Origin of the sequence: Embleya sp. NBC_00888 (genome assembly GCF_045207655.1) — a bacterium.
In the GTDB taxonomy this organism is placed as follows: domain Bacteria; phylum Actinomycetota; class Actinomycetes; order Streptomycetales; family Streptomycetaceae; genus Embleya.
In genome coordinates, this window is the sequence record NZ_CP108784.1 from 6,261,665 (window position 1) to 6,319,335 (window position 57,671).

At 70.8% G+C, this 57,671-nt stretch carries 45 protein-coding genes (2 of these 45 running past the window's edge); 24 read left to right on the forward strand and 21 right to left on the reverse strand.

Annotated features, from left to right (window positions below; translation table 11 throughout):
• From OG948_RS26765 to OG948_RS26790, 6 genes are all read left to right on the forward strand, one after another.
• Positions 1-470: the 3' portion of an ABC transporter permease gene (locus OG948_RS26765; protein ID WP_406298883.1), read on the forward strand. The gene continues 385 nt to the left of window position 1, outside the view; the window shows 470 of its 855 coding nt (coding positions 386-855); its start codon lies beyond the left edge, outside the window; the stop codon is at positions 468-470.
• Positions 463-1,272 carry an ABC transporter permease gene (locus OG948_RS26770; protein WP_406298884.1) on the forward strand — a complete coding sequence of 270 codons (810 nt, stop codon included), beginning with the start codon at positions 463-465 and terminating at the stop codon, positions 1,270-1,272. Before OG948_RS26765 ends, OG948_RS26770 begins: the two co-directional genes overlap by 8 nt.
• Positions 1,273-1,310: 38 nt before the next feature.
• Complete coding sequence (locus OG948_RS26775) at positions 1,311-2,258, forward strand: ATP-binding cassette domain-containing protein (protein ID WP_406300347.1); 948 nt, start codon at positions 1,311-1,313, stop codon at positions 2,256-2,258.
• Between the two features lie 226 nt (positions 2,259-2,484).
• Positions 2,485-5,652 carry a hypothetical protein gene (locus OG948_RS26780; RefSeq protein WP_406298885.1) on the forward strand — a complete coding sequence of 1,056 codons (3,168 nt, stop codon included), beginning with the start codon at positions 2,485-2,487 and terminating at the stop codon, positions 5,650-5,652.
• Between the two features lie 92 nt (positions 5,653-5,744).
• A complete protein-coding gene (locus OG948_RS26785) occupies positions 5,745-7,382 on the forward strand; it encodes a BCCT family transporter (RefSeq protein WP_406298886.1) in 1,638 nt (545 codons plus the stop codon).
• Positions 7,383-7,438: 56 nt separating this feature from the next.
• Positions 7,439-8,110, forward strand: coding sequence for a class II aldolase/adducin family protein (locus OG948_RS26790; protein WP_406298887.1), 672 nt, complete (start codon positions 7,439-7,441; stop codon positions 8,108-8,110).
• Positions 8,111-8,152: 42 nt separating this feature from the next.
• Here the strand turns inward: OG948_RS26790 and OG948_RS26795 are convergent, their stop codons facing one another.
• The gene (locus OG948_RS26795; protein WP_406298888.1) at positions 8,153-8,653 is read right to left on the reverse strand and encodes a hypothetical protein; all 501 of its coding nucleotides are present in this window, start codon (positions 8,651-8,653) and stop codon (positions 8,153-8,155) included.
• Between the two features lie 202 nt (positions 8,654-8,855).
• Here OG948_RS26795 and OG948_RS26800 point away from each other — a divergent pair, with 202 nt between their 5' ends.
• Positions 8,856-9,230 (forward strand): peptidase inhibitor family I36 protein, encoded by a 375-nt coding sequence (locus OG948_RS26800; protein WP_406298889.1) that lies wholly within the window; start codon positions 8,856-8,858, stop codon positions 9,228-9,230.
• A 22-nt stretch (positions 9,231-9,252) separates the two neighbouring features.
• On the opposite strand, the gene OG948_RS26805 is transcribed toward OG948_RS26800, so the two are convergent.
• The 3 genes from OG948_RS26805 to OG948_RS26815 form a co-directional block, all read right to left on the reverse strand.
• The gene (locus tag OG948_RS26805; protein ID WP_406298890.1) at positions 9,253-9,540 is read right to left on the reverse strand and encodes a hypothetical protein; all 288 of its coding nucleotides are present in this window, start codon (positions 9,538-9,540) and stop codon (positions 9,253-9,255) included.
• A gap of 298 nt (positions 9,541-9,838) precedes the next feature.
• Positions 9,839-9,976 (reverse strand): hypothetical protein, encoded by a 138-nt coding sequence (locus OG948_RS26810; protein ID WP_406298891.1) that lies wholly within the window; start codon positions 9,974-9,976, stop codon positions 9,839-9,841.
• Positions 9,977-10,028: 52 nt separating this feature from the next.
• Entirely contained in the window at positions 10,029-10,559 is a 531-nt protein-coding gene (locus OG948_RS26815) for a hypothetical protein (RefSeq protein WP_406298892.1), read from the reverse strand.
• A gap of 69 nt (positions 10,560-10,628) precedes the next feature.
• On the opposite strand from OG948_RS26815, the gene OG948_RS26820 reads away from it, so the two are divergent.
• Entirely contained in the window at positions 10,629-11,168 is a 540-nt protein-coding gene (locus tag OG948_RS26820) for a hypothetical protein (RefSeq protein WP_406298893.1), read from the forward strand.
• Here OG948_RS26820 and OG948_RS26825 read toward each other — a convergent pair.
• Both OG948_RS26825 and OG948_RS26830 read right to left on the reverse strand, forming a co-directional pair.
• Positions 11,130-12,692 carry an MDR family MFS transporter gene (locus OG948_RS26825; protein ID WP_406298894.1) on the reverse strand — a complete coding sequence of 521 codons (1,563 nt, stop codon included), beginning with the start codon at positions 12,690-12,692 and terminating at the stop codon, positions 11,130-11,132. The genes OG948_RS26820 and OG948_RS26825 overlap by 39 nt on opposite strands.
• A gap of 83 nt (positions 12,693-12,775) precedes the next feature.
• A complete protein-coding gene (locus OG948_RS26830; RefSeq protein ID WP_395859813.1) occupies positions 12,776-13,273 on the reverse strand; it encodes a hypothetical protein in 498 nt (165 codons plus the stop codon).
• A gap of 242 nt (positions 13,274-13,515) precedes the next feature.
• Between OG948_RS26830 and OG948_RS26835 the strand changes: the two genes are divergently transcribed.
• Entirely contained in the window at positions 13,516-13,938 is a 423-nt protein-coding gene (locus tag OG948_RS26835) for an ATP-binding protein (RefSeq protein ID WP_355529513.1), read from the forward strand.
• A gap of 45 nt (positions 13,939-13,983) precedes the next feature.
• Here OG948_RS26835 and OG948_RS26840 read toward each other — a convergent pair whose 3' ends face one another.
• A complete protein-coding gene (locus OG948_RS26840) occupies positions 13,984-14,529 on the reverse strand; it encodes a hypothetical protein (RefSeq protein ID WP_406298895.1) in 546 nt (181 codons plus the stop codon).
• Between the two features lie 899 nt (positions 14,530-15,428).
• Between OG948_RS26840 and OG948_RS26845 the strand changes: the two genes are divergently transcribed.
• Positions 15,429-17,342 (forward strand): IucA/IucC family protein, encoded by a 1,914-nt coding sequence (locus OG948_RS26845; RefSeq protein WP_406298896.1) that lies wholly within the window; start codon positions 15,429-15,431, stop codon positions 17,340-17,342.
• 34 nt (positions 17,343-17,376) lie between these two features.
• Entirely contained in the window at positions 17,377-18,312 is a 936-nt protein-coding gene (locus OG948_RS26850; RefSeq protein WP_406298897.1) for a hypothetical protein, read from the forward strand.
• Between the two features lie 256 nt (positions 18,313-18,568).
• Here OG948_RS26850 and OG948_RS26855 read toward each other — a convergent pair whose 3' ends face one another.
• On the reverse strand, positions 18,569-19,774 hold the full coding sequence (locus OG948_RS26855; protein ID WP_406298898.1) for a DUF4073 domain-containing protein: 1,206 nt from the start codon (positions 19,772-19,774) through the stop codon (positions 18,569-18,571).
• A 216-nt stretch (positions 19,775-19,990) separates the two neighbouring features.
• Between OG948_RS26855 and OG948_RS26860 the strand changes: the two genes are divergently transcribed.
• Positions 19,991-20,902 (forward strand): hypothetical protein, encoded by a 912-nt coding sequence (locus OG948_RS26860; RefSeq protein ID WP_406298899.1) that lies wholly within the window; start codon positions 19,991-19,993, stop codon positions 20,900-20,902.
• A 44-nt stretch (positions 20,903-20,946) separates the two neighbouring features.
• Here the strand turns inward: OG948_RS26860 and OG948_RS26865 are convergent, their stop codons facing one another.
• The 5 genes from OG948_RS26865 to OG948_RS26885 form a co-directional block, all read right to left on the reverse strand.
• Positions 20,947-21,501 (reverse strand): methylated-DNA--[protein]-cysteine S-methyltransferase, encoded by a 555-nt coding sequence (locus OG948_RS26865; RefSeq protein WP_406298900.1) that lies wholly within the window; start codon positions 21,499-21,501, stop codon positions 20,947-20,949.
• A complete protein-coding gene (locus OG948_RS26870; RefSeq protein ID WP_406300348.1) occupies positions 21,498-22,958 on the reverse strand; it encodes an AlkA N-terminal domain-containing protein in 1,461 nt (486 codons plus the stop codon). The genes OG948_RS26865 and OG948_RS26870 overlap by 4 nt, the downstream gene beginning before the upstream one ends.
• A gap of 87 nt (positions 22,959-23,045) precedes the next feature.
• Positions 23,046-24,416, reverse strand: a complete 1,371-nt coding sequence (locus OG948_RS26875) for a DUF2252 domain-containing protein (RefSeq protein ID WP_406298901.1) — start codon at positions 24,414-24,416, stop codon at positions 23,046-23,048.
• Between the two features lie 183 nt (positions 24,417-24,599).
• Complete coding sequence (locus tag OG948_RS26880) at positions 24,600-25,646, reverse strand: hypothetical protein (RefSeq protein WP_406298902.1); 1,047 nt, start codon at positions 25,644-25,646, stop codon at positions 24,600-24,602.
• Between the two features lie 100 nt (positions 25,647-25,746).
• The gene (locus tag OG948_RS26885; protein WP_395859804.1) at positions 25,747-26,256 is read right to left on the reverse strand and encodes a SigE family RNA polymerase sigma factor; all 510 of its coding nucleotides are present in this window, start codon (positions 26,254-26,256) and stop codon (positions 25,747-25,749) included.
• Between the two features lie 231 nt (positions 26,257-26,487).
• On the opposite strand from OG948_RS26885, the gene OG948_RS26890 reads away from it, so the two are divergent.
• Both OG948_RS26890 and OG948_RS26895 read left to right on the forward strand, forming a co-directional pair.
• The gene (locus tag OG948_RS26890; RefSeq protein WP_406298903.1) at positions 26,488-27,594 is read left to right on the forward strand and encodes a PLP-dependent cysteine synthase family protein; all 1,107 of its coding nucleotides are present in this window, start codon (positions 26,488-26,490) and stop codon (positions 27,592-27,594) included.
• A 49-nt stretch (positions 27,595-27,643) separates the two neighbouring features.
• Positions 27,644-28,018, forward strand: a complete 375-nt coding sequence (locus OG948_RS26895; RefSeq protein ID WP_379996323.1) for a PH domain-containing protein — start codon at positions 27,644-27,646, stop codon at positions 28,016-28,018.
• 64 nt (positions 28,019-28,082) lie between these two features.
• On the opposite strand, the gene OG948_RS26900 is transcribed toward OG948_RS26895, so the two are convergent.
• Positions 28,083-29,108, reverse strand: coding sequence for a Gfo/Idh/MocA family protein (locus OG948_RS26900; protein WP_406298904.1), 1,026 nt, complete (start codon positions 29,106-29,108; stop codon positions 28,083-28,085).
• 351 nt (positions 29,109-29,459) lie between these two features.
• On the opposite strand from OG948_RS26900, the gene acnA reads away from it, so the two are divergent.
• The gene (gene acnA / locus OG948_RS26905) at positions 29,460-32,177 is read left to right on the forward strand and encodes an aconitate hydratase AcnA (RefSeq protein ID WP_406298905.1); all 2,718 of its coding nucleotides are present in this window, start codon (positions 29,460-29,462) and stop codon (positions 32,175-32,177) included.
• 308 nt (positions 32,178-32,485) lie between these two features.
• Here the strand turns inward: acnA and OG948_RS26910 are convergent, their stop codons facing one another.
• Positions 32,486-33,484: an asparaginase gene (locus OG948_RS26910; protein WP_406298906.1), complete on the reverse strand. Its 999-nt coding sequence runs from the start codon at positions 33,482-33,484 to the stop codon at positions 32,486-32,488.
• A gap of 146 nt (positions 33,485-33,630) precedes the next feature.
• Here OG948_RS26910 and OG948_RS26915 point away from each other — a divergent pair, with 146 nt between their 5' ends.
• The 4 genes from OG948_RS26915 to OG948_RS26930 all read left to right on the forward strand — a co-directional run bounded on the left by OG948_RS26915 (position 33,631) and on the right by OG948_RS26930 (position 39,537).
• The gene (locus OG948_RS26915; RefSeq protein WP_406298907.1) at positions 33,631-34,098 is read left to right on the forward strand and encodes a hypothetical protein; all 468 of its coding nucleotides are present in this window, start codon (positions 33,631-33,633) and stop codon (positions 34,096-34,098) included.
• A gap of 400 nt (positions 34,099-34,498) precedes the next feature.
• Complete coding sequence (locus OG948_RS26920; RefSeq protein WP_402229610.1) at positions 34,499-35,629, forward strand: ROK family transcriptional regulator; 1,131 nt, start codon at positions 34,499-34,501, stop codon at positions 35,627-35,629.
• A 136-nt stretch (positions 35,630-35,765) separates the two neighbouring features.
• Complete coding sequence (dxs, locus tag OG948_RS26925; RefSeq protein ID WP_406300349.1) at positions 35,766-37,700, forward strand: 1-deoxy-D-xylulose-5-phosphate synthase; 1,935 nt, start codon at positions 35,766-35,768, stop codon at positions 37,698-37,700.
• A gap of 367 nt (positions 37,701-38,067) precedes the next feature.
• Positions 38,068-39,537, forward strand: a complete 1,470-nt coding sequence (locus OG948_RS26930; RefSeq protein ID WP_406298908.1) for an amino acid permease — start codon at positions 38,068-38,070, stop codon at positions 39,535-39,537.
• Positions 39,538-39,662: 125 nt separating this feature from the next.
• Here the strand turns inward: OG948_RS26930 and OG948_RS26935 are convergent, their stop codons facing one another.
• The 4 genes from OG948_RS26935 to OG948_RS26950 all read right to left on the reverse strand — a co-directional run bounded on the left by OG948_RS26935 (position 39,663) and on the right by OG948_RS26950 (position 43,962).
• Positions 39,663-40,457, reverse strand: a complete 795-nt coding sequence (locus OG948_RS26935; RefSeq protein ID WP_395859796.1) for a hypothetical protein — start codon at positions 40,455-40,457, stop codon at positions 39,663-39,665.
• Between the two features lie 77 nt (positions 40,458-40,534).
• The gene (locus OG948_RS26940) at positions 40,535-41,653 is read right to left on the reverse strand and encodes an LLM class flavin-dependent oxidoreductase (RefSeq protein WP_406298909.1); all 1,119 of its coding nucleotides are present in this window, start codon (positions 41,651-41,653) and stop codon (positions 40,535-40,537) included.
• 183 nt (positions 41,654-41,836) lie between these two features.
• Positions 41,837-42,922: an IS110 family transposase gene (locus OG948_RS26945; protein ID WP_331769141.1), complete on the reverse strand. Its 1,086-nt coding sequence runs from the start codon at positions 42,920-42,922 to the stop codon at positions 41,837-41,839.
• A 230-nt stretch (positions 42,923-43,152) separates the two neighbouring features.
• Positions 43,153-43,962, reverse strand: coding sequence for an SDR family NAD(P)-dependent oxidoreductase (locus OG948_RS26950; RefSeq protein ID WP_406298910.1), 810 nt, complete (start codon positions 43,960-43,962; stop codon positions 43,153-43,155).
• Positions 43,963-44,888: 926 nt separating this feature from the next.
• On the opposite strand from OG948_RS26950, the gene OG948_RS26955 reads away from it, so the two are divergent.
• Entirely contained in the window at positions 44,889-47,864 is a 2,976-nt protein-coding gene (locus tag OG948_RS26955) for a hypothetical protein (RefSeq protein ID WP_406298911.1), read from the forward strand.
• 4 nt (positions 47,865-47,868) lie between these two features.
• Here OG948_RS26955 and OG948_RS26960 read toward each other — a convergent pair whose 3' ends face one another.
• Entirely contained in the window at positions 47,869-48,921 is a 1,053-nt protein-coding gene (locus tag OG948_RS26960) for an LCP family protein (RefSeq protein ID WP_406298912.1), read from the reverse strand.
• 176 nt (positions 48,922-49,097) lie between these two features.
• Positions 49,098-49,604, reverse strand: coding sequence for a GNAT family N-acetyltransferase (locus OG948_RS26965; protein WP_406298913.1), 507 nt, complete (start codon positions 49,602-49,604; stop codon positions 49,098-49,100).
• 146 nt (positions 49,605-49,750) lie between these two features.
• Here OG948_RS26965 and OG948_RS26970 point away from each other — a divergent pair, with 146 nt between their 5' ends.
• The 4 genes in view from OG948_RS26970 to OG948_RS26985 are tightly spaced (each overlapping or abutting the next) and all read left to right on the forward strand, a layout consistent with a single transcriptional unit that may run on beyond the window.
• A complete protein-coding gene (locus tag OG948_RS26970) occupies positions 49,751-51,283 on the forward strand; it encodes a DUF2397 domain-containing protein (protein ID WP_406298914.1) in 1,533 nt (510 codons plus the stop codon).
• A complete protein-coding gene (locus OG948_RS26975) occupies positions 51,280-52,473 on the forward strand; it encodes a TIGR02678 family protein (protein WP_406298915.1) in 1,194 nt (397 codons plus the stop codon). Before OG948_RS26970 ends, OG948_RS26975 begins: the two co-directional genes overlap by 4 nt.
• Positions 52,470-56,585, forward strand: coding sequence for a TIGR02680 family protein (locus tag OG948_RS26980; protein ID WP_406298916.1), 4,116 nt, complete (start codon positions 52,470-52,472; stop codon positions 56,583-56,585). Before OG948_RS26975 ends, OG948_RS26980 begins: the two co-directional genes overlap by 4 nt.
• Positions 56,582-57,671 carry the 5' portion of a TIGR02679 family protein gene (locus tag OG948_RS26985; RefSeq protein ID WP_406298917.1) on the forward strand. 203 nt of this gene lie beyond the right edge of the window, so the window shows 1,090 of its 1,293 coding nt (coding positions 1-1,090); the start codon lies at positions 56,582-56,584; its stop codon lies beyond the right edge, outside the window. The genes OG948_RS26980 and OG948_RS26985 overlap by 4 nt, the downstream gene beginning before the upstream one ends.

Genomic DNA, 57,671 nt, shown 5'->3' on the forward strand with positions numbered 1-57,671 from the left:
GCCGGGCCGCCTACGCGGTGCTCGCCCGGATGGTGATACCCGTCCTCGCCGGCGCGCTGATGTTCACCCTGTACATCCCGCAACGTCCCTACACGATGCCGCTGTTCGTGCTCTCGCTGGCGCTGGGCACGGTGCTCAGCTTCGCGCTGCGCTACCTCGTCAATCTCGGCGCGTTCTGGCTGCTCGACGCGCGCGGTCTCGGCGCGGTGTGGCTGCTCGCCTCGGGTGTATTCGCCGGCACGTTCTTCCCGCTGCGCTTCCTGCCCGACTGGGCCCAGGCCGTGTTGTGGTTGTGCACCCCGTTCCCCGGCCTGTTCCAGATTCCGCTCGATGTGGTGGTCGAACGTCCCGGCCCCGCACAGCAGGTCGGCAGTGTCGTACTCCAGTTGATCTGGGTCGCGATTCTGGTACCCGTCGTGCGGCGGGTGCAGCGGGCCGCGACCGACAAGTTGGTGATCCAGGGTGGCTGAGTCGAGCACGATCCAGGCGTACACGCATCTGGTGCGAGCCCAGATCCGCAGTCAGACCCAGTACCGCGCCTCGTTCACCATCGACGTCGCGTCCTGTGCGCTGACCACGCTCGTCGAGGCCGCCGTCGTCCTCGTGGTGTTCCGAGTCTCGCCGACGGTCGGCGGATTCGGGCTGCGCGAGGTGCTCGTGATGTCCGCGCTCGCGGTCTTCGCGTTCGACCTCGCCGACCTGCTCGTCGGCAACATCGAACGACTGTCCCTGTACGTGCGCAAGGGCATGCTCGACGCGATCCTGGTCCGGCCGTTGCGTGTACTGCCGCAACTGCTCGCCACCGACTTCGCGTTGCGCCGGATCGGCCGAGCCGCGCAGTCCTTGGTGCTGTTGGTGGCCGTACTCGTGTACGCGGACCCGCACTGGACTCCCGCGCGCGTACTGCTGCTCGTGCTGACCCCGATCGCGGGCTGCGCGCTGTTCGCCGCGGTGTTCGTCCTGGGGGCCTGTGTCGCGTTCTGGTTCGTCGAATCCGGCGAGATGGCCAACGCGTTCACCTACGGCGGCAAGGAGTTCGCCCGCTACCCGGCGACGATCTACCCGGGGTTGCTGCGCCGGGTTTTCGGCTACGGGGTCGGCCTCGCGCTGGTCGGCTATCACCCCGCGCTGTTCCTGACGGGACGCGCGGATCCGCTCGGCGGGCCGGACTGGCTCGCATGGTTGTCCCCGGTCGTCGCGGCGTTCGCCTGGACGGTCGCGCTGCTGGTGTGGCGGACGGGGATTCGGCACTACAGGAGTACGGGATCGTGACCGCGACCGAGACCATCACCCAGACCGCGACCGAGACGATGATCGAAGTGCGGGACCTGCGCAAGGAGTTCACCGTCAGGCGCAAGATCGGCCGGGTCCGCCGGGAATCGCGCACGGTGGCCGCCGTGGACGGCGTCGCGTTGAGCATCGCGCGCGGCGAGACGGTCGGCTACATCGGACCCAACGGCGCCGGCAAGTCGACCACTCTCAAGATGATGACCGGGATCCTGACGCCGACCTCGGGGCACGTACGGGTCTGCGGCCTGGAACCGGTGCCCCGTCGACGCCGGCTCGCCCGTCGGATCGGGGTGGTCTTCGGACAGCGCTCGCAACTGTGGTGGGACCTGCCGCTGCGCGAGTCCTTCCGGTTGCTGAGGTTCGTCTACGCGGTGCCCGCCGTCGAGCACGAGGCCAGGCTCCGACAGTGCCGGGCGATGCTCGAACTCGACGAGTTCATGGACACGCCGGTGCGTCAACTCTCGCTCGGGCAGCGGATGCGCGGCGAGATCACGGCGGCCCTCCTGCACGGTCCCGATGTGTTGTTCCTGGACGAGCCGACGATCGGACTCGACGTGGTCAGCAAGCAGTCGCTGCGCGCGTTCCTGGCCGAGATCGGCACGAGCGGGGACGTCACGACCGTGCTCACGACGCACGACCTCGCCGACATCGAGCACCTGTGCCGGCGGCTGATCGTGATCGACCGCGGCCAGGTCGTGCACGACGGAACGCTGGAGGCCCTGCACGCGCGCTACGGCTCGCGCAGGCGGGTGGTGGTGGATCTGGACGAGGCACGTGCGCTGGACGTGCGGATGCCCGGGGTCGCGGTCGAGGCGGTCGAGGCGGACGGCAGGCGGGTCACCTTCGCGCTGGACGGCGTGCCCGCGGGGGAGTTGATCGCCAGGATCGCGCGCGACGGGGGCCTGCGGGACGTGTCCGTGCGGGAGCCGACGATCGAGGAGGTGGTCGCGAGGCTGTATCGGGAGTGACGGGGCGGGCTCGCGGGCGGGTCGGGCCTCTGCGGGCGACGGGCGGCGGGCGATGGAGTCCGGCTGTGGCCGCAAGTGGTTGCCGGTGATGCGGTGTGGTCGGCGCCGGTGTCCGTCGCCAGTGTCCGGGGCCGGTGGACGTGCTCGGCGGGCTCCCGGTTTTGAGGGATTGCCCCCTGCGGTCGTGTGCGGTCCCGGAGGAGAGTCTTCCTGAGGGGGACGGGACATGACGCGCAGTCAGGACGAGGTCGTCGGTGCCGCTTTGCCGCGGTGGGCGAACGGGCGGTTTCCGTTGCCGACCGACTCGGGGCATCACTGGTACACCGCTCGCGGAGGCGTCGTCGCGGCCTTGGCCGGGGCCGCGGTGACGCTGCGGGCAGCTGAGCCCGACGCGGCGGTGGTCGGGTGGGTGGGCGACGCCGACCCGGACCAGATACGGGTGCTCGCCGCCGCGTCTGCCCGTCCTCCCGCTTTGGTGGTCGTGGGGGCGGCCGGTACGGGCAAGACCAGGACCGCCGCGATGGTGATCCGCCGCGAACTCGACGCCGGCGGACGCGTGCTGGTTGTGACGCGCCAGAGGCATGGGGCACAGCGGGTGCGGGCGGAACTTGCCGGCGTGGGTGTGGACCCAGGCGCGGGGGACGGGCTCGCGGGTGCATGCGCGGGCGCAGGCGGTGGACTCGCGGGTGCGGGTGCGGGTGCGGGTGCGGGCGCAGGGCTCGTGCGTCCCGGTGGCGGTGGCGGTGGGCGCGGCGTCGGGCCGGGAACGGGGGGCGGACGCGGAGGCGCAGCGGATTGCGATGTGGACGAGGTGTTGTTGGATCGGCATGCGCGCTCGATGGTCGAGCCGTACGGGGCTTGGGGGTTGACCCTGGCCGGAGTCCAGGATCACCTCGTGGGGCGGCCGCTGTGGACCGGGCCCGTGCTCGATCCGGAGCTTGTGTCGGCGCTCGATCCGAACGAGGCGCATCGACTCGGCCGCGACCTCGAACGATTCGCGCATGCGGGCGGGTTGCGTGATGCGGCTTGGCACGGCGTACGGATCGACACGCCCGAGCAGGCCCGTTCCGTCGTCGGCGAGGTCGCCGAACTACGCGCACGGTTTCGCGAGATCCGGGCCGCCGCGGCACGGGCCCGGCTCCACCCCGATCGGGCCGAGCCGTGTGATCTCGCCGACTGGACAGCGTGTCTCGCACTCGTCAAGCGCGTGCGGCAGCTCTCGATCGTGGTCGACCCGGAAGTCCTCACCGGTCCGTACTCGATTCCCCAACTGCTGGCGACCACTCGCTGGTACGGACGACCCGCGGCGCGCCGATACCTGCGCGACCGTACGCGATTCCCGACCGACCGGGCCGCCATGCGGCTCACCATGACCGAGGCCCGGGCCTTGGTCCGACTCTTCCAGGAGCAGCCGGACGGGTTGCCCGAGACGGCGTTCCTGCGGGAAATGGTCCCGGCGTGGTCCGACTCGGAACGCGAACGGCAGGCGCTTGCGGGCTACGCGGAATCGCTGTTCCCGGTCCTGGGCCTGCCGGTGGACACCTCGTTGCGCGGTATCGGGGAGCGGCTCGATCGGCTCGCCGAGTCGATCTCGGCGGACGGCGCGTCCTGCGAGCGACTGGCGGACCGCTGTCGCTCGTACCGCGCCCTTGCGACCGCCGGCTTGGGACCGCTCATGGCGGACCTGACAGCGCGAGCGGTATCGCCGGAGGGGGTCGCGGGCGAGTACGAGCGCTTCCTGTACACCTCGCTCGCCCACACCATCACCGCCGGCGGGCCCGGCGGGGTGGTGGGCCTACAGGCGCACGCCTACCGGTATCGAACCCGGGCGGCGGCGGCGGTTGCCCGCCCGAGGCCGGTGTCGGAGGTGCGGGTCGGCCCGTCGGGTGCGCCGGCGGGCGCACCCGTGAGGGTGATGTCGCCGCGCGCGGTTCGGCGATTGCCGGATTACATGCGCTTCGACCTGGTGGTGGTGGACGACGCCGGGACGGTGAGCGAACGCGACGTGATCCCCGCTCTGCTCCGCGCGGATCGGGCCGTGCTGTTCGGAGACCCGGCCGGGCCGGGACTCGGTGATCCGGACGCTCCGGTCGAGCCGGGCGATCCCGGTTCGGAAGGCGACCTGCGCTCCGCCCTCGCGGCCGTGAGCCGCTTCGTCGATCCGGTTCGGATCGGCCACCCACACCGCGCACTCGACGAACGTCTCGCACTGCCGGGCGTGTCGCAGGCAGTGGAACTCCCGGGCGTGCACGTCGATCCGGTGGCGATCCGGCACCTCGTGGTGGGCGCGGACGACGTTGCGGAGGTGCTCGCGACGGCTCGTCGGTACCAGGTGCGATATCCCGATGAGAGCCTCGCGATCGTCACGCTGGGCGGGTCGCAGGCGCGGCGCATCCGCTCCGCCCAGGAGACGGGGCACGCGACCACGGAGTTCACGGTGGATCGAGCGGCGGCCTTGCACGGTGGCGAATGGGACACGGTGCTCCTCAGCGTCGGGGCGAGACGGGATGCCGAGGGAAGGCTGATCCACCGATTCGGCGCGGCGACCATGCCTGGTGGGGACGCACTGGTGACCTCGGCCGTCTCGCGGGCGCGCCGGCGACTGGTCGTGGTGACCGCCTTCGAGGAGAGCGAACTCGACCCGGCCCGGCTGCGGGCCCCTGGCGCACGGCTGTTACGAAGGGTGCTCCGACACGCGGCTTCGAGTGGGCGCGGGGGCGAGTACGAGCAGGCCGAGGGCGGGACTGTGCCTGCGGTCGCCGTCGCCGGTGCCGGGAGTGAGGTCGGTGCGAGTGCGGGAGCGACTGGAGCTCCGGACGTGTTCCACGCCGATGTGATCGATCGGCTGCGGGCGGCCGGCCTCGAACCGGCGTACGGGTTCGGCGGGCCGGCGGGCGTCGTGATCGCGTTGCCGGTCGCATGCTCCACCCCGGGCGCGGACACGAGTGCGAGTGCGGGCGGACATGCGGTAGCCGGCGCGAGGACCCGAGCCGACGCCTGCGAACGTGAGGCGACCGCAAGGGAGCCGGTTCCGGACGAGCGTGCGGTCGCAGGCGCAGGCGCAGGCGTCCGGTCGCGTCTCGGCCGTCACGCCGGTGCCGACGAGGGCGAGCCCGCAGCCGAGGCCGCAGACACCGGCGCGCCCGCAGGCGCCGGGCCGGGAAGGCGGATGGTGGTCGCGATCGAGACCGATCGAAGTGCGACCTACCTCGCGGAGGCCTCCGCCCGTGAGCGGGAGTGGTTGCGGGCGGCTCGGTTGGAGCGGCGCGGGTGGGTCGTGTACCGCCTGTGGAGCGGTGACTGGATCCGTGATCCGGACAAGCAGATTCGACAGATCGTGGCGTTGTACCGATCCGCGACGAACGACGCGCCGGTGGTTGCGACAAAGGGGTGACGCCGGAGCCCGGTCCGGCGCGTCCCGCCCTTCCCCATCCGTGAGACCGCACCATGTCGTGTGGCGCTTGAGCGGATGAAAAGGATGACCATGTGAGCGGATCCAGCCGGGACGACGCCGCCGCGCCCCGCGTGGACCCGGTCGTCGCGGCCATCGGCTTCGCCGTCGTGCTCGCGGTCGTCCTGTGGGGCGTCCTCGCCAAGGGCTCGCTCGACACCGCGGCGTCTACCGGACTCGATTGGACGATCCGCAACTTCGGCTGGCTGTTCGTCGTCGCCGCCGACACATTTCTCGTGCTCGCGGTCTTCATCGCCGCGTCGAAGTACGGCCGAATCCGCTTGGGCGAGGACGACGACGAGCCGGAATTCCGTACCGGCGCCTGGGTCGCGATGATGTTCAGCGCGGGCATGGGTATCGGGCTGATGTTCTACGCCGTGGCCGAACCCATCCAACACTTCGCCGCGCCGCCACCGGCCTCGGGTGCGGTCGCGCAGACCCCGAGTGCGGCCGGCGCGGCGCTCGAATGGACGCTGTTCCACTGGACGTTGCATCCGTGGGCGATCTACGCGATCGCCGGCCTCGCCCTCGCCTACGCCACCTTTCGGCGCGGTCGCGGAAATCGGGTCAGCGCCGCGTTCGTACCGCTCCTGGGTCGCCACGCGGACGGTGCCGCCGGGCAGGCGATCGACCTGCTCGCCATCTTCGCGACCGTGTTCGGCTCGGCCACCAGCCTGGGACTCGGCGCCCTCCAGGTGGCCAAGGGGCTGGACCTGACCACTGACATCAAGGACACCTCGACGCTGCACGTGGTGATCATCATCGCGCTCACGGCCGCCTTCGTGGTGTCCGCCTTCAGCGGGATCCATCGCGGCGTCAAGTGGCTCAGCACCGCCAACGTGCTGCTCGCGCTGGTGCTCATGTTGTTCGTGTTCGTGGTCGGCCCGACGGTGTACGTGCTCGGGGCGCTGCCCGCCTCCGTCGGCAGCTACCTCAACGACCTGCTGACCCTGGCGACCCGTACCGGAACCTTCGGCGGGGACGCCTGGATGGGCTCGTGGACGATCTTCTACTGGGCGTGGTGGCTGTCCTGGGCCCCGTTCGTGGGCACGTTCATCGCACGCATCTCGCGCGGCCGGACGGTTCGCCAGTTCGTGATCGGCGTCCTGCTGGTACCCAGCGGGGCGAGCACGATCTGGTTCGCGGTGATGGGCGGGACTGCGCTGCGCCTGCAACAGACCGGCGCGGCCGACCTGGTGACCAAGGTCGCCGACGGGCCGGAGTCGGGCCTGTTCGCGATGCTCGACGCGCTACCGCTGTACGCCGTCACCGCGACCGTGGCGATGGTCCTGGTCGCCCTGTACTTCGTCACCGGGGCCGACTCGGCCTCGCTCGTACTCGGCTCGCTGACCAGCCGCGGTTCGCTCAAACCGGCGCGCTGGCTGGTGGTGGGCTGGGGCGCGCTGATCGGCGCGGTCGCGGCCGTGCTCCTGGTCGCGGGCGGTCTCACCGCGCTGCAACAGGCAACCATCCTGGTCGCGTTGCCGTTCGTGCTGGTGATGCTGGCGCTGTGCGTGGCACTGCTGAAGGATCTGAACAGCGACCCCATGGTCGCACCGGGACCGAGACGGATGCGGGCGCGTGGTTTGTCCGCCGCGGTGCGCGCGACCGTGGGCGACGAGGGCGAGGGCGTCGACGCGGAGGCCTTCCACCGACACCACGGCGGCATCTGAGTACGCCGATCTGATTGGATCCGTTCGGGCCGAGTCGGCCTCAATCGGTCGTGGTGGTGTCAGAGCGAATCCGGGCGCATCCCGGTCGGGAGGCCGCGGTGATGTTGGAGGACGAGCGTCGCGAACTGTGCGAGTTCGGAGCACGGATCGTCGAGTGCGGACTTGTGGTCGGAGCCTCGGGCAACCTGAGCGTGCGCCGGGGCCCACTGGTCGTGGTCACCCCCTCCGGTGTCCCGCTGGAGCGCATCACGCCGGCGGAGTGCGTGGTCGTGGACATGACGGGCAGGGTCGTGGAGGGCACCCGAACGCCTTCCTCCGAGACGCCGATGCACCTCGCGCTGTACGAGAGCGACCCGGACGCCGGCGCCGTGGTGCACACGCACGCGGTGTTCGGGGCGGTGGTGGCGACAACGCTGCCCGTGTTGCCGGCGATCCACTACAACGTGCTGCTGCTCGGCGGGCACGATGTGCGAGTCGCGCCGTACGCGACCTACGGGACGCCGGAGTTGGCTGCCTCGGTGCGAGCGGCGCTCGCGGGCGGCCGCAGCGCGGCACTGATGGCCAACCACGGGGGCGTGACCCTGGGACGGGACCTGATCGAGGCGTACAACCGTACCCGGATCCTGGAGTGGTTGTGCGAGGTGTACGTGCGCTCGCTCGCGGTGGGCACTCCGAACGTGCTGACCGCCGCCGAGCTGGCGGCGGTCGAACGTCGGATGAACCGGTAGGAAAGGCCCGGGCCGGCTGCTGCGAGCGCGGCCCGGTCCTGGTCAGCGCTTGACGTCGATCACGATGCGGCTCGGGTTGTTCAGGACGAACGTGAGCACCTCGTGCACGTTGCTCTTGTAACCGATGCCGACCTTGAGCTTGCCCTCGAAGTCGCACGTGACCGCGTACCCGGTGAGCGAGGGCATGTTGGTGACCACGTGGCGCGGACCGGTGTACGTGGCGTTGCCGTTCTCGTCGTGCGCTGCGCCGGCGATGTCCAGTTCGAGGTATTCGGCGCTGTTCGGGAAGCTGACGGGCTTGCCGCTCGCGCACTGCTCGAGACCGCTGCTCGTGGTGCTCCCGTACGCCGGAAGGCCGGCGGAGAAGTCGAGGACCACGCGGTCGTAGGTCGCGTGTTGTCCGGTGCGGATGTTGGTCAGGTAGGTGGTGCCGGCGGCCTGCGCGGTCCCGGACAACACGGTGGTGGCGGCGATGCCGACGACGGCGGCGACGCCGAGGGCGGAGCGGACGAGATGGCGACGGGGGACGGATACAACAGCCATGACAGCCTCCGAATGAGCCGATATCTACAGCGACGAAACGTTTCGCACTCTGGTTCCGAGATAGCCGAAATTAATCTTCAATGCACTCTTTCGAAGTAATCCGGCGGCATTTGCCGGCGCTTCGCCGATACACGAGCGACCCTGGACACACGTCGGAACCGGGGCAACGGATTCGACGAACGGGGTATCACCGATGAACCGCATGCGACGTCGTTTTGTCTGCGCGCTGGCCCTGACCACGAGCCTGCTGACCGTGGCGGCGCCGGGCGCCTCCGCCGACGCGACCGGGGCAGCCACGTGCGAACCAGGACAGGTGTGCTTCTGGACCGGGCCGGCCTTCGCCGGTGCGCCGGCGGCGGCCTTCGAGTTGGCCGAAGTCAACGTCGAGCAGTGCATTTCCCTGCCCGACGGGGTCGACGCGCTCTCCTTCGCAAACCGCATGGATCGCTACGTGACGATGTACCAGAGCAGGGAGTGCGCCACGGAAGGCGACTTCAGCACGTATCCGGGCGACGGGGTCTTCGTGCCCGACGTGCCCTTCACGGTCCGGGCCTTCCAGATCTGGGAAAAGCCGTGACGGCGGCCGCGGCAGACGGCCGTCATCCCCGGACTCCGGAGTAGCCCGAGAAGTCGAAGGACGCGGCGATGCGATCGACCGCCGCGTCCGGACTCGGCGGCATGGTGAAGGTCACGATGGACGGCATCGTGATCGGCAGCCACCACACCCGCGGGTGATAGGTCGATCCGTTGTCGCAACCGGCCCACCTGCGCCGGTAGTCGGCGGTCTTGGATCCGACCGGGCGGAACCCGCGTTCGACGGTCGTCGAGGACGTGGTCAACGTGGTGCCGCGGGGCCCGCCCCGCGGCACCAGGCGTCGCCCTGCCAAACCCGGCCCGATCCGGATTCGAGGTTCCGCGCCCGGCCCGCTTCGTCGTCCGGCGGATCGGCGAGCCCGCCGGCCGACACTCGCGGACGCCTCGACGGACCATGGACCCTGCTCGGCTACCGCCGTGCGCAGCGAAGGGCCGGGGATGGATGTAGGCGGTGGAGAACCACGTTTGGTCGGCGTCCGCGTCGGCATCCAGTGCAGGCGCGGTGAAGAAGCCCCTTTACGCGTTGGGCGACATCGATCTCGCGCCGGAACCTGGCCCGGAAATCCTCGTCCCGGGCCAGTTCGGCACGGATCACCTTGACGGCGACCAGCCGGCCACCGGGCGATCGGCCGAGGTGGACGCGACGCGACCCATGCCACCGGCGCCGAGCCGGGTGTGGATCGAGTACGGCCCGACCCGAGTCGGATCACCGGCCAGGAGCTCGCGCATCGATTTCCCCTGAGTCGATGAGTGTTCGCGCCCCGAGGAAGGCGAGCCGCCGTCAGCGCGGCACGCGCGTCACGAGGTCGAGCAGGTCGTGCCAGTGGAGATCCGCCTGTGGATCCCTGGTCCGCAACGCCGCCGCTGCGTGGACCAGATGGTCCCGTGCGCGGTCGAGCGCCGGATCCCGCTCCGGATCGCCTTCGCCTGCCCGTTCACGCCCGGGATCGCCTCCGTGCCCGCGCGCCGGCCTGGACTCGGCGGTGTCCCACGCGGCGCGGAACACGGCCGCGACCGTGTCGGGTTCGAGGCGGTGCTCATCCCGCAACGACGTCCCGACGCGCCGGAAGGCGGCGAGGAACGCGGGCGCCGACGGCTCGCGATCCGCCGCCAGGGCCTGGATCAGGTCCGCGGCGGCGGCCGGTGTCGGGCAGGTCGGGGTTCGTGGGCCCGCCACCCAGTACAACTGCTTGTGCGGCATTCCGGACTCGATCACCAATCGGCCGGCGATCGCGGCCACACGATCGGTATAGCCCCGGATCCGGAAACGCGCGCCATTGTCGTCCTGGCGCCACAGTTCCCACTCGTTCATGCGACACATTGTCGCTCTTTCGAGTGATCGCAGGGCGGGCCGACGAGACACTCCGCTCCAATACATCGCATGACGACGATGGCGTTGACAGCCGCCGAACAGACCCGAACCCGCGTGCGCTCGGATCGGCCGCACCCCAACCTGGAGGTCGCGGTGGACGCGGCGCCGGAGCGGTTGATGCTCGCCGGATCCGCGCGGTCGGTGTCCTTCCCGCCGCGCCGTACCGCGAACGAGGCTCGCGCGACCACGGAACCGCAGGCGTGGGTGTGCTGGTGGCGTCGGTTCGCACCGGCTCGGGAACGGCGCGACCTATCGGCCATACGCGGCATGATCCTGGGCTTGATGGCCGGCTACGGTCTCTCCCGGTTGATCGAAGGCATCCCCGAACGCAGCCTCACCCGGCGGGTGTGCGATGTCGTGGGCGTGCTGCACCGGTTGAACGGAGAGGGCGAGCACGACCTGGTCCTGGACCTCGCGGGGCTCGCGCTGCGCCGACTGGAGACCGACGAGGCGCTCGCCGGCAACCCCAACCACTGGGCCTGGGACGCCGCGGAGGACCTGCGCGATCTGTCAGCCGGCCTCGAACAGCTTGCGCTCGGTGCCTGTTGAGATCGCCGCGACCTGCTTCGGGCCGCGACGCAAGGGGATCTCCCGCAGCATGAGCGCGAGGACGAAGCCGAGCACCGCGATCGGGACGGCGGCCAGGAACACCGCGTCGAGCGCGTCCGCGAACCCGACCAGCGTCGCCTCCCGCTGCTCCGCCGGCAACGCGTCGATGGCCTGCCGAGTGACCCCCACGCCGGATTCACCCGCCCCGGCCGGCCCCGTCCCGTCGGCCACCCCGTGCGCGAACACCGCGCCGAGCACGGCCGCGCCCAGGGCCGAGCCGATCGAGCGCGCGAACGAGTTCAGGCCGGTGGCCACACCGATGTCCGCGTGGTCGACCGAGTTCTGCACCGCGAGCGTGGTGACCGGACCGATCGTGCCGAGCCCGAACCCCAGCACCATCAGCCCGATCAGCAGATGCCAGTACGGGCTGTCGACGCCGAGCAGCGACAACACCACGAGCCCTGCCGCGGCCAGCAGCGTGCCGACCACGGGGAACCGCTTGTACTTGCCGATTCGCGAGATCAGCCGACCCGACAGCGTCGAGCACACCATCATCGAGAGCATCATCGGCGCGAGCAGCAGCCCGGACCGGGTCGGCCCGTGACCGCGCACGATCTGCTGATAGATGGGCAGGAACGTGCTCATTCCCAGGGTCAGGCAACCGGTGACCATCGTCAGCGGACACGCGACCCGCACGATCGTGTTGCGCGAGAGCAACCGCAGCGGAATCAACGGGTCGGCCGCACGCCGCTCCACCAACACGAAGGCCGCGAGCGCGCCGACCGCCGTCACGGCCAGCACCAGGCTCGACGCGGAGACCCAGGCGAACTGCGTACCGCCCCAACTGGTGAACAGGATCAAGGCACTGGTTCCGCAGGTGAGCAGGGCGAGACCGAAACCGTCGAACGGACGCCTGGTGTAGGCCTTGCGCGGCAGCCTGAGCACCACGGACGTGACCATCAGCGCCACCGCGCCCAGTGGGATGTTCACATAGAACACCCATCGCCACGACAGCGCCTCGGTGAAGAAGCCGCCGATCAGCGGCCCGCACACGGTCGAGAACGCGACCGTGGACGCGATGAAGCCCTGGTATCGACCGCGCTCGGCGGGCGGTACGAGGTCGCCGATGATGGCCTGAGCGTTGCTCATCAGCCCGCCGGCGCCGAGTCCCTGGATCGCCCGGAAGGCGATCAGGGCGCCCATCGACTGTGCGGTACCGCACAGCATGGAGCCCACGAGGAACACCACGATGGCGAACTGGAAGAGCCGCTTGCGGCCGTATACGTCGCCGAGCTTTCCGTACAGCGGGATTGAGACCGCCGTGGCCAGGGTGTACGCGGTGGTCACCCATGCCAGGTGTTCGAGCCCGCCGAGGTCGGCAACGATCGTCGGCATCGCCGTCGAGACGATGGTCGCGTCGAGCGATGCCAGCATGACGCCGAGCATCAACCCGCAGAAGACCAACATGATCTGGCGATGCGTCAGAGTGGGTGGGGCGGCGGAACCCGCCCCCGAATCCTTCACATCGCTAAAAGCTAGGCTTGGTAATGAACCATGTCAATGATCATCCACCGGCCCGGCCCGCGATGTCCCCCGGCGCGGCCCGCCTACGCGGCGCCGCTGCGCAGTTGCGCCACCACGCCGTCCACGCCGTCGCTGCGCAGCCGCTCGACCACGCGCACGCCGTCCAGGCGGGTCTTCATGTCCTGCGGGGTCAGGCCCCGCTCCAGGCACGCCGCCGCCAGCTTGTACTCCGCGGGCAGGATGCCGGCGGTCAGCCAGGCCAACACCTGGGCCGCGGTCAGATCCAACTGGGTCCAGCTCGTCGCCATCGCGTGCCGTTGCTCGGGCGTGGTCCGGGGGTCGATCTGCTTGATCACGCGACCGATGTCGAGAACGCGCGTAGCGTCCCGATTGGGTGCCGCCGCGGGCACCGGCGCCGGAATGACCGCACGCGGCACCGACTGCGCCTGACGGCGCTGCTGCTGCGGGGGCTGGTGTTGTCGATTGGACCGGGTCGGCGTCTCCGAGGTGCGCCGACGAGGCCGCCGACCGTCGAGAAGGTTGGCCAACATGGCCTGTTCGACGGCATCGAGATCTTCCACCACAGGTAGTCACCCTTCTGGAATCCGCACCGTGCACAATCCGGTCATTCGCAGAGGAATGCCGCTGTTCGGCGCTCACAATCACACGTCGGGAGGGACGTGGACTGCGATGGTCTTGCCCATGTCGACCTTCACTCACACACGCGACCGATCATCGAATCGTAGCGATATGACGAATCGTCAACCGTGCGCCCGCAAGCGCGCCGGTCAGTACGCTGAGGCGCGGTGCCGAAAGGGGTGACATGGGAACGGGATACGAGCGATCCTGCTGGTTCACCCTGCCCGCCCAACCGGCCTCCGTCGCACAGGCCCGACGGGCGCTGGCGGACCATCTGACCTACTGGGGACTGCCCTACGGGCACGACTTGGGCTACGCCCTCAAGCTGGTCGCCTCCGAGTTGATCACCAACTCCGTCGAACACGCGGCCGTGTTGTCGCCGGAGGTATCGGTCACCTGCACCGTGCATGACGGTTGGTTGTGGCTGGGCGTACGCGACCGCCATCCCTACCGTCCGGTCGCCCTGTTGGAAACGGTCGACGACACATCGGGTCGAGGACTGTTGATCGTGCGCAACATCGTCACCGAACTCGGCGGTCAGATCCACATCGAGGCACACCCGGACGGCAAGACCCTGTGGGTGATCCTGCCGTGGCCGGTCGCCTGACCCGCTCACCCGGCTTCCCCTCCCGGCACCGGTCACCCGTGCCCGCTACGGGCAGGCGATGTTCAGGGCGCGTTGCTTGTCCTTCATCGGGCCCGTCTCGTTGACGAATCGGTCCGACGCGGTCCGAAACCCTGCCGAGTCGCCGCTGTTCAGCGTCGAGGCCGCCTCGCTCAAGGCGTCGACCCGGCTGTCGTAGACGTCGCGCCATTGCCTGAACGGCCCGGCCACGGCCGGATCGGCCGGCAACGGTACGGCCCTGATGTGGGATCGGGTGTTCTTCAACTCGGCGCTCGCCGCGCTCAGCGCGGTGCGTTGCTGCGCGACGTCATTCGACACGGTCGAGGCGGTCAGGTCGTTCAAGAGCCTGGTGACGTTGTCCGAACGAGCCAAACAGACCTCGTTGACCGCCCGGACGTAGCTCTCCGCCGTCTGCTTCGCGGGCCCCCGCGTCGAGGCCGCCGGTCCGGCTCCGTTCTTGTCGCTCCCGCCCGACGCCGGCGAGTCGTCCGAGAGATCGAACGGGCCGATGCCCACCGCGACGAGCACGCTCAGCACGGTCGCCACCGTCCCGATCAGCGTGAGGATCAACATCAACCTCCCATTGCCGCCGCCGTCTCGGTCGCGGCGCGGGGGTGGTTGCGGTGGCGGGTACGAGGGCGGGATCTGCGATGGATACGGCTGGTGGGGCTGTTGCCCGTATGGCGGTTGGTGCGGGCCGTTCGGCTGATGCTGGTATGGCATGACCGGCTCCGGATTCCGTGTTTGCCAAAGGCTGAGGCCCGACGCGCGGAGGCGGCGGGTCGATCTTCAGGCAGTGACGGAGCCTCGCCCAATCGTCCGCGGAAACGTGCGCGCGGAAGTACGGACTGGACCGAGATTCCCCCCGTTCCGTCCCTCGGCAGCTACGGCACAAGGGCGTTCGTATCGTAACCACAAGTGGACGGTCGGTGGCGATGATCGACGGATCGAGGAGATCGCAGTGGGGAAATTCCCCACCGGTGCCCCGATCCGTCGTGAATGGCGCAAACTCCTTATGGGTGCGAGGTGCGAGATGTACGTCGCGCTCATCCCCAATCGTTCGCATCGACGATCGCCACGGGCCGGCGGACCCCACGATCGCCTTGCCAAGTCCGCGCGACCCACCCGGGGGAGCACGAAACCGACCGGAGCTGCCGACTCCGGCCCCTGATGCGGCTGTTAGGGGGCCGTTCGTACCGTGGCGAAGCGTCCTCGGGCATGCCCGGCGCCGACGCCGCGAGCGACGGGTCGCGCCCGCGATCGGTCCGCGACCACCCGCCTCGCCGAGCATGACAAGGGGTTGCCATCACGCAAAGCCCGCACACGGGAGCCCGTTGCGGGACATGATTCTGATAACCGGCGGATTGCCGTACGGTGAACGTCCCTCGGAGCGGTGGCGAATGGACCGCGTCCACGATTCGAACCGTAGCCCGACCCACGGCCGTGCAGACCAGGGGAGGTACGTACCGCACATGTCGACATCCGCGGAGGCGCTTCCGGAGCCGGCGCGACCGGGCAGCCCTCGAAAGCCCGTTCCGGGCCCGGCAGGCGACGAGCCCTCGCCCGCGCGTGCCCACCCGGCCCATCTCGAACCCGAACACCCGCGCACCGGCGCGGTACTCGGCGCCGCGCGACACCTTGCCCCCGGCGACCGAGGGGCGAGCGATCCACTGCTCGACCCCGCGCCCGCACGTGCCGCCGATCACGCGGCCATAGAGAACCTGCTTCGCTGCCGCATCCGCGAGAGCGGAACCACGGTGCCGGCGGACGGGCCGTTACGGCTTCCGCTGCCCGCGACCGCCAGCACCGTCGTCGCGCCGATCCTTTATCGCTCCGAGACCGGCATGCACCGCTTCGGCCCGGTCCGACTGAGCAGTGGTGTCGCACTCGACGCGACCACGCTGGCCGTACTCCTCGCGATCGAGGCGGCGCACGGCCGAGTCGGCTCGATCACCGCGATCGCCGACATGACCGACCGGGTGATCGACTCGACCCGGCGGATCGCCCACCACCTCGCCGAGCGCCGCAAGGCGCCCGAGGACATTCCGGGAACGACGCCGTTCCTGAGCACCGAACAGTCGATCGTTCTCGGCCACCCGATGCATCCCTCGCCGGCGTCCCGGCAAGGCATGTACGGACCCTCGTCGCCGCGCTACTCGCCGGAACTACGCGGATCGTTCCCCCTGCACTGGTTCGCCGTGGACCCCTCGGTGGCGATCCACGACGGCGACCTGGGACGACCCGTGCCGGTGGTGCTCGCAGGGCTCGCCGAAGGCGATGTGAACCTGCCGCCGGGCATGATCGCCCTGCCGGCGCACCCTTGGCAGGCCCGCGACGTACTCGGGCGACCCGGTGTCGCCGCGCTCCTGGAGCGCGGGCTGCTCCGGGATCTCGGCCCCGGCGGGCCCGCGTGGTCGGCCACCTCCTCGCTGCGCACCGTGTACCGCACCGGCGCGCCCGTCATGCTGAAGACCTCGCTCGGCGTCGAGATCACCAACTCCCGCCGGGAGAACCACCGCAGTGAACTGCGCCGAGGCCTCGCCGTGCACCGGATGCTCGACGCCGGTCTCAAGCGCGTCATGCACTCCGCCCACCCGGGGTTCGACGTGCTGCGCGATCTTGGCTGGATAGCGGTGGACGTCCCCGGCGGGCGCGGCGAGTCCGGCCTCGAACTCGTGGTGCGAGACAACCCGTTCGGCCCACGCGACCGCGTGTACTGCATCGCGGGACTGGCCGCGCCGCGCCCCGACCTACCGCGGGGTCGGTCGATGCTCGCCGACGTGTTGTACACGCTCGCCGCCCGTACCGCGACGCCGTTGCGCGAGACGGCCGAGTCGTGGTTCCGCCGCTACCTGGAGGTGTTGGTCGCACCGATCCTGTGGCTGCACGGTGAATACGGTCTCGGGCTGGAGGCACATCAACAGAACACGCTGGTCGTGCTGGACACCGACGGCCGCCCGATCGGCGGACGCTATCGCGGCAATCAGGGCTACTACTTCTCGGCCGAACGCGGTGCGCGCCTGGCTCGCTGGCTCCCGGGCGCGGGCCGGGACCTGGGGACCTGGTGTCCCGACCACGTGATCGACGAACGGCTCGGCTACTACCTCGCGATCAACAACGTGCTCGGCCTCGTCGGCGCGATGGGTGCGCAAGGGCTGGCCGACGAGCGGGCGTTGATCGCGATCTTCCGCGACCGGCTCGTGCGCACGCGCACGGATCACCCCGCCGGGCGCCCGCTCGTGGACCGCCTCCTCGACGGTGCCACACTGCGGTGCAAGGCCAACCTGCTCACCCGCGTCGCGGGTCTCGACGAACTCGAAGTCCCGTTGGAGACCCAGTCCGTCTACGTCGACATCCTCAACCCGATCGCAGACGTACGCGGCTGAGCGGTTCTCGTACCACCACAGAGGAGACGGCACGGTGCGCGCGAACGTCACGGTCCTGGCGCTGCACCGGCACGAAGGCGAACCCCTCGAATACGAGGACGCGGTCTGGATCGGTGACGGGGCCGGACGCGGGTTCCTGCCGCCGGCCGGACCCGCGTGCAGGCGCGCCCGCGTCGACCGCCCGGGCGCCTTGCGGGTCGCCCTCGCGGACGGCGCCGCGGAGAGTCTGCTCGCGCGGCGCTGGGCCGAACTCCTGGTCCGGGCGTGCGGTGCGGCGCCCACCCCGCTCCTGTGCGGCGGTACGGGATTCGCCGACGTGCTGGCGCGTGCGGCGGACCGATGGCCCGACCTGACCAAGCGCTACCTGGTCGAGCGGGACCGGCGCGGAATGCCGGTACAGCCCTACGAACTACGCAAATTGGAACGCGGAGCGCACGCGTCCGCGGTGCTTGCGGCGCACCTCGCGCCGCATCCGTGGTTGTCCGGGCGGGGCCAGTGGGCGGCGGCGGTGCTCGGCGACGCCTATCTCTTCCAGGTGCGCGGCGACCGGCTCTGGCGGGTATTTCCGACCTCACGACGGCCCGACGTCGCGACCAGCAACGGCGCGGAACCCGCCGCGGTGGCGCGGCGGGTTCGGTGTGCGCGAGGAACCTGGACCGACCGCGACCTGCTGTACGTGGCCAACGACACGGCCGGCGCGTGGTTCCTGCGCAGTGCTCTCGCCGGTGGGCGGCCGTGGGAGGAATTGCGCGAGCCGGCCGCAGGCAGTCCCCGTGAACTCGCCCGGTGGGTGGCCGCGCGCCGGCGGGCGGGCGTACTCGAGAACGGGGACCTGACCATCGTGCGCATCGACCCCATGATCGGCCCGGCCCGGGCCCCGGTGGCCTCGGACGCGGCGCCCGATCTCGCACGAGACCTTCCGCGTACCTCCCCGTCGTCGTCGGTCCGACGTCGAGCCGGGCCCCGGTAGTGCTCGACTCGGCGAGTGAGGGCATCGACAACCGGTCGCCTCGGTCGCCAACGGCCCGGCGAGCACCGTCTCGCGCGGTGCCGAAGCGGTGCCGCATCGATCGGTCGAGGCGATGCCTTAACCAGAGGCACCCTCGTGCGGTGGTCGGCCCCGCGGATGGCCCCGAAGTCCTGTGACGTCCGCTGCGGCGCGGGTCGGCCGAAAGGGTGGGACCGGCCGCCGATGGTCCCACCCCTTCAGGTCTTGTCGCGGGCGATCAGCAGGCGCCCTGGTCCTCCCACACGCCCCACTGGCCGGTCGTGCCCGGCGTCTCGCCGCGCGTCCACCACTTGGCGCGCCACGGGTGGTTGTTCCACACGACGGTGTCGCCGTTCGTGTACGTCATCGACTCGGTCCACGGCTTGGCCGCAGCGCACTTGGTGTGCAGCGGGACGTTCAGCTCCTTGACCCACTGGTTGCGCAGGAAGTCGCGTGCCTTGATCGACACCCGGTCGTTGGTGACCTCGACCTGGAGCCCGCTGTTCTCCAACCCGCTCAGTGCGCTCTCACCACCCGAGCCGTTGTCGGTCCACTGGGTTTGGACGGCACCGGTGTTGACGACCGTGAAGCCTTCGAGGTTGCCGGTCCCCGGCACGACCTTGCGCACCGCCCAGTCGGACAGGTTCAGGTCCCAGTGCGTGTGCGAGGTGAACAGCACGGCGTCCTTGTGAGCGCCCAGGATGTTCATGATGCGGTCGGCCTGGAGGTAGTCCGACTTGTAGAGCTTGTTGCGCGTGCCCGAGACCGTGTCCGGCAGGACGTGGTGCGAGAACACGAACGTCGGCTTGCCCTGCGCCTCCCAGTAGTTCATTCGCTGCTCGAGCCAGGTCAGCTGCTCATCGCTGAACCACACCTCGTCCCACTTGGTGGGGTCGCTGTACTTCATGTATTTCTCGGTGCCGAGGAACAACATCGGGACACCGTCGACGACGCGCTCGTAGTAGACCTTGTCGAGCCCGGTGAAGTCGTAGAAGTTCTGGAAGAGCGACTGCTCGGTGGTGCCGTTGGGCCAGGTCTCCTGACACAGCTTGTCCGGGTTGCAGTACTTGGGCACGTAGAACTCGTGGTTGCCGATCGTGAAGAACGTGTTCGCCGGGTGCGGACGCGTGTTCAGGACCTGCTTCACCTGGTCGTACTCGGCCTTGTAGCCGCGCGGGGTGATGTCGCCGTTGACGACGAGCGCGCCGCTTGCGGGGTTGATCACCTTCATCTGGTCGAGTGCTCGACCGAAGTCCGCGAGGTCGCCCTGCACGTCGCTGATGACGTTGAAGGACACCTTGGCGGGCGCGGCGGCCGCGGCGCCGGCGGGAGCGGCCGCACGGGGAGCCGGCCGGCTCTCGGCGTAGGCGGCACCGGCGCCCGCCGTGAGCGCGAGCGCGGCGCACACGGCCGCGACGCGTCGGTGTTTGCGGGAGTTGGGCATGGCGATCCTCGGGACGATACGGGGCGTTGGGACCCGCCCATCACACCGGTTGGCGCCGGCCGCACGGCGGCTCGCAATGATCATGAAAGTGTCGAACGGCTGAAGATCATTCACGAATCCGGCAAAGCGCGCCCCAAGGTGTCCACAAGTGCCGGGTTGTCCACAGATTGCGACCGCTCACACCGCGCCGCGGGCCGCACGGACCAGGATCCGGGGATGGAAGAGGCCGTACGAGTCTTGCGGGGGTTGGCATGGCAGCACGACGGAGTGGTGACGCGGGAACAGGCGGTATCCGCCGGGGTGTCCGGGCGGGTGTGGCGCAGACTCGTGAACGATGGGAAGGTGCGCGAACTCGCGCGAGGCGTGGGGCTCGTCGATGCCGATCGATGTGCGCTCTCCTCGCGCGGGTTGTTGCGCGCCGGGCTCGCGGCCTATGGCGAGCGAGCCGTGGCCGTGTTGCGCAGTGCGGCCCGCGTGCACGGGATGCGTGGCGTGCCGCCGGTGGAATGTGTGCACATCGCGACGCCCGACACGGCGTCGCGTCGTGGTGGGCCCGGCATCGTTGCGCATCGGCGCCGGTTGCGGGCCGACGAGATCGTGACGGTGGACGGGTTTGCGGTGACGACACCGGTGCGAACACTGGCCGACCTGGTGCCGACGCTGCCGCCCGAAGAGGGTCTGGCGGTCCTCGATTCGGCGCTGCATCTGGGCCTGGTCGAGGCGGTGGAGCTGGAGGCGGTCGAGCGGGCGGCAGCGGGCCGGCCCGGGGCGGGGCGGGTTCGGCCGTTGCTCGAAATCGCGGACGCGCGGGCCGAGAGCCCGTTGGAGTCGCGGGTACGACTCGACTGCGTTCGGGGCGGGGTCGCACCGGACGAGTTGCAGCACGAGGTCGCGCTGCCCGGCGGCGGCCGGGCCCGCGTGGATCTCGCGTGGCTGACCGGCTTGCGACCGATCTTCGCGGAGGCGGACGGCGCGGACGTGCACTCGCGGCCCGACGCGCTCTTTCGCGACCGGTCCCGGGCCAACGAACTGGCCCTCGTGGGCGCGCTCGTGCTGCGCTTCACCTGGCACGACACGCTCCGGCGGGGGCGGGTCGCGGGGGTCGTGCGGCGGGCGTTCCAGTCGTGAATCGCGCGGCCTCGCCGGTGCCGGTGCGGTTCGGGGTGGCGCGGCTACCCGGTGACGCGGACGTGTTCCAGCGCCAACAGGCGCTGCTTGCGCGGCAGCCCGCCCGCGTAGCCGGTCAAAGTGCCGTCGGCGCCGATCACCCGGTGGCACGGGATGATGATGCTGATCGGGTTGCGGCCGTTGGCGAGTCCGACCGCGCGGGACGCCGTCGGTTGGCCGAGGAACCTCGTCGCCAGGGCGCCGTAGGACATCGTGTGCCCGAACGGGATGGTGGTCAGGGCCGACCAGACCTTGAGCTGGAAGTCCGTGCCCGCCGGCGCCAACGGCAGGTCGAACTCGCGCAGTTCGCCGGCGAAGTAAGCGCTCAACTGCGCCTGCGCCTGGGTGAACGCACCGGGATCGTGTACCCAGTCAGCGCCCGGCGTGGCGCCCATGTAGAGGGCGGTGAGCGAGTCGCCGTCGCCGATCATGAGCAGCTCGCCGACCGGGGAGTCCATCACCGCGTATCGGCGGGGGCCCTCCAGCGGGGTGTGGAACACGGCCGGAGGCACGTGCGGGTCGGGCGCTTCGACGGCCTCGAACAGAGCGTCCTGGTTCATGCTGCTTCCTTCACCGAGACGGTGGGTGCTGCGGACAGGCTCGCCCACAGGTGGTGCAGTGCGTACGAGCGCCATGGGGACCACGACTGCGCGGCCGAGACCGGGAGGTCCCATCGCGCGAGTGCGTGCTTGACGCCCAAGTCGGTGGGCAGGAACACATCCGGATCGCCCAGTGCCCGCAGTCGAATGTACGACGCCGTCCAGGGGCCGATACCCGGAAGGGCCAAAAGGCCCGCCTCCGCCGCCCTGCGATCCACGCCCGGGTCGAGCCGGACCGCTCCCGACGCCAGCGCACCGGTGAGCGCGAACAGCGCCTTCTTGCGTGACACGGGCATCGGCAGATCCGCCGGATCCGCGTCCGCCAGCGCGGACGCGGAGGGGAACGCGTGGGTGAGTCCGCCCAGGGGTGCCGCCAGCGGCTTGCCGTACAGGGCCGTCAGCCGGCCCGCGATCGTGCGCGCGCCCGCGACCGAGACCTGCTGGCCGAGCACGGCTCGCACGGCGAGTTCGTCGGGGTCCACGTGTCCCGGCGAGCGCAGCCCCGGGGTGGCCCGCACGAGCGCGCCCAGGCCACCCTCGCCCGGTTCGGCGCTCCCGAGCGCCTCGTCGACCGCGAGCGGGTCCGCGTCCAGGTCGAGCAGTCGTCGGCAGCGCTGCACCGCGGCGCCCAGGTCGCGCAGGTCTGCGAGGACCAGGCGGCACCACACCCAGGAGGGGCCGGGCGAGAGCTCGACCACGCCGGTGCCGTGCGGGAGCGACAGCACCCGGCGGTAGACCCCGTCGACGTACTCCTCGACGCCGGGGATCGCCCGCAACCCCAGGAAGTCCAGCGCGTGCCCGAGCGCGATCGGCTCCCGGTAGGGCAGCCGCAGCCGGATCTCGCCCGGCTCGACGCCTCGGGCGCCGGCCCGCCCGCGCACCTCCGTGGGGGTGCGGCCGAACACCTCGCGCACGGTGTCGTTGAACTGCCGCACACTCGCGAACCCGGCCGCGAACGCGACCTGCGCGATCTGGAGGTCGGAGGTCTCCAGCAGGACCCTGGCCGTCTGCGCCCGTCGAGCCCGGGCGAGCGCGAGAGGGCCCGCGCCGACCTCGGCCATCAGCAGACGGTTCAACTGGCGGTCGCTGTACCCGAGCCGGCCCGCGAGGCCGCCGACGCCCTCACGATCGACGACCCCGTCCGCGATCAGGCGCATCGCGCGCCCGACCACGTCGGCGCGGACGTCCCACTCCGGCGACCCCGGCGAGGTGTCCGGACGGCAGCGCTTGCACGCCCGGAAACCCGCCGCCTGTGCGGCCGCGGCCGACGGGTAGAACCGCGCGTTCTCACGTTTCGGCTTGACCGCGGGGCAACTCGGCCGACAGTAGATGTCGGTGCTCGTGACCGCCATGTAGAACCAGCCGTCGAACCGACTGTCCCGGCTGCTGCACGCTCGGTAGCACTGCTCGTCGTCCATCACGTCGACCAGTGTCACCCGTTCCCGAGGGAGTGGCCGGCGGGAATCGGACAGCACCGTGAGGCGTCTTCGCGCCGCCGGTGACGCCTACAACCCCCGAATCAGCCCGTTGCGGAAGAGGTCGACGAAGATGGCGTGGTCGGCGCGAGCGCGCGCCCCGTACGCGTGCGCGAAGTCCACGAGCGAGGTCGTGAAGCTCTCCTCGTCGCGCTCGATCGCCTCGAGGATCGCGTGCTCGGTCGAGAACGGTACGAGCGTGTGACCGCTTTCCTCGTCGGCCACCGCGTGCATCGTCGCGGTGGCCCGGCCCAGGTATTCCACGACCTCGGCGATCGTGTCCACCTCGTTGAGGTCGGACCAGTCCAGGTCGTTCGCGTACGGCGACACCTCGGCGACCAGTTGGCCCACCCCGTCGATGTCGGTGTAGCCCAGCCACGGGTCGGCGTGCGCCTGCAGGGCGCGCTGCGAGATGACCGTGCGGTGTCCTTCGTGCTCGAAGTAGGACCGCACCTGGGGGTCGGTGACGTGGTGGCTCACCGACGGCGTCTGGCCCTGCTTCATGTACAGGATCACGTCGTTCTCCAACGCCTCCGTGTTGCCCTCGATCAGCAGGTTGTACGAGGGCAGGCCGGCGCTGCCGATGCCGACCCCGCGCCGCCCTACGACGTCCTTGACGTCGTAGGTGTCCGGCCGCTGCCGGGTCGCGGGAGGCAACGTGTCCAGGTAGCGCCCGAAGGCCTCCAGCACCGTCGCCTTGACGTCGTCGGACAACTCGAACGCGCCGCCGGAAAGGGCGAATCGCCGTTCGTGGTCTTGCACCACCGTCTGCGAGCGGAGCAACTCGATCCGGGTCTGCAGCCGGGCCTGCCGCAGCACCTCCAGGAGCGGCCCCTCGGTCGTCGCCAGGGTCAGCGCGGCTTCCTGCGGCGTGGTCTTGTCGGTCAGCAGTCGAAGCTGGTCGAGGTAGGCGGCGCCGTAGCCCGCGACGAGGGTCGTGATCGTGTCGTCGCTGAGGGCCTTGCCGTGTCCGATCAGCGCGAGGCTCGCCGCGAAGCGCTTGACGTCCCAGGTCCACGGGCCGACGTACGCCTCGTCGAAGTCGTTGACGTTGAACACGAGCTTGCCGTCCGCGTTCATGTACGTGCCGAAGTTCTCCGCGTGCAGGTCGCCGTGGATCCACACCCGCGAGGTGCGTTCGTCCAGGAAGGGGTCCTCGCGGCCGTCCAGGTCGGCGTAGAACAGGCAGGCCGTACCCCGATAGAACGCGAACGCCGAAGACGCCATCTTGCGGAACTTCACCCGGAACGCGGCGGAGTCGCCATCGATCAGCGCACCGAAGGCCCGTTCGCAGACCTCCAGGATGTGCCGGGCGCGGTCCTCGGCGTCCGCCGGGCCGTATTCCGCGTAGCCACCCTCGAACCCCACGCCGCCCAGACCGATCCCTATGCCCTCGGTCATCGCGACCGCCTCCCTCGAAGTCTCCGCGGGGCCGGCAGGACCCCGCGTCAGGATCCCAGACGGGAGGACCGGGACGGCATCGAGCCCCCGGAGCGTGAGGGGGGAGTCAGAGGCGCCCGGGGGCTCGATATCCGGCGCCTGCCCGGCCGACGGCGAGTCATGCCCGGCAGGTGTCGAAGATGTTCAGGACCGCGAGGACACGACGGTTCCGGAGGGAACACCGGATCCCGGGGCGGCTCCGGCCCCGTTCTCCGACCGCGCTGCCCCCGTGTTCGACGGGGATGGCGAGGTGGACGGCGGGGTTTGGTAATTCTCGCCGAACGGGGATCGGTAGCCGATCTTGGGCGAGGCGTCGGCCGCCGCCTTGTTGGCGTCCGAGGCCACCCACAGCTGCCAGGTCGGGTCGGTGGCGATCGCACGCAGCCGGTCCATCGACAGGATCGGCGTGTTCCGGCCGATGTCGCCCTTCTCCTCCCGCGAGGCGATCTCCTCGATCGTGATCACGACGCCGTCACGACGCACGACTCGCACGGACCAGACCTTGGGCCCGTTGCCCCACGGTCCGGCCTTGCCGTCCGCGCGGTTCTCCGGGGTGTCCGGCGCCGCGGGGTAGACCCAGTCCTGCCGCTCCACCACCCGGCCTGCCGGAGCTTCGTAGTTCACGCATTTGGCGTAGACCTCGCCGCCCGGGTGCGGACATTCAACGGTTTCCGGGGTTTCGGCGTCCTGCGCCACCGACACCGAGAGCAGGCTGGGCCCGGCGGAGTCCTCGAGAACGAACGACGCCGAAGCGCCGGCGCTGTGAATTCCCGCGGACGTTCGGTTGGTGTTGTCCGAGCCGGTGAGCCGGGAGGTCAGGAGGTTCTGTGGCACAAGTGCCAGGAGCTTGTGCAACAGCAGCGGCGGCAGCACGGGCACCGTCCCGGCCGGCACCGTGAGCGTCGGCCGGGGTTTGGGCCCGGCCTGGATGGCGGGCGCGGATACCTCGGCGGTCGTGCTCGCCGGACCCGCCACCCGCCCGCGGTGGTCGTCGTTTCCGTTCGCCACGACGAGCAGGGTCGTACTGGCGACGGCCAGTACCGCCGCGGTCGACACGCCGACCTGGATACGCCGTACCAGCTTCATGCGTCTGCCCCGGGCGATGCCGCCCGCGACCAATCCCGTCGGGGGGACCAGCCCCGACGCCGACGTCCGCATCGCGGCCGCCAGCTCATTCTCGTCGGACCCCATAGACCTACCGTCTCCTCACCATCGGTGACATCCGTGCGAACACAGGTCGTTGCTGCTCACCAGCCGTACGGCCGTACCGGCGGTGTGCGCGGCAACTCCCTCATGCGGCGGAGAGCCATCCCGACTCGGCCCCGAGCACGCTGCGCAACTTCTCCAACGCCCGCATCGATCTACTGCGCACAGCCCCCTCGGACACGCCCATCTGCCGCGCCGTCTGCTCCACGCTCAGGTCCTCCCAGTACCGCAGGACCAGTACCGCCCGGTCCTTGGGCGGCAGTTCGGCCAGGCTCTTCAAGAGCGTCAACCGCAACGCCTGGTCCTCCTCGGGGCCGGAGCCCTCCGGCAGGTCGGCGTAGGGCTGCTCGGTGCTGCTCAACCTGCGTCGGTGGGACAGATAGGTGCGTGTCAGCACGGTGCGCGCGTACGCCTCCGGGCTGTCGGCCCGGCTGACCCGCTTCCAAGCCCGATACAACTTGCCCAGCGTCGTTTGCACGAGGTCCTCGGCGAGATGCCAATCACCACACAGGAGCCATGCCGTCCGGAACAGCCGACCGCTGCACGCGTTGGCGAACTCCAGGAAATCGGCCGGCTCAGCGTCGAAGCCCGCCATAGACCCTCCTCGTCCCTACGCGCCCTCGCGCGTACCCACCCCATAGACGCGGCGGACCCCCCGGCACGTCACAACTTCCGGCCGAGAATACGTATGCGCAGCTCATGGGCCATTCGAGGGGTTGGCCCAGGGGCCCGCGCGTCGGCCCGTAGCCTGGGCCACGATCGATCACCATCGATCCCGCAGCCCCCGCCGCCCGAACCCGGCGCGGGGTACGAACCAGCCAGGGGAGTGGACGTGACGTCGGTGGACCACGATGTGGATCGTTTCAGCGCCAAGACCCGCGACTGGGTGGACGAGGCCATCCGCAAGGTCGCCGCCGACGCGAACCGTTCCGCCGACACCCACCTGCTGGCCTATCCGCTGCCTGCGGAGTGGGGCATCGACCTCTACCTCAAGGACGAGTCGACCCACCCGACCGGTTCGCTCAAGCACCGGCTCGCGCGTTCGCTCTTCCTCTACGCCCTGTGCAACGGGTGGATCGAGGAGGGCACCACCGTGATCGAGGCGTCCTCGGGTTCCACGGCCGTCTCGGAGGCGTACTTCGCCAACCAGATCGGCCTGCCGTTCGTCGCGGTCATGCCCGCCACCACCAGCCCCGAGAAGATCGAGCTGATCGAGTTCCACGGCGGCCGATGTCACCTGGTCGAGGACGCCGCCACGGTGTACGACGTCTCGCGCGCGCTGGCGGCGGAGACCGGCGGGCACTTCATGGACCAGTTCACCTACGCCGAGCGCGCGACCGACTGGCGGGGCAACAACAACATCGCCGAGTCGGTGTTCGAGCAGATGTCCGAGGAGCGGCATCCCATCCCCGAGTGGATCGTGGTCGGCGCCGGCACCGGCGGCACGAGCGCGACCATGGGCCGCTACGTCCGCTACCGCCGGCACCACTCCAAGATCTGCGTCGTGGACCCCGAGAACTCGGCCTTCTTCGACGGATGGCGCACGCACGATCCGGCGTACACCGACGCGTGTTCGTCGCGGATCGAGGGCATCGGTCGCCCCCGGGTCGAGGCCAGCTTCATGCCGAACATCGTCGATCGCATGATCAAGGTCCCCGACGCCGCGTCGGTGGCGGCGATGCGCGACCTGCACCGGCGTACCGGACACAAGGCGGGCGGCTCGACCGGCACCAACCTGTGGGGTGCGCTGCGTCTGGTGGCCGAGATGCGCGCCGCGGGTCGGACCGGCTCGGTGGTGACGCTGCTGTGCGACGGCGGCGAGCGCTACGCGCACTCGTACTACTCCGACGAGTGGCTCGCGCGACAGAAGCTGGATCTGACCGCGTACGAGGACACGTTGCGACACTTCCACGCGACGAGTGAATGGCGCTGATCGAGCGGCCTTAGGCTGGGTGTCGCAGGTCGACGAGGAGGAGCAAAGGATGAGCGGAGCGGGAAACGTCGTCTTCGACAAGCGTGAGCAATTGGAGAAGATCCAGAGCGGGTTGCTGCCGGGCGAGCAGATCATCGCGGTCTACGACGCGAAGGGCGTCGGCACCGGGTTCATCGGTCTGACCGACCGGCGCGCGATCATCCAGGACAACAGCTTCGTCGGCAAGAAGATCGCGATCACCTCCTTGCCCTATTCGAAGATCAGCAGCGTGAGCATGGTCTCCAACAAGAGCTTCACCGGCTCGTACCTGAGTTCCAGCGAAATAGCGATCCACGTCGGCACGCAGACCTACAGCGTGGAGTTCCGCAGCGACGACAAGGGCCGACACGTCCACGACGTGATCCTCCACTACATCATGCATTGAGCCGGCGCATCGGATCCCGACGGCGTGATCGGCCGGCCTCGGTTACGGCGGGGTCGTCCCGCGCTCACCTGGTGGCCGGGGCCTGTCCGCGCAGGGGCAGGCCCGCCGCGCGGTAGATCGCGTCCATGACGCGCAGCGTCGGCACCGCGTCCGCCGCGGGCGTCAGCGGCGGCTCGCCGAGGCGGATCGCGTCCGCGAACGCCTGGAGTTGCAGGCGATACGTCGGGGTCCTCGCGGCCTCGCCCAGGTGCTCGCGGCGCTTGCGCTTGCCCGTGTGCACGGTGAAGCGGTGCGGCAGGTGCGGCATCAGGTAGTTCAGTACGCGCATCTCGCCGCGGGTGCCGACGACGTGCGCGTGCATGTCCAGGACGCGCCGGGACAACATCGACGCGTGCACGGTGCCGGTCACGCCGCCGGGCAGGCGCAGTCGGGCCGACATCGCGCGGTCCACCCGCCGGTCCTTGCGGACCGTCAGGGCGTGCGCGTCCACCACCTCGATCGGGTCGCTTCCGTCGTCGCCCGCCAGCAGCCGCATCAGGTGCACCGCGTAGCACCCACCATCCATCAGCGCCCCGCCCGCGAGGTCGTAGCTGTAGCGGATGTCGCCGAGCAGCGGCAGCGGGAAGCACATCGACGTGGTGATCCGGCGGATCTCGCCCAACTCGCCGTCGTCCAGGATTTCGCGCATCCGGCCCGCGAGCGGGTGATACCGATAGTGGAAGGCCTCCATCGCCACCAGGCCGGCGCCCGCGGCGGCGTCCGCGATCTCCCGCGCCTCGGCCTCGTTGGCGGCCATCGGCTTCTCGCACAGCACATGCTTGCCGGCTTCCAGCGCGCGGATCGTCCAGTGCGCGTGCAACCCGTTGGGCAGCGGGATGTACACCGCGTCCAACTCCGGGTCCGCGATCAGGGCGGCGTAGTCCGTGTGCACCCGCGGGATGCCCTGCCGTCGCGCGAAGGTATCCGCGCGGGCCGCGTCGCGGGCGGCGATTGCGGCGACCTGTACCTCCGGGATCAGCCGCGCGGGCTTGACCAGTGCGGCCGGCGCGATGCGAGCCGCGCCCAATACGCCGATCCGGATCCGCTTCATGGCGTCATCCCCCTCGTCGCCGTCCCGCCCGACGCGCTCGTGCTCCGAACGCTTACCCGGGCCACTCGCCGGACCCACGCGTGGGTCGTGCCGGACTCGCTGTCCGCATGTTAGGGGCGCACGCGCGCGTGTGGGGGAGATCGCCCACAGGAATCCGCGAGCGACGGGTCGGCGCGGGTGTGGCGGGTACCCGCACGGAGGAGTCGGGGCCTAGACTAGACTTGTCTTGACATCAAGATATCTGCGGGGCGCAGACCCCGGCATCCCCTACTTAGGGTCACCTTGCTTGGCGTGAGTCGAGTGGGTGTCGGCAGGATGCGGGAGAAACGCACAAGATCAAGGGAGACCGTCGTGTCCGCGAACAGCTTCGACGCTCGCTCCACCCTGAACGTGGGTGACGAGTCGTACGAAATCTTCCGGCTGGACAAGGTGGAGGGCAGCAAGCGCCTCCCCTACAGCCTGAAGGTCCTGCTGGAGAACCTGCTCCGCACGGAGGACGGCGCGAACATCACCGCCGATCACATCCGTGCCCTGGGCGGCTGGGACGCGAAGGCCGAGCCGAGCGAAGAGATCCAGTTCACGCCGGCGCGCGTGATCATGCAGGACTTCACCGGCGTGCCGTGTGTCGTGGACCTCGCCACGATGCGCGAGGCCGTGAAGGCCCTCGGTGGCGACGCCTCCCGGATCAACCCGCTCGCGCCCGCCGAGATGGTCATCGACCACTCGGTCATCGCCGACGTGTTCAACCGGCCGGACGCGTTCGAGATCAACACCGACATCGAATACGGCCGCAACAAGGAGCGCTACCAGTTCCTGCGCTGGGGCCAGACCGCCTTCGACGAGTTCAAGGTCGTACCGCCCGGCACCGGCATCGTGCACCAGGTCAACATCGAGCACCTGGCTCGCACCATCATGGTGCGTAACGGCCAGGCATACCCCGACACCTGCGTCGGCACCGACTCGCACACCACGATGGTCAACGGCCTGGGCGTGCTCGGCTGGGGCGTCGGCGGCATCGAGGCCGAGGCCGCGATGCTCGGCCAGCCGGTCAGCATGCTGATTCCGCGCGTGGTCGGCTTCAAGCTCTCCGGCAAGGCGCAGCCCGGCGTCACCGCCACCGACGTCGTGCTGACCATCACCGACATGCTGCGCAAGCACGGTGTGGTGGGCAAGTTCGTCGAGTTCTACGGCGACGGCGTCGGCGCGGTGCCGCTGGCCAACCGCGCCACCATCGGCAACATGTCGCCGGAGTTCGGCTCGACCTGCGCGATCTTCCCGATCGACGCCGAGACGATCACCTACCTGCGACTGACCGGCCGGGACGACAAGCAGCTCGCGCTGGTCGAGGCGTACGCGAAGGCCCAGGGCCTGTGGCACGACCCGAGCCACGAGCCGGAGTACTCGGAGTACATCGAGCTCGACCTCTCCACCGTGGTGCCCTCGATCTCCGGCCCCAAGCGCCCGCAGGACCGGGTCGTGCTGGCCGAGGCCAAGTCCCGTTTCCGCAGCGCGCTGGCGGACTACGTCACCAACGGCGACGAGTCCGGCGAGGAGTCCTTCCCGGCCTCGGACGCGCCCACCGGCTCCAACGGTCGCGTGCACAACCCGACCACGGTGGTCGGCGAGGACGGCGTCGAGTACGAGATCGACCACGGCGCTGTCGTGATCGCCTCGATCACCTCGTGCACCAACACCTCGAACCCCTCGGTCATGCTCGGCGCCGCGCTGCTCGCGAAGAAGGCCGTCGAGAAGGGTCTGACCCGCAAGCCGTGGGTCAAGACCACGCTCGCGCCCGGGTCCAAGGTCGTCATGGACTACTACGAGAAGGCGGGCCTGATCCCGTACCTGGAGAAGGTCGGCTTCTCGCTGGTCGGCTACGGGTGCGTGACCTGCATCGGCAACTCCGGCCCGCTGCCGGAGGAGGTCTCCAAGGCGGTCAACGACGCCGACCTCGCGGTCGTTTCGGTGCTCTCGGGCAACCGCAACTTCGAGGGTCGGATCAACCCCGACGTCAAGATGAACTACCTGGCCTCGCCGCCGCTGGTGATCGCGTACGCGCTCGCGGGGTCGATGGACATCGACATCACCACCGAGCCGCTGGGCGTGGACTCCGAGGGCAAGCCGGTCTACCTCGCGGACATCTGGCCGAGCGACGAGGAGATCGCCGAGGTCGTGGCCTCCTCGATCGACCAGGACATGTTCATCGACCGCTACGCCGACGTCTTCGCGGGCGACTCGCGCTGGCAGTCGCTGGAGATCCCGACGGGCGCCACCTTCGAGTGGGACCCGCAGTCCACCTACGTGCGCAAGCCTCCGTACTTCGAGGGCATGCAGATGCAGCCGGCGCCGGTCGTGGACATCGCGGGCGCGCGCGTGTTGGCCAAGCTGGGCGACTCGGTCACCACCGACCACATCTCGCCGGCGGGCTCGATCAAGGGCGACAGCCCGGCGGGCAAGTACCTGGCCGAGAACGGTGTCGAGCGCAAGGACTTCAACTCGTACGGTTCGCGCCGGGGCAACCACGAGGTGATGATCCGCGGCACGTTCGCGAACATCCGTCTGCGCAACCAGATCGCGCCGGGCACCGAGGGCGGCTTCACGCGTGACTTCACGCAGGCCGACGCCCCGGTGTCGACGATCTACGACGCGTCGGTGAACTACCAGGCCGCGGGCATTCCGCTGGTGGTGCTGGCGGGCAAGGAGTACGGCTCGGGCTCGTCCCGCGACTGGGCCGCCAAGGGCACCTCGCTGCTGGGCGTGCGCGCGGTGATCGCCGAGTCGTACGAGCGCATCCACCGCTCGAACCTGATCGGCATGGGCGTCATCCCGCTGCAGTTCCCGGCCGGCCACAGCGCCGCCTCCCTCGGCCTCACCGGCGAGGAGACCTTCGCGTTCGAGGGCATCACCGCGCTGAACGAGGGTCGCACCCCCAAGACCGTCAAGGTCACCACGGACACCGGCGTCGAGTTCGACGCGGTCGTGCGCATCGACACCCCCGGCGAGGCGGACTACTACCGCAACGGCGGGATCATGCAGTACGTGCTGCGGTCGCTGGTGAACAAGGGCTGATGATCGCCGCGCGGCGACGGTAGGTCGCGCGCCATCGAGGCACCGGGTCGGGCTCCTCGGGGGGCTCGGCCCGGTGCTTTTCGGGTTCGGCCCGAGTGAGTCGCCAATCCGGGACGGGACGGGACGTGGCGGGTGGGGACGGTGCGGCTGCGCTCGCGAGCGCAGACCTTGCGCTCGCACCCGCGGGCGCATCCGCCGGCGCGCTCGCGGGCACCGGGCGCCGAGGACCGGGCGGCACTGGCGCGGCCGGTTGGTTTCCCAACCGGCCGCGGGGTCAGTTTTGTGCCCCGCTCGTGCGGGCGACAGGGCTAGGGCCTCGGTTCACCCAAAAGGGGGAACGCGCGGACGGCGCCGACCACCTCGCCGGCGCCGTAGACGGGTGCCTGCGCGAACGGGGCGAGGGTCTGCTCGTCCACGCCCATGCGCCACAGCAGCGCCGCGATGGCGACGATGTGTGCCCGCGTCGCCCCGTCCGCGATCTTGACCGCGGCGCCCCGACCGTCCGGCAGGCCCACCGCGTACACCGCCTCCGCGCCGTCCTTGGCAAGCAGGCCCGGGATCGCCCGCATCAGGTTCGTCACATCGCGACCGGTACCCGCGACCCACTCCGGGTGGGCGCGCATCGCGTCCGCGATCCGACGTTCGGGCGTGCCCTCGGCGGCCCCCGCGAAGCGGCCGTAGGACCGGGCCAGGCCCGCGAGCGAGACGGCGAACAGCGGCGCCCCGCACCCGTCCACGCCCACCGCCGCGACCGGCTCGCCGGCGACGTCCTCCACCGCCCGGCGCACGGCCCGCTGCAGCGGGTGCCCCGGATCCAGGTAGTCCTCGGTCGACCAGCCGTTGCGCACGCAGGTGAGCAGCATCGCGGCGTGCTTGCCCGAGCAGTTCATCGCGATCCGCTCCGGGCCCTTGCCGGCCGCCAGCCACGCGTCGCGCTGCGCCGCGCCCAGGGGCAGGTCCGCCACGCACCGCAGCGCGCTCTCCGGCAGGCCCGCCCGGGCCAGGATCCGTCGGGTCCCCTCCAGGTGGAAGGTCTCGCCGGAGTGGCTCGCGCAGGCGAGCGCGAGCAGCTCGCCCTCCAGGTCGAGCCCGTTGCGCGCCATCGCCAGGCCCTGGAACGGCTTGTTGGTCGAGCGCGGGAACATCGGCGCGTCCACCGCGCCGTGTCCCTCGACCACCGAGCCGTCGGTGCCGGTGAGTACGGCCGTGCCGTGGTGGATCGATTCCAGGAAGCCGTTCCGCCACACGCCGACCAGCGGTATGTGGGCGAACGCGGCCTCGTCGCCGGAGCGGTCGGCCTGGATCACGGGTCCTCCTGGAGGGTCGTACGAGAGTCGAACGGGGGCGGAGCGGGGCCGATCACGCCGACCCGGAGGTCGAACGCGAGTGCGGGGTGTCCCCCTCCATGATCCACACGTGCATTCTCGGCCAACCACCGCGCATAATCGAACATATGTACGGCAATGGCGATCGGGACACCCCGGCTTGGGAGCAGCCGGGTCGCTTCAGGCGTGCCGAGGCCGGGAACGGGGCCGAATCCAAGCCCCGCGGGAGGGACGGGATCGCGCCGGCGGGTTGGCCGCGAGGCGTTCGGCCACCCGGTGTACCGGGCTGGGAGCACACGGCGGTCGCCTGGCTGTACGACCTGTGCCCACCCGGCTATCGAAGCCATGACGTGCTGCGCAAATACCCGCTGATCCTGGCCCGGATGGCCCGTCAGCACGTCGCCGCCGCGCTCGCAGCCGCCCGGCACGGCTACGGCACGGCGCGCGTCGAACTCGCTGGCAGGGTGCCCGTGGCCGCGATGGAGGCGGCGCTGCGCATGTACGAGTACGAGGGCTCGAGAGCGGCGGCCACCGAGCGGGCGGTCCGGCTGGTCGAGGAGGCCCTCGCGGGCGAACGTTGGGAGCCTCGGCTGTGACCGTGACACGTTCCGCGTCGCGGAGCGGGTGAACGGGCGCGACGTCGCCCGTCGCCCGACGTGCACAAGGCACAAGGCACGGGGCGCCGGGCGCCGGGCGCCGGCGCGAAAGGGGTGTTTGTAACGTTCCATGTGTTCACCGCGCGCGGAGCGGTGAATAGAGGCCCGATCGTGACGCCTGCGTTCAGGTTTGACTCTTCTGCCCGAACGAAGGGGGCAATAGAGTTCAGGACTTGCACACAAGAAGTGCGTCAGATGCACCGGGGCGAGGGGATCGCAGATGTCCGACGGCATGACGGGGGCCCGCTTCCAGGAGGCCCAGCCGCCGGGGTCGCACTCGTCCGGGTCCCAGTCCTCGCTGCACCGGGCCAACCTCGATCGGGTCCTGCACGCGGTGCGCATGGCGGGTGCGCTCACCCAGGCCGAGATCGCCAGGAGTACCGGGCTGTCCGCCGCGACGGTGTCGAATATCGTACGGGAGTTGAAGGCCCTCGACATGGTCGAGGTGACCCCCACGTCCTCCGGCGGCCGGCGGGCCCGCAACGTCTCGCTCAGTCGCGCGTCGGGCGTCGTCGTCGGCATCGATTTCGGCCACCGTCACCTGCGCGTGGCGATCGGTGACTTCGCGCACCGTGTGCTCGCCGAGGAGCACGTGCCGATCGACGTCGACTCCTCCGCCGACGAGGGCTTCGCGCTCGCGGACCGCCTGCTCGGCGTGTTGCTGGAGCGCGCCGGCGCGGTTCGGGGCGAGGTCACCGGCGTCGGGCTCGGCGTGCCCGGCCCGATCGACATCGACACCGGCGCGCTCGGCTCGACCACGATCCTGCCGGGCTGGGTGGGCTGCCACCCGCGCGAGGCGATGCAGGCCCGCCTGGGCCTGCCGGTCCTGGTCGACAACGACGCCAACCTCGGCGCGCTGGGCGAACTCGTGTGGGGCGCGGGCGTGGGTTGTACCGAGATGGCCTACCTCAAGGTGTCCGGCGGCGTCGGCGCGGGCCTGGTGATCGGCGGCCGGCTGTACCGGGGCCCGGGCGGTACCGCGGGCGAGATCGGTCACATAACGCTGGACGAGTCCGGACCGGTGTGCCGGTGCGGCAACCGCGGCTGCCTGGAGACCTTCACCAACGCCTCCTACCTGCTCGACCTGCTCCGCGGCAGTCACGGCACCGACCTGACCATCCAGCGCATGATCGAGCTCGCCAAGGACGGCGACGCGGGCTGCCGGCGGGTGGTCGCGGACGCCGGCAGGCACGTGGGAGTGGGCGTGGCGAGCCTGACGAACCTGCTCAATCCGCAACGGATCATCCTCGGCGGCGACCTCGCCGGCGCCGGCGACCTGTTGATCGCGCCGATCGTCGAGTCGGTCGGGCGGTACGCCATTCCCAGCGCCTCACGCCGACTGTCCGTGGTCACCGGGTCGCTCGGCGAGCGGGCCGAGGTGCTCGGCGCGATGGCGATGGTGATGAGCGAGATGTCTCCCTTCGCCGTCGAACGCACACCCGAGGCGCAGATCGCCGGCGTCTCGATGTGAGCAGTTCCGCACGGATGGCCCATCGCGGTACCCCGATGCGAACCATCCGGGTGCACCGCCGCGTCTAGACTCGATGGACGCCTCTCCTGCACGCAGACCCGTGGGGGCGGTGACGGATCTGACGAAGGAGGAACGGGTGGCCCTGCTGGACAGCGTTCGAGGACCCCGTGATCTCAAGGCCCTCTCGCCCGAGCAGCTCGCGCAGCTCGCGGACGAGATCCGCACCTTCCTGGTGGAGTCCGTCTCCAAGACCGGTGGTCACCTGGGTCCCAACCTCGGTGTGGTCGAGCTGACGATCGCGATGCACCGGGTGTTCGAGTCGCCGCGCGACAAGATCCTGTTCGACACCGGTCACCAGAGCTACGTACACAAGATCGTGACGGGCCGCAAGGACGGCTTCGACCGGCTCCGCCAGGCCGGCGGCCTGTCCGGCTACCCCAGCCGTGCCGAGTCCGAGCACGACGTGATCGAGAACTCGCACGCCTCGACGGTGCTGTCCTGGGCCGACGGCCTCGCCAAGGCGTACCAGGTGCGCGGGCAGCACGATCGGCACGTGGTCGCGGTGATCGGCGACGGCGCGCTGACCGGCGGCATGGCCTGGGAGGCACTGAACAACATCGCGGCGGCCAAGGACCGCCCGGTGATCATCGTGGTCAACGACAACGAGCGCTCGTACGGTCCGACCCAGGGCGGCCTCGCCGACCACCTCGCGACGCTGCGCACCACGCGCGGCTACGAGCGTTTCCTGGAGTGGGGCAAGGGCGTCCTCGGCCGCACGCCGGTGGTCGGCGGCCCCGTCTACGACATGCTGCACGGCGCCAAGAAGGGCCTCAAGGACGCGGTCGCGCCGCAGGGCCTGTTCGAGGACCTGGGCCTGAAGTACGTGGGTCCGATCGACGGGCACGACATCGAGGCGGTGGAGAACGCGCTGCGCCGCGCCCGCGGCTTCGGCGGGCCGGTGATCGTGCACGCGCTCACCCAGAAGGGCAAGGGCTACGCGCACGCGGTCAACGACGCGGCCGACCAGTTCCACTCGGTCGGCGTGATCAACCCCGAGACCGGCCTGCCGGTGAAGAAGTCGGGCGCGTCGTGGACGTCGGTGTTCGCCGACGAGATGGTCGCCATCGCCGACGAGCGCGAGGACGTCGTCGGCATCACCGCCGCGATGCTGATCCCGGTCGGGCTGCACAAGTTCGCCGCCAAGCACCCGGACCGGGTGTTCGACGTCGGGATCGCCGAGCAGCACGCGGTGACCTCGGCGGCGGGCCTGGCCACCGGCGGCCTGCACCCGGTCGTCGCGGTGTACGCGACCTTCCTCAACCGCGCGTTCGACCAGGTGCTGATGGACGTCGCGCTGCACAAGTGCGGCGTGACCTTCGTGCTCGACCGGGCCGGTGTGACCGGGCCGGACGGGGCCAGCCACAACGGCATGTGGGACATGTCGATCCTCCAGGTCGTGCCGGGCCTGCGGCTCGCCGCTCCCCGGGACGCGACGCAGGTGCGCGCCCAACTGCGCGAGGCGATGGAGGTCGACGACGCGCCGACCGTGGTGCGGTTCGGCAAGGGCGCGGTGGGTTCCGACATCGAGGCGATCGGCCGGATCGACGGGATGGACGTGTTGCGCCGTACCGGCCCCGAGCGCAACGGTGGTGGTGAGCGCGGCGACGTGCTGATCGTGACCGTCGGGCAGATGGCCGAGATCGGGGTCGAGGTCGCCGATCGGCTCGCCGACCAGGGCATCGCCGCGACCGTGGTCGACCCGCGTTGGATCAAGCCGGTCCCGGCCGGGCTCGCGCCGCTGGCGGCCCGGCACCGGCTCGTGGTCACGATCGAGGACAACGGCCGTGCCGGTGGCGTCGGTTCGATGATCGCGCAGTCGCTGCGGGACGCGCGGGTGGACGTGCCGCTGCGCGACTTCGGCATCCCGCAGGAGTTCCTGGACCACGCGGAGCGTCCGGAGGTGCTGGTCCGGATCGGGCTGAACGCCCAGGACATCTCGCGCCAGGTGGTCGAGGAGATCGCGTCCAAGACGGCGGACGCCGACGCCGAGCAGCACGAGACGACCGCCTGACCCGAGGCGGCGCGCGCGATGTGACGGCCTTGGGGTCGGGGTGGGAGCCACGGCTTCCGCGCACGACCCCGGGGCCGTTTCGCTTTTCCGGGCTTCCGGGCTTCCGGGCTTCCCGGTTTCCCGGCCTGCGGGGTGCCCGGCCTTCCCGGGCCGTCCGGTCCTTCGGTTCGCGGGCTGAACCGCGCAAGTCGGTGCCTGGATTCGGAGACTCTCGCGCTTCCAGGAGCACCGGTCTCGGGCCGGTCGCCGCTTCGCCGCCTCGGGGTCGAGTTCGAAGATCACCCTGACGCGCCGAGGATCGGTCACCCGAAAACAGGAGTGAAACCCTCGATCATGGCAACGGTCTCCGCCACCAGGAGGTGTTGCCATGGCCAACGCGCTGTTTCGCACCAAGAACATCGAGCAGTCCATCCAGGACACCGATGTCTCCGAAGGGCACGGTCTACGCCGGGAGTTGTCCGCACTCGACCTGATGGTCTTCGGCGTCGGCGTGGTGGTCGGCACGGGTATCTTCGTGCTGACCGGTACCGCCGCGAGGGACTACGCCGGCCCGGCCGTCGCGTTGTCGTTCGTGCTGGCGGGGGTCGTCTGTGGGCTCGCCGCGCTGTGCTACGCCGAATTCGCGTCCACGGTCCCGGTGGCGGGTTCCGCGTACACGTTCTCGTACACCACGCTCGGCGAGTTGCCCGCGTGGATCATCGGCTGGGACCTGATCCTCGAACTCGCGCTCGGCGTCGGGGTGGTTTCGATCGGCTGGTCGGGTTATCTGACCTCGCTGCTCTCGCAGGCGGACATCGAACTGCCGCAGGCGATCACGGCCGCGCCCGGTGACGGCGGGACGGTCAACCTGCCGGCGTTGTTGCTGGTGCTGGGAGTCGCGACGATCCTGGTGTTCGGCGTCAAGCTCTCGGCACGGTTCAACCTCGTCATGGTCACCATCAAGATCGCGATCGTGTTGTTGGTGATCTTCGCCGGTCTGTTCTTCATCAAGACCGGCAACTACAACCCCTTCGTGCCCGACTCGCAGCCGTCGGGCTCGGGCAAGGACGGGCTCAAGGCGCCGCTCGTGCAAACCCTGTTCGGGTTCGACCCGCAGATCTACGGGGTGATGGGGATCTTCTCCGGCGCGGCCCTGGTGTTCTTCGCGTACATCGGGTTCGACGTGGTCGCCACCGCCGCCGAGGAGACCCGCAAGCCGCAGCGCGACATGCCGATCGGAATCCTCGGCTCGCTGCTGATCTGCACGATCCTGTACGTCTCGGTGTCGCTGGTCGTGGTCGGGATGCAGCGCTACGACATGCTCTCGTCGTCCGCGCCGTTGGCGGAGGCGTTCCGGGCGGTCGGCAAGGGCTGGATCGCGACCATCATCAGCATCGGCGCGGTGGCCGGTCTGACCACCGTGTGCATGATCCTGATGATGGGTCAGAGCCGGGTCTTCTTCGCGATGAGCCGGGACGGGCTGCTGCCGCCGCTGTTCGCGAAAGTGCACCCCAAGTACGGCACGCCGCACGTGAGCACGATGCTGATCGCGGTGCTGGTCGCGGCGATCGCCGGGTTCACCCCGATTCACGAGATCGACGTCATGGTCAACATCGGCACGCTGTTCGCGTTCATGGTGGTCGCGGCGAGTGTGCTGATCCTGCGCCGGACCAGGCCCGAGTTGCCGCGCGCGTTCCGGGTGCCGTTCGTGCCGTGGCTGCCGATCCTGTCGATGATGGCCACGCTGTGGTTGATGATCAACCTCAGCAGTGAGACGTGGCTTCGGTTCGTGGTGTGGATGGTGGCCGGCTTCGCCGTCTACTTCTTCTACGGGAAGCAGCACAGCCGACTGCGGTGACCGTGACGGCTTTCGGTCGCGGCTGTTCACTCACAGCCGTTTGCTGACGGCTGTTCCGGTGACGTGACGGCGGGCCCGGGTCGATTCGACCCGGGCCCGCCGTACGTGTCGATCAACGGTCGGGGTCAGCCCCAGAGTTCGTCCGTGTACTTGTCGGTGCCGACCACGGTGGGGATCCACGGGGCGCAGTAGGTGACCCGGCCGATGCCCGAGGCGTCGATCCGTTCGGCCCACTCCTTGAAGGCGTCCCAGCTTTCGCGCGGGTCGCCCTCGAGGAAGTACAGCTGCATGCTGCGGGTCGCCGCGTTCGGGTCGCGCGGTACGAACGCGGGGGCGTCGTCCTTGAGCGGGACGGCGGTCCACGCGGCCACCGAAGCGATCGGCGAGCCCTTGAGGAAGTCCGGCAACTGCGCGGTGAACCACGCCTCCAGGTCCTCCTGCGTGGTGCCCTCGGCGCGCTGTACGGCGAGCGAGACCAGACCCTGGTAGTTGCGGTCCAGGGCAAGCTCCAGCGGAACCGGGTCCTGGTCGCGGTACCAGCGGCTGTCGTGCAGATACATGCCGGTGTGCGCGTGGATCCGGTGCTGGAAGCCGCGGTCGTTGCCGTAGAGCCAGTTGACCTGGTCGACCGCCCACGCGTTCCACTCGTCGAACTGGCCGTCGTTGATCCAGTAGATCGCGACGTAGGAGCCCGCCTCGATGGCCGGGACGACGTCGGTGTCGGCCGGGAAGCGCAGCGCCTTGAGGTCTGCGGTGGCCACCCAGCGGCTGCCCGCGAGCATGCCGGGGCCGATCATGCAGCCCGCGTAGTAGTGGTCGCGCTCGTACCAGCGGTTGTAGCTCACCTCGTGGCCGCGCTCGGGGTCCACGGCGGTGAACAGCATGCTGCCCACCCGGATCGGGTATTCCTTGAAGCTCATGACTGCCTTTCGGGTCGTGCGGTGACACGTGTCGGGCGGGACGGACCCGGCCGGGGACGCCGACCGGGTGGGGATGGTCAGGCCTGCCGGCGGAACCGGGTGGTGCGGTGTTCCGGCTCGGTGTCGAGCTTGGGGATGATGTGCTTCCCGAACAGCTCGATGGTCTTGAGCGTGTTCTCGCGGTTGTCGCAGCCCAGGCCGAGGACGAGTTGGTCCACGCCGACCGCCTCGTAGGCCTTGACCGCGTCCAGTACGCCGTCCGGCGCACCGCAGATCAGCGCGCCGGCGTCGGCGGCGAACTCGACGAGCTCGGGGGTCAGGTCGGGCATCAGCTCGGGCCAGTACGGGATGCCCTCCGGATGCGGGAACGTGTCGTGGTAGCGGAAGACGTTGCTGGTCAGGTACATCGGCCGGGCCGCGACCGCGTTGGCGACCGCCTGTTCCCGGGTCTCGGCGACGAAGCCGGTGCTGACCGCGAGCACGTTGTCGTTGACGAAGTCGGCGATCGGTTCGGCGTTGCCGATCTCGCGCTTGTAGCCGGCCACGAGCTTCTCGGCGCTCGCCGGGTCGCCGATCGAGAAGCCCAGTACGCCCAGGCCCATGCGGGCGGCCATCGCGTACGAGGGCGGGCTGCCGGCGGCGTACCACATGGCCGGGTGCGACTTGCCGTACGGCTTGGGCAGGATCTTGCGCGGCGGGAGTTGCCAGTAGGCGCCGTCGTAGCCCTCGTAGGTGTCCTGGAGGAACATCTTCGGGAACTCGCGGATCACGTCCTCCCAGATGGCCTTCGTCTCGGACATGTCCTCGATGCCGGGCAGGAAGCCGAGGATCTCGTGGCTGCCGGCGCCGCGGCCGGTGCCGAACTCGAAGCGGCCCTTGGTGAGGTGGTCGAGCATCGTGACCCGTTCGGCGACCTTGGCCGGGTGGTTGACCTGGGGGAGCGGGTTGAAGATGCCGGAGCCGATGTGGATCCGCTCGGTGGCGTGTGCGAGGTAGCCGCACATGACGTCGTTGGCGGACAGGTGGGAGTACTCGTCGAGGAAGTGGTGCTCGCTCAGCCAGACGTACTTGAAGCCGGCCCGGTCGGCGGCGATCGCGAAGTCCATGTCGTTCATCAGGGCTTCGTGTTCGGCGTCGGGGTTTCCCTCGCGCCGGAACGACGGGTTGTAGCCCTGAAGAAAGATGCCGAATTCCATTGCACTCCCAATTCCGCGGTCGGGTCGGGTCGGGCGGGATGGTCGGTCGGGTCCGGTGGGCGGTGGGTCTGACGGGCGGTGTGTACGTTCGGGCGCTTCGGGTGGTCGCGAGGGCCGGGGTCGGCGGGTGCGGGTGCGGGCCCGGTCCGGGCCTGCGGGTGCGGGGGGATGCTCCTATGCATGTCAAGCCGCAGGAGCGAGGTTGATTTGGGTGATTCGTTCCGCTGGTGTGCTGGTCAGTGCGCGGTAGACCTCGCGGGCGACGAATCGCTTGAGGCAGCGCATGATGTCCTTCTTCGACAGCCCTTCCTTGGTGCGGCGTTCGACGTAGGCGCGGGTGCGTTCGTCGTAGCGCATGCGGACCAGCACGATCGTGTGCAGGGCGTTGTTCGCGGCCCGGTCGCCGCCCCGGTTGAGGCGGTGGCGGTGGGTGCGGCCGGAGGAGGCCGGGATCGGGGCGACGCCGGCGAGGTGCGCGAACGCGCCCTCCGAGCGCATGCGCTCGGGGTTGTCCCCGGCCGAGGCCAGTAGCTGGCCGGCGGTCTCCGGTCCGACACCGAACAGCTTCAGCAGGGCCGGGGCCGCCTGCTCGACCAGGGGGCCGATCTCGGCGTCGAGCTCGGCGATCTCCGTGTCCATCGCCTGGTGGCGGCGGGCGAGGCGCCGCAGCGAGGCCTTGGTCGCCGCGAGCGGGCGGGAGACGTCGTCGCCGGGCCGCAGCCGGGCCAGGGTGCGTATCAGGGCGGTCCGGTCCAGGCCCGCGACCTGCTCTCGCAGCATCGCCGGGGCGGTCACCACGAGGTTGCGGATCTGGTTCATCGCCTGGGTGCGGGCCTTGATCGCGCTGCGGCGGGCGACCCGCAGCACGCGCACGGCCTCGACCACTCCGTCGCGGCTTTTGGGGATGCCGGTGGCCCGTCCGGAGAGCACTGCGGTCGCAGCGGCGTAGGCGTCGATCGGGTCGGACTTGCCCTTCGTCCGGCGGGTCTTGCGGTCCGGCCGGTCGACGTCGACGACCGTGACGCCGGCCGCTGTCAGGACCCGCGCGAGTTCGGCTCCGTAGGCGCCGGTGCCCTCCACCCCGACCGCGGTCGGAGTGCCGTGCGAGCGCATCCAGTCAAGCAGGTCCCGGTAGCCGCGGACGGTCGCGGGAAACTCCCGGTCGGCCAGATGCCGGCCGAGCGGGTCGATCACGGCCGCGTGGTGGGTCAGGCCGTGCGTGTCGACTCCGCCGGTGATCTCCGCTCCGTCGTGCGTCATGCTGGTCATGTCCGTCCTTGCCGCTTGTCCGAGCCGAGGGCGGCACGCGCCGGTCGGGCGGGTGGACAAGACAGTGACGGGGCTTCTGGACCAAGCTCCTATGAGGTCACAAACGCCCGTCCGGCCGCGTGCGTGGTGGTCCCGCCGACGAGCCGACAAATCCCATACAGGACAGTCAACGACGTCAGTCAGGGGGCGAGTCAGGCTCATCAGCAGAACCACCAGTCACATGATCACTGTCAGGGGGTGAAGGTGCCGTCCGGGCGGCGGACCCAGCCGGAGGCGGCCATGGTGCCGCCGTCGACGTGCAGGGTGGTGCCGGTGACGAAGCGGGCCAGGTCGCCGGCGAGGAAGACGATCGGGGCGGCGCAGTCGTCGGGGGTGCCGAGGCCGAGGGGGACCTTGGCGGCGTAGTCGTAGGCGCCCTCGTCGGTCTCGAAGGTCTCCGCGAGGCCGGCGTCGCCGGGGGTGGGGATCGCGTCGGGGGCGACGCAGTTGACCCGGATGCGGCGGTGCGAGAGTTCGAGGGCGAGCGATTTGGTGAGCTGCTCGACCGCGGCCTTCATCGCGGCGTACACCGCGAAGCCGGGCGCGGCGCGGAATGCCTCGATGCTGGTGACGTTGACGATCGAGCCGCCCTCGCGCACGAGGGGGGTGCCGTGCCGGATCACGTGCGTGACCGAGGTGAAGTTCTCGTCGACGAGTGCGGTCTGGCCCTTGGGGCGGACCTCCAGGAACGGCGACCAGAAGCCGCCGCCGGCGTTGTTGACGAGGATGTCCAGCGGGCCGAGCGTGGTGTGCGCCTCGCGGAGGAAGTGCTCGACGCCATCGCCGTCGCGGACGTCGAGTTCGGCCGCGAACGCGCGGCGCCCGGTGGCCTCGATCGCCTTCGCGGTCTCCTGGAGGCCGATCGGCTCGCGGTCGCAGATGGCGACGTCGGCGCCGAACCTGGCCAGCGCGACGGCCGTCGCCGCGCCGATTCCCCGGGCGGCACCGGTGACCACGGCGACGCGATCGGTGAGCAGGGCGGCGGAAGGGTCGAGCAGCACGGGGGCACCTCACTGTGGATCGCGTACGTTGTCGCCTCGGCGCGGGGCCGCCGTTGCGGGCGTGCTCTGCGCTGGGGTCACCATGCCACCTGACGACCCGTCACCTGAAGGGAGACGGCTGTCTTTTTCCGTCCCGACGCGCCGGTGTTCACGCAGGTCCGCAGGAGATCTGACGCTCTGTCAGTAAAAGTGGCGGACATCACCGTTGGGGGATGGGCGCGGAACGGCATGGCGCACGGGGCGGGGGCGCCTGCGCGCGGGCGCGGGCGGGGGCGGGGGTGCCGTCAGGTGTGGGCGCCGGCGGTTGCGAGTGGCGGCACCTGCGGGCGCAAGTACATGCGCGGGGCGTTTGGTGGTCGCAGGCGCAGGCGCAGGCGCAGGCGCAGGCGCAGGCGTGGGCGTGGGTGGGGGAGTCGGGGCGGGCGCGAGGGGACGCAGGCGCTGGTGGGTCGTGGGCGCGGCCCGGAGGGTCACGGGTGCGGGTGTCGTCAGGCGTGGGCGCCGGCGGCTGCGAATGGCGACGCTTGCGGGCGCAGGTACATGCGCGGGCGTTGGTGGTCGCAGGCGCAGGCGGGGGAGTGGTCGCGGGGCAGGCGCGAGGGGACGCAGGGGTAGGCGCTGGTGGGTCGCGGGCGCGGTCGGGAGGGTGCGGGTGCGGGTGGGAATGGGTGCGGGCGCGAGTGGTCGCGGGTGCGGGCGTCGGTGGTTGTGGGCGCCAGTCGTCGCGGGTGCGGACGCCGGTGGGCGCAGGTGCGGCTGATCGCGGGGCTGATCGCGGGTGTCGCCTGGGAATTGTGGTGGGTGGAGGCGCGGATGGTGGTGTGCTCGGTGGTCCCTTGAGGGGTGGTGGTTTCGGGTCTTGGGGGTTCGCATGGATTGTCCGAAATCCATGCGAAGGGGCTGCGGCGCTCACTACGCTCTGCGACGTGGCGCTATCTCCCGATTCCTGCGGCATCGTGGCCGACTTCGGCACGTGGCTCGCGCGAGCGGGCCGACCGGCCCGGGACGCGGAGCGGATGATCGACGTCCTGGGCACGCTGCTCGATCTGCGGGTGGCCTGTCTACGGCTCGACGACCACACCCGCTGGCGCGCCGGCGACCTGAACGCGCTGCTGGAGACCCTGGTGCCCGCGCACGTTGCGCTGCCCCGTGACGACACGGTCGGACTGGTCGTGCCCGCGTTGCGGCTGTTTCTGGAGTTCCTGCGCGAGCGCGGGCCCCTGCATCCGGACAGCGACCGACTCGACCCGATGTTCGCGGTGTTGGATCGGCACGAGGGTGAACTCCCGGCCCGGATGGCCGATTCGACCTGCTGGGGATCGGCGAAGAAGTTGTTCGTGGCGGGTTACGCGACCGGTCCCGGTCGAGGTAGGGCGTTGCCGGCGGTGCGGTTGCCGGACGAGCGCGAGCTGGCCAGGGCCGCGTCGACGGCGCCGTCGTTCGCCGCCGCGCTCACCCTCGCCCGCTGGGTCGGTCGCGGCCGGCCGGTCACCGCGACCGGGGTCCTGCGTCTGGCCCCCGCGGCCGAGGCCGCGCTGCTGCTGGGTATCGACGAGCCGGTCGCGGGCGTCCGCAGCGCGCGTGACGTGGAGCCGTTGCACCACGTCTGGTCGATCGCGTGCGCTGCGGGCCTGATCGAGGTCGGCCGTACCGTCGCGACCGCCGGCGCGCTCGCCCGGGCGCTGGCGGTCGGCCGACCCCGCGACGTGCTGGGCGTGTGGTCGAGCCTGTGGGAGGGCGTCGCGGTCGGCGAGGCCACCGGGCGACCGGCGGTGCGTCGCGCCGGGCACGTGCTGCGCGGAGGCGACGTGATCCGCGAGTTGTTGCGGGAGCTGTACGACCACGCGGGTCGATGGGTGCCGATGGGCGGGTTGTTCGAACTGCTCTCGTATACGCCCGACGGTCGGCCGCGGTCGCCATCGGTCGCCGATCCGGCGCTGTTCACCGGCCTGACGCTGGCTCATCAGATGGACGACCTGCGCGCGTTCGGCGTCCTGGAGATCCGTGAGCTCGTCGGTGGCGGGGCGCCGTTCATGGCGGTGCGGCTGACCCCGCTGGGGCTGTACGGGCTGCGCACTCGCTTCCTGGAGTTGGGTGTGCCCGCGCCGCTCACCGGCCCGGGTGGCGGTCCGACCGAGCCCGCGCTGCCGCCGCTGTACGTGCCGCCCACCTCCGAGTGCGCACTGGCCGCGCGGATGTCACCGCTGCTCGCGCAGGCCGCCGCGCTCGCGGAGTACGTGGCGGAGCACGGGCCGCTGCCGGTCACCCACGAGGAGGTACTCGCGGACGGGGTCGCGCGCCGGGTGATGGCCGAACTCGGTATCCGCGCGCAGCCGTCCCGTCCCGCCGCGCCGCCCCGTACCGCCCGGGGCGAGCACGCCCTGCACCGGCGCTGGACGCTCGCGCTGGGCACCGGCCTGCTGGTCCTGGCGGACGACGCGGTGCACGTCGCGGACGGTCTGCGGGTGTGGCGCGAGGGCGGCGACCGCGAGCTGATCGCGCTCGCCGCGCGCGCGATGGTGGTGGTGGCCGAGGACAACGCGACGTTCGGCGAGGCCCACGAGCAGCGATGGGACGTCCCCGAGGGGCTTGCCGCGTCGCTGTTCACCGGCCTGGTCCAGCTCGGCGGTCCGCTCCCGGTGTCGCTGTTCGTCGGTTTGGCGGTGCGCCGCGACCTCGACCACGTGGTGCGCACGTTGCCCGCCGAGCCGCCGGCCGACGACGAGGCGTTCGCGCTCGGCCGGATCCTGGACGCGCCCGACTTGGTCCGGGAACTGGGCCGGCTGTGCGGTGCGGGCGCGGGCGCGCCTGCGGCCGACGCGAGTTCGCCGGCGTCTGCGCTTGACGGGTGCCCGCCTGCGACCGACTCGCGTACGCCCGCGCCTGCGACCGACTCGCGCATGTCTGCGCCTGCGGCCGACGCGAGTTCGCCGGCGTCTGCGCCTGCGGGCGACGGGTACCCGCCCGCGACCGACTCGCGTACGCCCGCGCCCGCGAGCGCCTCGTCCTCGCCTGCGCCCGACCCGCCTGCGGTCGCGCCTACGACCGACCCGGCCGCGTCCGCGACCGACCTGCCCGCGGTTGACGCGCTTGCGCCCGACCCGCACATGCCCGCGACCCCGCTCGCGCCCGCGACCCCGCCCGCGACCGCGACCGCGATCGTGGATCGCACGCCCGCCGAGTTGCTCGGTCGGGTTCGGGCCGGTGTGATCCTGCTCGCCGATCGGCTGGCGGCGCTCGGCATCGTTCGGCGCACCGCCGAGGGCATCACGTTGACCGGCCTCGGCGGCACGCTCGTGCACCGGATGTTCCGCGAGCAGGGGCTGCCGGTCGCCACTGTCGACGACTACACCGCGGCGTCGGGCGCCCGGCTGCTCGGTGCGATGGGGGCGTGGCCGCGACCGGTGGCCACGCGTACGTTCGCGAGTTGGATCGCGTGCCGTCCGGTCGACGCCGCGCTGTCCGAACTGTTTGCGGTCGCGGGCGCGGCCGGCCCCACCGAGCGGCTCATGCTTTTCGCCCACGTGGGTGACGCGGACCTCCCCGAGGCCGCCGTCGAACGCGCCCTCGCCGAGGCCGCCGCCGACCCCACCCTCGCCCCGCACGTGTGGAACTGGCGCCTGACCCACGACCACGACGTGCCCCCCGCGACGCTGCGCACCCTGGCCTGGCTCACCGCGGACAATGCCGCCGCGGCGCTGCTCGGCCGGCACGAGGCCGCCGTCCTGGGCCTGCTCACCGAGGTGACCGGCAGTCAGGGCCCGGGCGCCGACGTGGTCTTCGGCGAACTCGCGACGATGGGCCACCCGTGCGCCGAGGACGTGCTGCGCTTCGCCGAGGCCGCCCACCCCGACCCCGACGTGGCCAAGGCCGCCCGCCGGGCCCTGTACCGACTGCGCTGAGCGCTCACGGCCGCCACAGTTCGCCGGGGGCCGGCTCCGGCCACGGGATGTCGGCGCGGACCGCGGCGAACAGCTCCTTGCAGCGTTTGTCGTCGAGCAGGACCACGCTCTGGCCGCCGGCGCGTTCGCCGAATCCGGCGACCGGCGCGGTGCGGAACGCCAGGTCGGATTCGCTGATGCCCTTGAGGTCGGTGGCCAGGTCGAGCAGCGCCTTGAAGTTCAGGTCGTCGTCGACGGTCAGCGACCTGGTCAGCGACTGCAGCAGGTTCTCGGTCCGCAGTGGGCTGGCGAGTACGCCCTCCGCGGTGACCTTCTCCGCGATCGCGCCCAGGAGTTGCTGCTGGCGCGCGACGCGGTCGAGGTCGCCCCGTTCGAGCCCGTACCGCTGCCGTACGAACTTGAGCGCCTCGTTGCCGTCCAGCTTGGCCTCGCCCTTGTCGGCGTCCACCGTCACCCCGCCGAGCGCGTCGACCATGCCCTTGAAGCCGCCGAAGTCCACCGCCGCGTAGTGGTCGATCCGGACCCCGGTCAGGTTCTCGACGGTGGCCACGAGCAGCGCGGGCCCGCCCCACGAGAACGCCGCGTTCAGCTTGGCCTCGCCGCGCCCGGGAATCGACACCCACGAGTCGCGCGGCAGCGAGATCGCCGAGATCGACGCCCGACCGGCGGGCAGGTGCAGAAGCATCATGGTGTCGCTGCGCCGGCCCTCCAGCGCCTCGGGATCGGCACCGGCCGCCGCCGCGTCCATCCCGACGAGCAGGATGTTCAGCGCCCGGCCGGCGGCGGGATCGGCCGCCGGGCGCGGCCCCGCGGCGGGGATGCTCGACCGATCGAAGACCCCGTCGATCCGCTTGATGTTGGAGTTCAGCGAGTAGAGCAGCCAGGCCGTACATCCGCCGATCACGAACAGTGACAGGGTGAGCAGCGTGACCAGTCCCACGACCGCCTTGCGGCGTCGCGACCAGGGCTTGCGCTCGGGTGTCGGTTCCGGCTCGACTTCCTCGTCCGTCCCGCTGACCTCGGCCGACTCGTCCGTCGCACCCAGCGCATCCGTCATGCGCAGAAGCTAGTCGACCGGCTGTCGGCAACGGCAGGGAAATCCGAAAATCAGTGCGAAGAAGAGATCGACTTCGGTGCGTGCCCTCGCTTCGCCCGGGAGCCGTGGTTCCGGGGCGTCGCTCAGTGCCGTGGTTTCGGGGCGTCACCCCCGCGCCGTGCTTCCGGAGCTTCGCCCTACAGCCGCAGCTCGGCGAACGGCCGTCGCATGCACACCCGCGGCCACCGGTCCAGCCCGATGGCCGCCTCGTGGGCCCGGATCGCGGCCAGGCCCGGAGTCACCTCGCCCGGGTCGAGCACCCGGAATCCGATCCGCGCGTAGTACGGCGCGTTCCACGCCACGTCCCGAAACGTGGTCAGGGTCGACGCGAGCCCGCTGTCCGCCTGCACCCGATCGATCAACGCCTGCCCCAGTCCACGCCGCGCCCCGTCGGGATGCACCGACACCTGCTCGATGTGCGCGGCGCCGTCCACGAGATCCCAGATCACGTAGGCCAGCGCCGGTTCGCCGACCACCAGGCACCGCCCGCCGACCCGATACGCGTCCAACTCCTCGACGGACAGCGGCTCGTCCGCCGCGATCTCCGGCATCCCCACCGCCGCGAAGCCCACCCCGGCCGCCACCTCGATCTCCCGAAGCCGCTCCAACTCGCCCGCCGAGACGGCCCGCACCACATCGTTCATGTCCGCCATTGTGGCGTTCGCCGCATGGATGGCCCCGTCGGTTCCGACGGGGGAACTCTCCGGATCGCCGCAGAGCCGATCTCCGAGGCCGTGGCTTTTGGCGGCTTCGCGGGGAGGGGCCGGCCGAGGTCGCCTAGGCTGAGCGGATGACGCACGGCGACCAGGAGAATCGGGCTCGGCTGGTTGCGTACAGCTATCTGAGTGTGCCGGAGCGGGACGACTATCTCGCCATCGTGCGGTTGTTCGGGACCTCGTTGATGGCCGATCTGTCGGCACACGAGGTCGCCGAGCGGCTGGGGCGGGGCGACGTGGAGACCGTGACCGCTCGGTTGGACGCGCTGGTCGCCTGGGGGAACCTGATCCGCAGTACACATCGTGTGCGGGCGGCCAGCATCGCCGAGTTTCAGCGGGCCCGGGCGCGCTATCAGATCTCCAAGCTCGGCGAGCGCATCCAGCGGGACGTGGACGACGTGCTCTCCTGGGCGGACGCGGCGCGTGAGGTGGCCGCCGAGTTGCTCGCGCTGGTGGACCGGGAACTGGCGGGGCTGGCCCTGGGGGTGGTGGCGCCCGGTGGCGTGGACACCGAGCAGGGCAGGGACGCGGTTGCCACGTTGTTCGTTCAGTTCGGTGAGTTCGCCGAGTCGGTGCGGGACTTCTACGCCTACCTCGGGCAGGTGTTGGCGCGCTACGACCTCGACGGTGACGAGTACCACGGGTTCAAGGCACTGCTGCTCGACTACGTCGAGGCCATTCGTGCGGACGTGGCGTTTCATACGCCGCGCATTCGGGCCTCCCTCGACGCGCTGTGGCCGCATCTGGGCGTCCTGCTGCGCCGGATCGACGATCTCGGCGGCGGCCTGACCGGCCTCCAAGAGGTCACGGGCGCACGGGTACAGCGCAGTCGTGGCCGCGAACTCGCCGATTGGGACGCGCTGCGCGCGTGGTTCGTCGACACGGATGGGCGCGGCAGTCAGGTCGATCAACTCCGGGCCGCGACGATGCGTGCGCTCGGCTCGCTGCTCGCCAACGCCAAGCGGATGATCCGCTCGACCACTTCGGGGCAGTCCCGGCGCGGCGACCTGATCCGACTCGCCGCCTGGTTCGACGCGTGTGACGAGGCCGGCGCCCATGACCTGTACGCGGCGGCGTTCGGGCTGTACGGGGCACGTCGGCTGGGCGTGGCCGGGGACCTCGACGGAACGGTTCCCGCCGGAACGAGTTGGTGGGACGGGCCGGTGGCGGAGGTACCGCTCGCACTGCGCGAGCGCGGTGAGCGGTCGCAACGCGGACGGGCGGCGTCGGTCGAGGATCACACCGCGCAGAAGGCCCACCTGATGGCACGCGCCCACGCCGAGGCGACCGCCCGCACCGAGGCTGCCGCCGAACTGCGGGCAGTGGCAGGCCAGTTCGAGCGGGCAAGGCTCTCGACGGCGGCCAAGGGGCTGTTCGAGGAGTTGTTCACCGGCGCGCTGGGCAGCGTGAGCGGTGATCTCGCCGCCCTCGACGGTGCCCGCTGCGACCTCGAAGAGCTCGATATCGCCCTCGGTGTACGCGTCGAACCCGCGGCTCGCACGGTGGTACGCAGCGCCGAGGGTGACTTCGAGATCGACGGACTACGCCTCCTGCTCGGCCGGGCCGGCGCCGATTGGGACCTTTCCACGGTCCGGGAGAGTCGATGAGCGACCTCGACCACGACGCCGCCATCGCAGACGAGCGTCGCATCGCGGCCCGACGACTGCTTGCCGACGCGCTGGTGCTCGCGGACGGACCGCATCGTGACGAGTTCGCCGCGATCCGCCGGCACGCCGAGTGGCTCACCACCGCTTTTCGTCGGTTCCTCGGCTACGAGGTCGTCGTCGAGGCGCGTTTCGCCCGGCTGCTGAAGGCCGGGCCCGGAGCGGGCGCGGGGCGTGGGCTCACCCGCTCCACCGGGACGCCGTTCAACCCGCGGACCTACGCCTACCTCACTCTCGGCCTCGCCGCCCTGGTCACCGCGTCCGATCAGGTGTTGTTGTCCCAACTTGTCACCGACATCCGCGGCGCGGCGGTCGACGCCCGGATCGAACTCGAGGACGCGGGCCGGCAGGTCGAGCGGCGGACGCTCACTGCCGCTCTGCGCCAACTCGTGCTGTGGGGAGTACTGGTCGAGGTCGACGGCAACCTCGGCGACTACGTCGAGAAGGAAGACGCGGAGGCACTGCTGAGCGTGGACCGCGACCTCGCCCGGGCATTGATCGCCGGCCCGCTCGGACAGGCGAACGACGCCGCGCACCTGGTCGCGCTCGCCCGGGAGCCGGGCCATCACGGCGTGCGCGTGGCCGTTCGTCGACGCCTGGCGGAGACCCCCGTCGTGCTTCGCGACGAACTCGATACGGACGAGGACGACTGGCTGCGCCGGAACCAACGGCGTGAGGCCCGCACGTTCGAGGAATTTCTCGGCCTGCACGCGGAGATCCGCGCCGAGGGCGTCGCCCTGTTCGACCCCGCCGACGAGTTGTCCGATCTGGCTTTCCCCGGCCGCGGAACGGTCGCCCAGGCGGCGCTGCTGCTGATCGAACGTCTGGTCGCCCGGCTGCGCCCCCACGAGCCGACCGCCGCGGTCTCGGTGGCCGACCCGCTGATCGACGAGACACTGGCGGCACTCGTGGCACAGTACGGGCGCAAGGCCGGGTGGCAGCGCGATCTGATCGAGAACCCCACCCGCCTTCGTGACGAGGTCACCCGACTCCTGGCACACATGAGGCTCTTGCGGAGACCTGTGACCGAGGAGGAGGGGGTCGTGTGGGAGGTCCCCGCGATCGCCGCCCGCTATGCCGCCCGCGTCCGCGAGCGGCAGCCTCGCGCGGTTCAGGAAGGTATCCCTTTGTGACAGTGACGATTCCCCTCACCCTCCCGCGACACCCGCACCGCTTCCGGCTCTCCCGCGCGGGCATCCGCAACGTCTGGCAGTACGACGACGCGCGCTTCGACTTCGCCGACGGCCGGATGCTGCTGCGCGGCAAGAACGGTGCGGGCAAGTCCAAGGCGCTCGAGATGTTGCTGCCCTACCTTCTCGACGGCGAACAGCGCTCGATCGACGCGATGGGCACCGGGCGGACCACGCTCAAGTGGCTGATGCTCGACGGCTATACCGCGACCAATCGGCTCGGCTACCTGTGGGTCGAGTTCGAACGCGTCGACGGCGATGGCGCCCTTCGGTACATCACCCTCGGCGCGGCCGTGCGCGCGTCCAACTCGACGAAGGAGGCCAAGCCTTTCTTCTTCGTCACGAGCCGGCGCGTGGACCACGACTTGACGCTCGTCGAGAACGGACAACCTCTCGGGATCGACCGCCTCAAGGAAGCAGTCGGCGCGGCCAACGTCACCGACCGCGCGGCCGAGCACCGCACCCGGGTCGCCCGGGACCTGTTCGGCCTCACGGACGTCGCCCGCTACCGCAGCCTGACCCATCTCCTGCACCGCCTGCGCCGGCCCACGGTGGGGGACCGGATCGAGGCCGGTGGCCTGACCACCGTCCTCACCGAGGCGCTGCCGCCACTGGACGAGGACATCCTGGCGATGGTCGCCAAGCATCTCGACGACCTGGCGGCCATCCGGCACGACCTCCACGATCTCGAAGAGCTGGACCGGGCGTTGGCTCGTTTCCTGACCGGCTACCAGGGATATCTGCACGGAGTGCTCCGGGGCCGGACCGACAGGGTGGCCGATCGGTTGACCGGTCTGGCCGCCGGTCGCCGGGCCGCGGGGGACAGTGAGCGCAAGGCTGCCGACCTGCGTGCCGAAGAGGACCGGTGCACCGAGGTACTCACCCACTGGGGGGACTTGTTCCGCGCGGCCACGGCGGAGTTGCGGGCCCTCCAGGAGAGCGCCGCCTACCGGAGTCTGACCGAGATCCAGGACCGCACGCTGCGGGTCCAGGCGATCGAGGACGCCTCCCGATCCGCCGGCCGCGCCGCCGACACCGCCCGTCGGGCGGAGGAGGCCGCCGCTGCCCGGCTCGCGGCCGACCTGGAGCGGATCGCGGGCACGGTCAAGGATCTGGGAGCCGAACACCGCACCCTCGTTCGAGAGGTCGTACCTGCCGGGCTCGACGCCACCACGACCGGCGTCGCACCGACCACCCCCGTCGAGGCCTTCGCCCCCGGGGTGATCGCAGTGGATGTCGTACCGCTGCGTGCGGCCATCGAGGAGTGGGCGAGCCGACTCGAAGCGGCCGGCCCCGTGGTACGGGCCCGACTGCGTGCCGTCGGCGAACTCGATCGGCACTTGGTGGCAGCGCTCGACGCCGGTCAGGCGGCGCGGGCCGCCGCCTCGGACGTCGAGCGCCTGGACACCCAGGTCGAGTCCGCGCGGCTGCGGATCGACCGGCACGCGGCCGAGGTGGAGCAGGCCGGCGCCGTGTTCGCCGAGCGGGTACGCGCGTGGGCGCGCCCGCTCGCGGACTTGGCGGCGCCGATCGTGACGCTGGTGACCGCGGCGCAGGACGATTCGCTGCCCCTGGCGGATCGCGCGCTGCCGGCCGAGACGTACGACGACGTCGAGCGCGCCGCGCGGATGGTGGTGGACCCGCTGGTCGTCGTGCTCGACGCGGATCGCGACGAGGCTCGCGAACAGGTCCGGACCGCGGCCGGCGAACTCGCCGCGCTCCGCGCCGAGCACGACGAGTGGAGCCGCCGAGTCGACTCGACGCCTGCCGCCGGACGGTTCCGATCGGCGCTGCGGGCACCCGGTACCGGTGCACCGCTGTACCGCCTCGTCGATTTCGCCGTGCACCTGAGCGATGCCGAACGGGCGGGCCTGGAGGCCGCGCTGGAGGCGTCGGGGCTGCTCGATGGTTGGGTCACCGCCGAGGGCCGAGTGTTGGCGGCGGACACCCGCGACGTGCTCCTGGCGCCGGTGGGTGCCATCGGCGGGCAGACCCTGGACGACCTGCTCGTCCCGGTGTCCGTGCCGGAGAGCGGCGTGACGGACGGTCGGGTTCGGGCGCTGCTGCGCTCCATCGGTGTGCACGAGGGCACGAGCCGGATCGCTCCCGACGGCACCTGGCGGCTCGGCGTGGCCGCCGGAACGTACACCAAGCCAGAGGCCGAGTACGTCGGCGCCGAGGTTCGCGCCGCGACCCGGCGCCGTCGGCTCGCAGACCTCGTCACCCGGATCGAGAACGCCCGAGTCGAACACGAGAGCCGGCAGGCCACGCTCGCCGACCTCGATCGCCGACGCGAGGAACTGCGTGCCCTTCTTCGCGCCCTGCCCTCGGGCCGCGATCTGCACGCGGCCTGGGTCAGGCTCGGCGAGGCCCGCGAACAGTCGCGTGATCTGGCGACCGGGCTGGCCGGCGCCCGTCGGGACGCGGACGCGAAGCGGGTCGTCGAGGTTAAGTGTCGAGAGCGCGCCCACGCCTACGCGACCGCACACGCGCTGCCCGCCGAACAGGCCGAACTGGCCAGGTTGCGTGGGCTCGTGGATCGGGTCCGACACGACGTCGAGGGGCTGCGTCGGCGCGTTCTCGCGGCGCGCGACGCACTCGTGCCGCACCAGGACACGCGCGACGGATGGCGAACGGCCCACGAGGAGCACGATCGCCTGGTTTCCGCGCACGAGGACAGCCTGCTGCACCTCGCCGAGGAACGGGCCGGGCTGGCCGTACTGGAGGCCGCGCTCGGTGAGGACCCGCAGGCCATTTTGGCCCGCGAACGGGAGGTGTCCCGGCGTCTGGAGGAGGCCCGCGGCGAGATTCGCCCCGCGGAGCGCGCCGTGGCGAGGATCCACGACGACGCCATCCGAGCCGAAGCCGAACGCGACGCCCGCAAGGCGGATCTGAGTGCCCTGGAGGAGGCCGTGGTCGACGCCGGCGCGGACCTGCGTCGTGCGCTCGCGCTGCCCGAGGTCCAGCGCGGGGCCGGTCTCGACGGCGCCGAGGCGCTGCTCGCGCCCGAGCCGCCCGGCACCGACGTCCGTGCCCGGATCCGCGCCCTCGACGGCCTGCTGCGGGAGGTTCGCGAGCGGCTCGGTGCGCCGACGAAGGACGTCTCCGATACGACCCTGCTCAACCGGTACACCGAACTCCGGGCCGGCCTGCGCGGCGGTTACGACGCGGCGTTGACCGAGACCGACGGGGTCAAGTTGTGCCACATAGCCGACGACCACGGTCGGCACGACGTCGCCCTGATCGCACTGCGACTGGCCGGGCAGGCCGAGGACGCCCGCAACCGCCTCTCCGAGCGCGAGCGCGAGGTCTTCGAGAAGTACCTGCTGGGCGAGTTGGGTGACAACCTCACCGGTCAGGTGTTCGCGGCGAAGGCGCTGATCGCGTTGATGAACGAGACCTTGGACGGCGTCCGCACCTCGCACGGCCTCGGCGCGCGCCTGGTGTGGAAGATTCGGGAGGACGCCGACGCCGACACCCGCGCCGCGGTCGACCTGCTGGACGGACCCGCCGCGCTGCGCTCGCGCGAACACGCGGAAAGCCTGCGGACCGTGCTCCAGCGGCTGATCGAGGCCGAACGTCTCAAGGACCCCACCGCCGGTTACGCCCTGCACCTGCGTCGGGCCCTCGACTACCGCGAGTGGCACGCCTTCGGCGTCCAGGTTCTCGACGACGCGCGCCCCGGCAGCGCACGCGCCCTCAACGCTCGGACCGGCCTCAGCCAGGGCGAGCAGCGGGTGATCTCCTACCTCGTCCTGTTCGCCACCGCCGCCGCGCACTTCGAGTCGGTCGCGGCCGGCGCCGTCCAGGCGCCGCGGATGATCCTGCTCGACGACGCGTTCGCCAAGGTCGACGAACCCACGCACGGGCGTCTGTTGGGCCTCCTGGTCCGGCTCGACCTCGACTTCGTACTGACCAGCGAACGCCTGTGGGGCACCTTCCGCGAGGTGCCGTCGCTGCACATCTACGAGTGCCTGCGCGACCCGCACCATCGCGGGGTGGCAACCCTCCACTTCACCTGGGACGGCTCCCGCAAGCGCCTGGTGGCGACGTGAGTTCGAACCCGCCCGGTGGCACGGCGAGCGTTGATCCGCCGCAGATCCCGACATCGCCGGAGCCCTCCCCGGCCACCCTGGCCTGGCTCGCCCGTCCCGAACTCGCCGGCTTGTGGCAACGCCTGCGTACCCGTCTGGAGGGCAACGGCCGCACCGTGCAGGGCCACATCCGCGGCGGGCACTGGGACCGGGCCGAGCGCCGCGAACTGTCGATGCTGCTCGGCAGATCCGTCTCGCCGACCGGAAACGTCACGGTGGCGCTCGCCGACGTCGACGCCCGACTGCGCGCCACCGCAGGCGGTTTGATCCCCGCGCTCGAAGCGCTCGGCGGCCCCATCCGCGACCGCCGGGGCGAACGCCGCAGCGCCCGCGACGCCACGACGCGACTGTGGGAGGAAGCCGCCGCGATCGCCGACCGAGACTGGGTCGAGTCCGTACGCCGCTCCGGTACGCTCGCCCGTCTGGACCCGGCCGCGGCCCTGCGGCTGATCGAACAGGGTGCCCGAGTCCTGACCACCATCGACCCCGATCGCCCCGTCGGCCGCGGCGACCTGGCCGCCCTGGTCACCGGTACCGCGCACGGGCTCGACGATGGCACGCTCCTGGCCCGGATCGTGCTGCGCGGGCTGGCGCTTCGATACGCGCGGGGTGAGATCCCCGCCCACGCGCCGGGCCGGCGCGACCTGTGGCGAACGGCCGGCGCGGTCACCGACGAGGTCTCGGCGACCGTGTTGACCCTCGGTCTGCGGCCCCCGGGTTCGAGCCCGGCCGCTCGACTGCTGTGCGAGCGTGCGGACGCGGGATACGAGACGCATCTGAGCATGCGGGAGATCCGTCGGCTGGCCGGTCCGCCCGTTGCGCCGGGGACGCGGGTGTACGTCTGCGAGAACCCCCGGGTGGTCGAGGTCGCGGCCGATCGCGGCGTGCGGGCCGCGCTCGTGTGTACCGCCGGCAACCCGGCGACCGTGGTGAGCACCCTGCTCGAAGCGCTCGCCGGGGCCGGTGCCCACGTGCGCTACCACGGCGACTTCGACTGGCCGGGCCTGGCGATGGCCGACCGGGTGCTTCGCCGTTTCGGCGCTTCGC

What these genes read in the sequence shown, in the direction of transcription:
- OG948_RS26775 (WP_406300347.1), top strand. Translation starts at nt 1,311, where the DNA reads ATGATCGAAGTGCGGGACCTGCGCAAGGAGTTCACCGTCAGGCGCAAG.
- OG948_RS26780 (WP_406298885.1), top strand. Translation starts at nt 2,485, where the DNA reads ATGACGCGCAGTCAGGACGAGGTCGTCGGTGCCGCTTTGCCGCGGTGG.
- OG948_RS26795 (WP_406298888.1), bottom strand. Translation starts at nt 8,653, where the DNA reads ATGGCTGTTGTATCCGTCCCCCGTCGCCATCTCGTCCGCTCCGCCCTC.
- OG948_RS26800 (WP_406298889.1), top strand. Translation starts at nt 8,856, where the DNA reads ATGCGACGTCGTTTTGTCTGCGCGCTGGCCCTGACCACGAGCCTGCTG.
- OG948_RS26810 (WP_406298891.1), bottom strand. Translation starts at nt 9,976, where the DNA reads ATGCGCGAGCTCCTGGCCGGTGATCCGACTCGGGTCGGGCCGTACTCG.
- OG948_RS26815 (WP_406298892.1), bottom strand. Translation starts at nt 10,559, where the DNA reads ATGAACGAGTGGGAACTGTGGCGCCAGGACGACAATGGCGCGCGTTTC.
- OG948_RS26820 (WP_406298893.1), top strand. Translation starts at nt 10,629, where the DNA reads ATGACGACGATGGCGTTGACAGCCGCCGAACAGACCCGAACCCGCGTG.
- OG948_RS26835 (WP_355529513.1), top strand. Translation starts at nt 13,516, where the DNA reads ATGGGAACGGGATACGAGCGATCCTGCTGGTTCACCCTGCCCGCCCAA.
- OG948_RS26840 (WP_406298895.1), bottom strand. Translation starts at nt 14,529, where the DNA reads ATGTTGATCCTCACGCTGATCGGGACGGTGGCGACCGTGCTGAGCGTG.
- OG948_RS26845 (WP_406298896.1), top strand. Translation starts at nt 15,429, where the DNA reads ATGTCGACATCCGCGGAGGCGCTTCCGGAGCCGGCGCGACCGGGCAGC.
- OG948_RS26855 (WP_406298898.1), bottom strand. Translation starts at nt 19,774, where the DNA reads ATGCCCAACTCCCGCAAACACCGACGCGTCGCGGCCGTGTGCGCCGCG.
- OG948_RS26860 (WP_406298899.1), top strand. Translation starts at nt 19,991, where the DNA reads ATGGAAGAGGCCGTACGAGTCTTGCGGGGGTTGGCATGGCAGCACGAC.
- OG948_RS26865 (WP_406298900.1), bottom strand. Translation starts at nt 21,501, where the DNA reads ATGAACCAGGACGCTCTGTTCGAGGCCGTCGAAGCGCCCGACCCGCAC.
- OG948_RS26870 (WP_406300348.1), bottom strand. Translation starts at nt 22,958, where the DNA reads ATGGACGACGAGCAGTGCTACCGAGCGTGCAGCAGCCGGGACAGTCGG.
- OG948_RS26875 (WP_406298901.1), bottom strand. Translation starts at nt 24,416, where the DNA reads ATGACCGAGGGCATAGGGATCGGTCTGGGCGGCGTGGGGTTCGAGGGT.
- OG948_RS26880 (WP_406298902.1), bottom strand. Translation starts at nt 25,646, where the DNA reads ATGGGGTCCGACGAGAATGAGCTGGCGGCCGCGATGCGGACGTCGGCG.
- OG948_RS26885 (WP_395859804.1), bottom strand. Translation starts at nt 26,256, where the DNA reads ATGGCGGGCTTCGACGCTGAGCCGGCCGATTTCCTGGAGTTCGCCAAC.
- OG948_RS26895 (WP_379996323.1), top strand. Translation starts at nt 27,644, where the DNA reads ATGAGCGGAGCGGGAAACGTCGTCTTCGACAAGCGTGAGCAATTGGAG.
- OG948_RS26900 (WP_406298904.1), bottom strand. Translation starts at nt 29,108, where the DNA reads ATGAAGCGGATCCGGATCGGCGTATTGGGCGCGGCTCGCATCGCGCCG.
- OG948_RS26915 (WP_406298907.1), top strand. Translation starts at nt 33,631, where the DNA reads ATGTACGGCAATGGCGATCGGGACACCCCGGCTTGGGAGCAGCCGGGT.
- OG948_RS26920 (WP_402229610.1), top strand. Translation starts at nt 34,499, where the DNA reads ATGGCGGGTGCGCTCACCCAGGCCGAGATCGCCAGGAGTACCGGGCTG.
- OG948_RS26930 (WP_406298908.1), top strand. Translation starts at nt 38,068, where the DNA reads ATGGCCAACGCGCTGTTTCGCACCAAGAACATCGAGCAGTCCATCCAG.
- OG948_RS26935 (WP_395859796.1), bottom strand. Translation starts at nt 40,457, where the DNA reads ATGAGCTTCAAGGAATACCCGATCCGGGTGGGCAGCATGCTGTTCACC.
- OG948_RS26940 (WP_406298909.1), bottom strand. Translation starts at nt 41,653, where the DNA reads ATGGAATTCGGCATCTTTCTTCAGGGCTACAACCCGTCGTTCCGGCGC.
- OG948_RS26945 (WP_331769141.1), bottom strand. Translation starts at nt 42,922, where the DNA reads ATGACCAGCATGACGCACGACGGAGCGGAGATCACCGGCGGAGTCGAC.
- OG948_RS26960 (WP_406298912.1), bottom strand. Translation starts at nt 48,921, where the DNA reads ATGACGGATGCGCTGGGTGCGACGGACGAGTCGGCCGAGGTCAGCGGG.
- OG948_RS26965 (WP_406298913.1), bottom strand. Translation starts at nt 49,604, where the DNA reads ATGAACGATGTGGTGCGGGCCGTCTCGGCGGGCGAGTTGGAGCGGCTT.
- OG948_RS26970 (WP_406298914.1), top strand. Translation starts at nt 49,751, where the DNA reads ATGACGCACGGCGACCAGGAGAATCGGGCTCGGCTGGTTGCGTACAGC.
- OG948_RS26975 (WP_406298915.1), top strand. Translation starts at nt 51,280, where the DNA reads ATGAGCGACCTCGACCACGACGCCGCCATCGCAGACGAGCGTCGCATC.